Source organism: Corynebacterium nasorum, from assembly GCF_030229765.1.
Lineage (GTDB): Bacteria > Actinomycetota > Actinomycetes > Mycobacteriales > Mycobacteriaceae > Corynebacterium > Corynebacterium kefirresidentii.
On the sequence record NZ_JASPGY010000008.1, the window covers coordinates 114,096 to 170,165 of the forward strand.

55 protein-coding genes, 1 tRNA gene and 1 other RNA gene are annotated in these 56,070 nt (G+C 58.5%); 41 read left to right on the plus strand and 16 right to left on the minus strand.

From position 1 onward, the window contains the following. Positions 1–89: 89 nt before the first annotated feature. From QP904_RS09490 to QP904_RS09505, 4 genes are all read left to right on the plus strand, one after another. Positions 90–578, plus strand: coding sequence for a ComF family protein (locus QP904_RS09490; RefSeq protein WP_232212580.1), 489 nt, complete (start codon positions 90–92; stop codon positions 576–578). Positions 579–723: 145 nt separating this feature from the next. Then, complete coding sequence (gene hpf / locus QP904_RS09495) at positions 724–1,368, plus strand: ribosome hibernation-promoting factor, HPF/YfiA family (protein WP_023020779.1); 645 nt, start codon at positions 724–726, stop codon at positions 1,366–1,368. Positions 1,369–1,615: 247 nt separating this feature from the next. Beyond that, positions 1,616–4,201: a preprotein translocase subunit SecA gene (gene secA, locus QP904_RS09500; RefSeq protein ID WP_200288067.1), complete on the plus strand. Its 2,586-nt coding sequence runs from the start codon at positions 1,616–1,618 to the stop codon at positions 4,199–4,201. A 140-nt stretch (positions 4,202–4,341) separates the two neighbouring features. Continuing rightward, positions 4,342–5,160, plus strand: coding sequence for a hypothetical protein (locus QP904_RS09505; RefSeq protein ID WP_023020781.1), 819 nt, complete (start codon positions 4,342–4,344; stop codon positions 5,158–5,160). A 23-nt stretch (positions 5,161–5,183) separates the two neighbouring features. Here QP904_RS09505 and QP904_RS09510 read toward each other — a convergent pair whose 3' ends face one another. Next, complete coding sequence (locus QP904_RS09510) at positions 5,184–5,567, minus strand: hypothetical protein (protein ID WP_023020782.1); 384 nt, start codon at positions 5,565–5,567, stop codon at positions 5,184–5,186. A gap of 178 nt (positions 5,568–5,745) precedes the next feature. Here QP904_RS09510 and QP904_RS09515 point away from each other — a divergent pair, with 178 nt between their 5' ends. The 3 genes from QP904_RS09515 to QP904_RS09525 are packed head-to-tail and all read left to right on the plus strand — an operon-like array spanning position 5,746 to position 6,939. After that, the gene (locus tag QP904_RS09515; protein ID WP_023020783.1) at positions 5,746–6,156 is read left to right on the plus strand and encodes an HAD-IA family hydrolase; all 411 of its coding nucleotides are present in this window, start codon (positions 5,746–5,748) and stop codon (positions 6,154–6,156) included. Continuing rightward, the gene (locus tag QP904_RS09520; protein ID WP_023020784.1) at positions 6,156–6,671 is read left to right on the plus strand and encodes a DUF6912 family protein; all 516 of its coding nucleotides are present in this window, start codon (positions 6,156–6,158) and stop codon (positions 6,669–6,671) included. Before QP904_RS09515 ends, QP904_RS09520 begins: the two co-directional genes overlap by 1 nt. 16 nt (positions 6,672–6,687) lie before the next feature. Beyond that, the gene (locus tag QP904_RS09525) at positions 6,688–6,939 is read left to right on the plus strand and encodes a hypothetical protein (protein WP_023020785.1); all 252 of its coding nucleotides are present in this window, start codon (positions 6,688–6,690) and stop codon (positions 6,937–6,939) included. Here the strand turns inward: QP904_RS09525 and rsgA are convergent. Both rsgA and aroA read right to left on the minus strand, forming a co-directional pair. Beyond that, on the minus strand, positions 6,936–7,961 hold the full coding sequence (gene rsgA / locus QP904_RS09530) for a ribosome small subunit-dependent GTPase A (RefSeq protein ID WP_023020786.1): 1,026 nt from the start codon (positions 7,959–7,961) through the stop codon (positions 6,936–6,938). The genes QP904_RS09525 and rsgA overlap by 4 nt on opposite strands. Continuing rightward, on the minus strand, positions 7,954–9,255 hold the full coding sequence (gene aroA, locus QP904_RS09535; RefSeq protein WP_284835971.1) for a 3-phosphoshikimate 1-carboxyvinyltransferase: 1,302 nt from the start codon (positions 9,253–9,255) through the stop codon (positions 7,954–7,956). Before aroA ends, rsgA begins: the two co-directional genes overlap by 8 nt. On the opposite strand from aroA, the gene QP904_RS09540 reads away from it, so the two are divergent. Next, positions 9,254–9,901, plus strand: a complete 648-nt coding sequence (locus QP904_RS09540; protein WP_284835972.1) for an SOS response-associated peptidase — start codon at positions 9,254–9,256, stop codon at positions 9,899–9,901. The two genes, aroA and QP904_RS09540, sit on opposite strands and share 2 nt — an antisense overlap. Here the strand turns inward: QP904_RS09540 and QP904_RS09545 are convergent. After that, the gene (locus tag QP904_RS09545; RefSeq protein ID WP_284835973.1) at positions 9,887–10,387 is read right to left on the minus strand and encodes an aminoacyl-tRNA deacylase; all 501 of its coding nucleotides are present in this window, start codon (positions 10,385–10,387) and stop codon (positions 9,887–9,889) included. The two genes, QP904_RS09540 and QP904_RS09545, sit on opposite strands and share 15 nt — an antisense overlap. A 28-nt stretch (positions 10,388–10,415) precedes the next feature. On the opposite strand from QP904_RS09545, the gene QP904_RS09550 reads away from it, so the two are divergent. Together QP904_RS09550 and QP904_RS09555 are read left to right on the plus strand one after the other, a co-directional pair. Continuing rightward, entirely contained in the window at positions 10,416–11,027 is a 612-nt protein-coding gene (locus tag QP904_RS09550; protein WP_023020790.1) for a sigma-70 family RNA polymerase sigma factor, read from the plus strand. After that, positions 11,027–11,299: a mycothiol system anti-sigma-R factor gene (locus tag QP904_RS09555; protein ID WP_023020791.1), complete on the plus strand. Its 273-nt coding sequence runs from the start codon at positions 11,027–11,029 to the stop codon at positions 11,297–11,299. The genes QP904_RS09550 and QP904_RS09555 overlap by 1 nt, the downstream gene beginning before the upstream one ends. Before the next feature lie 107 nt (positions 11,300–11,406). On the opposite strand, the gene QP904_RS11845 is transcribed toward QP904_RS09555, so the two are convergent. Both QP904_RS11845 and QP904_RS09560 read right to left on the minus strand, forming a co-directional pair. Further along, positions 11,407–11,481, minus strand: coding sequence for a 50S ribosomal protein bL37 (locus QP904_RS11845; protein ID WP_100067784.1), 75 nt, complete (start codon positions 11,479–11,481; stop codon positions 11,407–11,409). An 83-nt stretch (positions 11,482–11,564) separates the two neighbouring features. Beyond that, complete coding sequence (locus QP904_RS09560) at positions 11,565–11,825, minus strand: WhiB family transcriptional regulator (RefSeq protein WP_005322377.1); 261 nt, start codon at positions 11,823–11,825, stop codon at positions 11,565–11,567. Between the two features lie 494 nt (positions 11,826–12,319). On the opposite strand from QP904_RS09560, the gene QP904_RS09565 reads away from it, so the two are divergent. Next, on the plus strand, positions 12,320–12,808 hold the full coding sequence (locus tag QP904_RS09565) for a hypothetical protein (protein WP_023020792.1): 489 nt from the start codon (positions 12,320–12,322) through the stop codon (positions 12,806–12,808). A gap of 75 nt (positions 12,809–12,883) precedes the next feature. On the opposite strand, the gene QP904_RS09570 is transcribed toward QP904_RS09565, so the two are convergent. Together QP904_RS09570 and QP904_RS09575 are read right to left on the minus strand one after the other, a co-directional pair. Beyond that, the gene (locus tag QP904_RS09570; protein ID WP_200288054.1) at positions 12,884–14,122 is read right to left on the minus strand and encodes an Rv3212 family protein; all 1,239 of its coding nucleotides are present in this window, start codon (positions 14,120–14,122) and stop codon (positions 12,884–12,886) included. Then, on the minus strand, positions 14,119–15,444 hold the full coding sequence (locus QP904_RS09575; protein ID WP_023020794.1) for a DEAD/DEAH box helicase: 1,326 nt from the start codon (positions 15,442–15,444) through the stop codon (positions 14,119–14,121). The genes QP904_RS09570 and QP904_RS09575 overlap by 4 nt, the downstream gene beginning before the upstream one ends. Positions 15,445–15,515: 71 nt before the next feature. Between QP904_RS09575 and QP904_RS09580 the strand changes: the two genes are divergently transcribed. From QP904_RS09580 to QP904_RS09615, 8 genes are all read left to right on the plus strand, one after another. Beyond that, positions 15,516–15,740 (plus strand): DUF3107 domain-containing protein, encoded by a 225-nt coding sequence (locus QP904_RS09580; RefSeq protein WP_005322370.1) that lies wholly within the window; start codon positions 15,516–15,518, stop codon positions 15,738–15,740. Positions 15,741–15,801: 61 nt separating this feature from the next. Further along, positions 15,802–16,740: a DUF3152 domain-containing protein gene (locus QP904_RS09585; protein WP_284835974.1), complete on the plus strand. Its 939-nt coding sequence runs from the start codon at positions 15,802–15,804 to the stop codon at positions 16,738–16,740. Positions 16,741–16,749: 9 nt separating this feature from the next. Continuing rightward, complete coding sequence (locus tag QP904_RS09590; protein ID WP_259824870.1) at positions 16,750–17,535, plus strand: hypothetical protein; 786 nt, start codon at positions 16,750–16,752, stop codon at positions 17,533–17,535. Between the two features lie 32 nt (positions 17,536–17,567). Beyond that, positions 17,568–20,675 carry an ATP-dependent helicase gene (locus QP904_RS09595; RefSeq protein ID WP_284835984.1) on the plus strand — a complete coding sequence of 1,036 codons (3,108 nt, stop codon included), beginning with the start codon at positions 17,568–17,570 and terminating at the stop codon, positions 20,673–20,675. Then, positions 20,668–23,847 (plus strand): ATP-dependent helicase, encoded by a 3,180-nt coding sequence (locus QP904_RS09600; RefSeq protein WP_284835975.1) that lies wholly within the window; start codon positions 20,668–20,670, stop codon positions 23,845–23,847. The genes QP904_RS09595 and QP904_RS09600 overlap by 8 nt, the downstream gene beginning before the upstream one ends. Before the next feature lie 93 nt (positions 23,848–23,940). Continuing rightward, positions 23,941–25,035, plus strand: a complete 1,095-nt coding sequence (locus tag QP904_RS09605) for a potassium channel family protein (protein ID WP_034655803.1) — start codon at positions 23,941–23,943, stop codon at positions 25,033–25,035. Further along, a complete protein-coding gene (locus tag QP904_RS09610) occupies positions 25,036–25,767 on the plus strand; it encodes an NAD(+) diphosphatase (RefSeq protein WP_023020801.1) in 732 nt (243 codons plus the stop codon). Then, on the plus strand, positions 25,760–27,817 hold the full coding sequence (locus QP904_RS09615; RefSeq protein ID WP_284835985.1) for an ATP-dependent DNA helicase UvrD2: 2,058 nt from the start codon (positions 25,760–25,762) through the stop codon (positions 27,815–27,817). The genes QP904_RS09610 and QP904_RS09615 overlap by 8 nt, the downstream gene beginning before the upstream one ends. Here QP904_RS09615 and QP904_RS09620 read toward each other — a convergent pair. Next, entirely contained in the window at positions 27,788–28,681 is an 894-nt protein-coding gene (locus QP904_RS09620; RefSeq protein ID WP_023029506.1) for a bacteriocin biosynthesis cyclodehydratase domain-containing protein, read from the minus strand. The genes QP904_RS09615 and QP904_RS09620 overlap by 30 nt on opposite strands. A 61-nt stretch (positions 28,682–28,742) precedes the next feature. Here QP904_RS09620 and QP904_RS09625 point away from each other — a divergent pair, with 61 nt between their 5' ends. Then, entirely contained in the window at positions 28,743–29,264 is a 522-nt protein-coding gene (locus QP904_RS09625; protein WP_023020804.1) for a M48 metallopeptidase family protein, read from the plus strand. On the opposite strand, the gene QP904_RS09630 is transcribed toward QP904_RS09625, so the two are convergent. Then, complete coding sequence (locus QP904_RS09630) at positions 29,261–30,673, minus strand: zinc-dependent metalloprotease (RefSeq protein WP_023020805.1); 1,413 nt, start codon at positions 30,671–30,673, stop codon at positions 29,261–29,263. The genes QP904_RS09625 and QP904_RS09630 overlap by 4 nt on opposite strands. Before the next feature lie 93 nt (positions 30,674–30,766). On the opposite strand from QP904_RS09630, the gene QP904_RS09635 reads away from it, so the two are divergent. Next, positions 30,767–31,831 carry a YlbL family protein gene (locus QP904_RS09635; protein WP_284835976.1) on the plus strand — a complete coding sequence of 355 codons (1,065 nt, stop codon included), beginning with the start codon at positions 30,767–30,769 and terminating at the stop codon, positions 31,829–31,831. Between the two features lie 5 nt (positions 31,832–31,836). Here the strand turns inward: QP904_RS09635 and QP904_RS09640 are convergent, their stop codons facing one another. Continuing rightward, complete coding sequence (locus QP904_RS09640; protein ID WP_200288038.1) at positions 31,837–32,499, minus strand: beta-N-acetylglucosaminidase; 663 nt, start codon at positions 32,497–32,499, stop codon at positions 31,837–31,839. A 46-nt stretch (positions 32,500–32,545) separates the two neighbouring features. Then, entirely contained in the window at positions 32,546–33,082 is a 537-nt protein-coding gene (locus tag QP904_RS09645) for a PPA1309 family protein (protein ID WP_023020808.1), read from the minus strand. A gap of 90 nt (positions 33,083–33,172) precedes the next feature. Here QP904_RS09645 and QP904_RS09650 point away from each other — a divergent pair, with 90 nt between their 5' ends. The 10 genes from QP904_RS09650 to QP904_RS09695 all read left to right on the plus strand — a co-directional run bounded on the left by QP904_RS09650 (position 33,173) and on the right by QP904_RS09695 (position 43,477). After that, the gene (locus QP904_RS09650) at positions 33,173–36,163 is read left to right on the plus strand and encodes a UPF0182 family protein (protein WP_200288036.1); all 2,991 of its coding nucleotides are present in this window, start codon (positions 33,173–33,175) and stop codon (positions 36,161–36,163) included. A 154-nt stretch (positions 36,164–36,317) separates the two neighbouring features. Further along, a tRNA-Met gene (locus tag QP904_RS09655) sits at positions 36,318–36,394 on the plus strand. Positions 36,395–36,756: 362 nt separating this feature from the next. After that, positions 36,757–37,137, plus strand: coding sequence for a hypothetical protein (locus QP904_RS09660; RefSeq protein WP_023020811.1), 381 nt, complete (start codon positions 36,757–36,759; stop codon positions 37,135–37,137). After that, positions 37,130–37,891 carry a hypothetical protein gene (locus QP904_RS09665; protein ID WP_284835977.1) on the plus strand — a complete coding sequence of 254 codons (762 nt, stop codon included), beginning with the start codon at positions 37,130–37,132 and terminating at the stop codon, positions 37,889–37,891. The genes QP904_RS09660 and QP904_RS09665 overlap by 8 nt, the downstream gene beginning before the upstream one ends. A 528-nt stretch (positions 37,892–38,419) precedes the next feature. Continuing rightward, positions 38,420–38,866 (plus strand): ATP-binding cassette domain-containing protein, encoded by a 447-nt coding sequence (locus tag QP904_RS09670; RefSeq protein ID WP_023020814.1) that lies wholly within the window; start codon positions 38,420–38,422, stop codon positions 38,864–38,866. A 142-nt stretch (positions 38,867–39,008) separates the two neighbouring features. Continuing rightward, a complete protein-coding gene (locus tag QP904_RS09675; protein WP_023020815.1) occupies positions 39,009–39,881 on the plus strand; it encodes an ABC transporter substrate-binding protein in 873 nt (290 codons plus the stop codon). Between the two features lie 29 nt (positions 39,882–39,910). After that, positions 39,911–40,843 (plus strand): FecCD family ABC transporter permease, encoded by a 933-nt coding sequence (locus QP904_RS09680; protein WP_198010448.1) that lies wholly within the window; start codon positions 39,911–39,913, stop codon positions 40,841–40,843. Then, positions 40,833–41,816, plus strand: coding sequence for a FecCD family ABC transporter permease (locus tag QP904_RS09685; protein WP_284835978.1), 984 nt, complete (start codon positions 40,833–40,835; stop codon positions 41,814–41,816). The genes QP904_RS09680 and QP904_RS09685 overlap by 11 nt, the downstream gene beginning before the upstream one ends. A gap of 2 nt (positions 41,817–41,818) precedes the next feature. Then, entirely contained in the window at positions 41,819–42,631 is an 813-nt protein-coding gene (locus tag QP904_RS09690; RefSeq protein WP_284835979.1) for an ABC transporter ATP-binding protein, read from the plus strand. Positions 42,632–42,655: 24 nt separating this feature from the next. After that, a complete protein-coding gene (locus QP904_RS09695) occupies positions 42,656–43,477 on the plus strand; it encodes a kinesin (RefSeq protein ID WP_284835980.1) in 822 nt (273 codons plus the stop codon). A gap of 304 nt (positions 43,478–43,781) precedes the next feature. Here the strand turns inward: QP904_RS09695 and QP904_RS09700 are convergent, their stop codons facing one another. Further along, positions 43,782–44,222, minus strand: a complete 441-nt coding sequence (locus QP904_RS09700) for a DUF1990 family protein (protein ID WP_284835981.1) — start codon at positions 44,220–44,222, stop codon at positions 43,782–43,784. Between the two features lie 149 nt (positions 44,223–44,371). Between QP904_RS09700 and QP904_RS09705 the strand changes: the two genes are divergently transcribed. The 4 genes from QP904_RS09705 (at position 44,372) to QP904_RS09720 (ending at position 48,144) form a co-directional block, all read left to right on the plus strand. Next, entirely contained in the window at positions 44,372–45,460 is a 1,089-nt protein-coding gene (locus QP904_RS09705) for a S1 family peptidase (protein WP_284835982.1), read from the plus strand. A 259-nt stretch (positions 45,461–45,719) separates the two neighbouring features. Beyond that, the gene (locus QP904_RS09710) at positions 45,720–45,965 is read left to right on the plus strand and encodes a FeoA domain-containing protein (RefSeq protein WP_084279013.1); all 246 of its coding nucleotides are present in this window, start codon (positions 45,720–45,722) and stop codon (positions 45,963–45,965) included. After that, entirely contained in the window at positions 45,965–47,887 is a 1,923-nt protein-coding gene (gene feoB / locus QP904_RS09715) for a ferrous iron transport protein B (RefSeq protein ID WP_023020824.1), read from the plus strand. Before QP904_RS09710 ends, feoB begins: the two co-directional genes overlap by 1 nt. Then, positions 47,884–48,144, plus strand: a complete 261-nt coding sequence (locus tag QP904_RS09720) for a hypothetical protein (RefSeq protein ID WP_023020825.1) — start codon at positions 47,884–47,886, stop codon at positions 48,142–48,144. The genes feoB and QP904_RS09720 overlap by 4 nt, the downstream gene beginning before the upstream one ends. Here QP904_RS09720 and hisN read toward each other — a convergent pair. Beyond that, entirely contained in the window at positions 48,141–48,923 is a 783-nt protein-coding gene (gene hisN, locus QP904_RS09725; protein ID WP_023020826.1) for a histidinol-phosphatase, read from the minus strand. The two genes, QP904_RS09720 and hisN, sit on opposite strands and share 4 nt — an antisense overlap. After that, positions 48,916–49,752, minus strand: a complete 837-nt coding sequence (locus QP904_RS09730) for an inositol monophosphatase family protein (RefSeq protein ID WP_023020827.1) — start codon at positions 49,750–49,752, stop codon at positions 48,916–48,918. The genes hisN and QP904_RS09730 overlap by 8 nt, the downstream gene beginning before the upstream one ends. A 60-nt stretch (positions 49,753–49,812) precedes the next feature. Here QP904_RS09730 and prfB point away from each other — a divergent pair, with 60 nt between their 5' ends. Beyond that, a complete protein-coding gene (gene prfB / locus QP904_RS09735; protein WP_259824855.1) occupies positions 49,813–50,916 on the plus strand; it encodes a peptide chain release factor 2 in 1,104 nt (367 codons plus the stop codon). 83 nt (positions 50,917–50,999) lie between these two features. Here the strand turns inward: prfB and QP904_RS09740 are convergent, their stop codons facing one another. Continuing rightward, entirely contained in the window at positions 51,000–52,619 is a 1,620-nt protein-coding gene (locus QP904_RS09740) for an AbgT family transporter (RefSeq protein WP_259824852.1), read from the minus strand. Between the two features lie 109 nt (positions 52,620–52,728). Between QP904_RS09740 and ftsE the strand changes: the two genes are divergently transcribed. From ftsE to ssrA, 5 genes are all read left to right on the plus strand, one after another. Then, complete coding sequence (gene ftsE / locus QP904_RS09745; protein ID WP_259824850.1) at positions 52,729–53,418, plus strand: cell division ATP-binding protein FtsE; 690 nt, start codon at positions 52,729–52,731, stop codon at positions 53,416–53,418. Next, positions 53,415–54,317: a permease-like cell division protein FtsX gene (gene ftsX, locus QP904_RS09750; protein WP_200287999.1), complete on the plus strand. Its 903-nt coding sequence runs from the start codon at positions 53,415–53,417 to the stop codon at positions 54,315–54,317. The genes ftsE and ftsX overlap by 4 nt, the downstream gene beginning before the upstream one ends. Before the next feature lie 44 nt (positions 54,318–54,361). After that, a complete protein-coding gene (smpB, locus tag QP904_RS09755) occupies positions 54,362–54,865 on the plus strand; it encodes an SsrA-binding protein SmpB (RefSeq protein ID WP_005322310.1) in 504 nt (167 codons plus the stop codon). Further along, entirely contained in the window at positions 54,858–55,214 is a 357-nt protein-coding gene (locus QP904_RS09760; protein WP_023020832.1) for a DUF488 domain-containing protein, read from the plus strand. The genes smpB and QP904_RS09760 overlap by 8 nt, the downstream gene beginning before the upstream one ends. A gap of 62 nt (positions 55,215–55,276) precedes the next feature. Beyond that, positions 55,277–55,657, plus strand: a transfer-messenger RNA (tmRNA) gene (ssrA, locus tag QP904_RS09765). Positions 55,658–56,070: the final 413 nt, after the last annotated feature.

Below are 56,070 nucleotides of genomic sequence, written 5' to 3' on the forward strand. Positions count from 1 at the left end.
CGCCGGGCGAGGTGTTGTGTGAACACTGCCGCGAGCACTTGCGGCACCCGCCCTACTTGGTAGCACGGCCCCGGCTGCTGGGGGCGCCCGTGTATGCCCTTGGCTCTTATTCCGATATTCGCCGCCGCATCATCATTGGCATGAAGGAGCGCGGCAACCAGCCGGTTCGCGAGTATGTCGGGGCCGTCTTTGCAGCTGGGCTGGCCTATCTGAGTGCCCGTGGTGATATCCCGCGCGAGTTCACCCTTGTTCCTGCGCCTACCCGTCCGCGCTCGGCGCGGGCGCGCGGGGGAGACCCTGTGGCCGCTGTGTGCCATACAGCGGCGCAGCTGCAGCGCGTGGGCGTGTGCGCGGCTCTTTCCATGGGGCAGTCCACCGCGGATCAGTCCGAGCTTAACGCGCAGGATAGGTGGGCTAACCTGCAGGGGCGAGTCCGCGTTCATGCTCCCATTGCTCGCGCCCCTGCGCTGCTTGCCGACGACGTCGTTACCACCGGCGCCACCCTAGCCGCGAGCATTGCTGCCCTGCAGGCCGCGGGCGTAGAAGTATGTGGAGCATTGGTCTTTGCGGATGCCTAGATAAAGGCGGGATCTACCCTCGAGGTAGGGGAGCGGGAAAAAATTTCGCCCTGTCAGGTCATAACCAGTGATACCATGAGGAGTGTCACAGAGAGATAGCTACTGTGATTGAATCCAGTCCCCACTACTCAAGGGAGGCATTTCAATGTCCCAGCCAAACAAAGCTCAGGTAACGATTACGGGCCGTAATGTCGAGGTCCCTGATCACTTTCAAGAGCGAGTCAATGACAAGCTGGCCAAGATTGAACGCCTTGACCCCACCCTGACCTTCTTCCACGTGGAGCTGCAGCACGAGCCGAACCCGCGCCGCGATTCTGAAGCGGATCGCATCCAGATCACCGCTACGGGTAAGGGACACATCGCCCGTGCCGAAGCAAAGGAAGATTCTTTCTACGCTGCGCTCGAGACCGCCTTGGGCAAGATGGAGCGCTCCCTGCGCAAGGTGAAGGTGCGCCGCGAAAACGTCAAGAGCGGTCACCGCGCGCAAAAGGGCACCGGAGAGATTGCCGCTGAGATGGTGGCACAGGCTGAGGCACAGCGCGCCAAGGAAGAGCGCTACGTTGACCCTTATGCTGAGACCGTCGAGGATGTTCGTCCCGGCCAGATTGTGCGCACCAAGGAGCACCCGGCTACCCCGATGAGCGTGGATGATGCCTTGAGCGAGATGGAGCTGGTTGGCCACGACTTCTTCCTCTTCGTTAACGAGGAGAATAATAAGCCCTCCGTGGTTTATCGCCGCCACGCCTTCGACTATGGCCTTATCTCCCTGGCTGAAGACGCGGAGGCCTAAAGCGCTCGCACTTTCCTGAGGTAATGACCCCGCTGCATAACTGCAGCGGGGTCGAATTCGTATCAAGGGAAATGGTGTCTTGGTGGGGGGGAGGTTCGACGTCGGCAAGCGGCTTTAAAGGCTTAGATATGCCAGATGAAGGTTGCGCGCATGCCCTATGCGCTAGGCGGAAGGTGCTTTGTGAATGCGAGTGAGTACAATAGCGACGAGTTAACTTTATTGTCGCGACTAGAAGGACTAACTAACCGTGTTTGGACTTTCCAAGCTGCTGCGCGCGGGCGAGGGCCGTACGGTCAAGCGCCTGGGCAAAATGGCAGACGACGTAATTGCCCTTGAGGATAAGTACGCGGAGCTTTCGGACGAAGAACTTAAGGCAAAGACCGATGAGTTCAAAACTCGTCTTAAAGACGGCGAAGAGATGAATGACATCTTGCTCGAGGCATTTGCCACCGTCCGCGAGGCTGCCTGGCGCGTCCTCGATCAAAAGCACTACCGCGTGCAGATCATGGGTGGCGCGGCCCTGCACTTCGGCAACGTTGCCGAGATGCGCACCGGTGAGGGCAAGACCCTGACCTCACTCCTGCCTGCCTACCTTAATGCGCTTGAGGGCAAGGGCGTCCACATCGTGACCGTCAATGATTACTTGGCAAAGCGCGACGCGGAGATGATGGGCCGTGTCCACCGCTGGCTCGGCCTGTCCGTAGGCGTCATCCTGTCTGAGATGCGCCCACCAGAGCGCAAGGCTGCCTACGATTGCGACATTACTTACGGCACCAATAACGAGCTAGGTTTTGACTACCTGCGCGATAACATGGTGCGCTCCCTCAATGAAGTGGTGCAGCGCGGTCACAACTTCTGCATCGTGGATGAGGTTGACTCGATTCTTATCGATGAAGCCCGAACCCCGCTTATCATCTCCGGCCCAGTAGACGGTTCCTCCCAGTTCTACAGTGTCTTCGCCCAGCTGACACCGCGCATGCGCGAAGGCATCCACTACGAGGTAGACCACAAAAAGCGCACCATCGGTGTGCTGGAAGAGGGCGTGGAATACGTAGAGGATCAGCTCGGCATCGATAACCTCTACGCCCCGGAGCACTCCCAGCTGGTGTCCTACCTGAACAACGCCTTGAAGGCCAAGGAGCTTTTCACCCGCGATAAGGACTATATCGTCCGCAATGGTGAAGTCATGATCGTCGACAGCTTCACCGGCCGCGTGCTGGCCGGCCGCCGCTACAACGAAGGCATGCACCAGGCCATCGAGGCCAAGGAGCAGGTAGAGATCAAGAACGAGAACCAGACGCTGGCTACCGTTACCCTGCAAAACTACTTCCGCCTCTATGAGAAGATCTCCGGCATGACCGGTACGGCAGAGACCGAAGCCGCCGAGCTGCATTCCATCTATGGCCTGGACGTAGTGCCGATTCCTACCAATAAGCCAAATCAGCGTGCGGACCACTCTGACCGCATTTACAAGACGCAGGAAGCCAAGTTCGCCGCCGTGGTGGACGATATTGCTGAGCACGTCGAGGCCGGTCAGCCAGTACTGGTAGGTACCACCTCTGTGGAGCGCTCCGAGTACCTGTCCCAGCTGCTATCCAAGCGGGGAATCAAGCACAACGTGCTCAACGCTAAGCACCACGAGGAAGAGGGCCAGATCATCGCCCGTGCCGGCCGTCCTGGCACCGTAACCGTGGCTACCAACATGGCCGGCCGTGGTACGGATATCGTGCTTGGTGGTAACCCCGAGGTCATCCTCGATGAGAAGCTGCGTGAGCGCGGCCTAGATCCATTCGAGGATGAGGAAAAGTACCAGGAGGCCTGGGAGGCAGAGATCGATGCCGAAAAGGAACACTCCAAGAAGTTGGGTGACCAGGTCCGCGAGGCCGGTGGACTCTACGTGCTGGGTACTGAGCGCCACGAGTCGCGCCGCATTGATAACCAGCTGCGTGGTCGTACTGGCCGCCAGGGTGACCCGGGTGAGACTCGCTTCTACCTGTCCATGCGCGATGAGTTGATGGTGCGCTTCGTGGGACAGTCCATGGAGAACATGATGAATCGCCTCAATGTGCCGGACGATGTTCCAATCGAAGCCAAGATGGTCTCCAACTCCATTAAGGGCGCCCAGGCGCAGGTGGAGAACCAGAACTTTGAGATGCGTAAGAACGTTCTCAAGTACGACGAGGTGCTTAACGAGCAGCGCAAGGTGGTCTACGCTACCCGCCACGATATCCTCGATGCCGGCGATATTCAGGACAATATCCGCGGCATGATTGATGACACCGTTTCCGCTTATGTCGCCGGCGCTACCGCCACCGGCTACGTGGAGGATTGGGACCTAGATGCGCTGTGGAACGCATTGGATTCCCTGTACGGTCCCACCATTCCCCACGAGGAACTGGTCGAAGGCTCCGAGTATGGTTCCCCAGGCGAGCTTTCCGCTGAGCAGCTTCGCGACGCTTTGGTAGAAGACGCCAATAACGAATATGACAAGCTCGAGGAATCTGTAACCGCAATTGGCGGCGAGCAGCAGATGCGCAATACCGAGCGCATGGTCATCCTGCCGATTATTGACCAAAAGTGGCGTGAGCACCTCTATGAGATGGACTACCTCAAGGAGGGCATTGGCCTGCGCGCGATGGCGCAGCGCGATCCGCTGGTGGAGTACCAGAAGGAGGGCGGCGAGATGTTCAATGCGATGAACGAAGGCGTCAAGGAAGAGACCGTCCGCCAGCTCTTTATGCTGCGCAAGCAGTTCAAGCAGCAGGAAGAGGAACAGGCCGGTGAGTCTTCGACCGCTGCGAACAACAACGGTGGGGATACCGTAGAGGCCTAAAACCCGGTGTTCTTTCTCAAACTCCGCCCCGCACCCACTCTTAAAAGTGGGAGCGGGGCGGGTTTCTTTTTAGGGAAAAATGAGTAGAATATAAGAATCTTGTCCAATCTGCTTTTTTCCTGTGAGGAACTCCACTGACGATGCGTCGCCGTTCTTTGCGTCTAGGAATTACGACGCTTCTGTCTGCTACCTTGCTTGGTGGCGCCACCCCAGCCGTGGCGTATGAGATGCAGCGCGACTCTGCGTCTTCTCTGCGCATCATCTTGGACTCGGGCGAAAAACTAGAACAGGACAACGCGGCAGCGGCCATTTTGGCTATCGCTACCCAGCGTAAGGAAGCGTTGGTGGCAGATGGAATTTTGTCGCAGGAGAAAGCGGATGCTGCCTTTGACCATTATTTTGGCGCATCCCGGCTCAATACTGCGCGCGCCGATGGCAATATCTATGCCACACCGCTCGATTTCCCGTGGGAGCCCGAAGCGCGTCCACAATCGCGGGAAGGCAAGCAGTTCACCGAAGCTGCCGTGCTGGATTACCTTGACGTGCTGGGTGCCAACTATGCCCAGGCGGTGATTCGCGCCGAGCTGGGTGAATTCACTAAGGATCTGCCGCAGTCCACTGCAGGCAATGCAGAGTCTTCTCCGCGGCCACAGAGGCCCGCCACCGGGGATACAGGCTCCGCCTTCCCGGATGAGTTCTCGGATTACGCGTCAGCGCTGCGCGATATCGTCACTATCACCAAGCAGGTCAATGCTCCCTTGGAAAAGGCCGCAGCAACCCACCGTGGTGTGAATACCGTACTCGCGGATGGCACTGCTGATGACAATTCCGGGCTATCCGTCCTGGAAGGTGGTCTGCTGACTACCGGTATTGCGGCGCTAGCAAGCGCTGCCGGAATTGGATGGTCCGCACTGAACTGGTCCGATATTCTTTCTCAACTCGGCCAGTTCATTTCCTAGGCGGTGAGGTCCGTTCGCATAGCTTAGAGCAAGCGGAACGAGGTTAATCCCGTGTGACTGGCTGATCCTGTAAAAGCATGCTGCTGTTGACCTATATAAACAGAGCCGAAATACTCTCCGTTTGAGCGCGCGTGCAGGCTTGTCAATTGCAATCTGTCCGTGGTGTAGGGGCTGGAGCGTTGGCGCACCCACGAGCCAATATGCAGCCGGATTGCGTCCGAATAGCGCGCGGAATTGAGGTGAGCTAGCGGCCGATAGCCGGCAGCAACCTCGAGTGCGAAGATTACCCAGCCTTGGATGCGGTGTTGGGCGGCGACCTCCGCGGACGTCGGCAAGCGGCCGTAGCGCACGCGATGAGGCGCGAGGAAGAGTTTGAGGTGTGAGTAGCCAGGGATGGGCTCGTACATGATGGGGAAGTAGTGCTCCTGAATAAGGGCAGGAGGCGGACGCGTGATAATTGTCTCATGCCCGGCTCGCGGCCGCCATTTCTGAGGGTTTCCTGAAAGGGGTGGCCGCGAATGCGCGCGCGGTTCGCTATACTCTCGGGGAGTTAAAGAGAAAATCGTAACCAAAGGATTTAAGTACATGCGTGGTCTGATCGTTGACTATGTCGGCGTCCTCGACGGCACCGAAGAAGATAACCGTCGCTGGAAGGCGCTGCTGGCCGCCGCCAAGGCAAATGGCGCGGCAACCGCCATCCTCTCCAATGACCCGGGCGGTCCAGGCGCGGAGCACATTCGCGAGTGGGAGTACCGCGGAAACGTAGATGCAGTTATTCTCTCTGGTGAGGTTGGGGCGGAAAAGCCAGAGGTCGCTGCATTTCAGGCGGCCGCAGATGCCCTAGAGCTTCCGCTCAATGATTGCGTCATGGTTGATGATTCTATTCTCAACGTCCGCGCCGCCGTGGAAACCGGCATGGTGGGCTTTTTGTACACCAGCTTTGATCGCGTTTCCGTAGAAATCCAGGCTGTCTTCGATATTGAAGGTGAGTTTTAGTGGCTAAAGCCCGCGTCTACATTCCCGCAACCTACGCCATGCTGGCGGAATTGGAAGAAACCGGTTCCCTTTCTGCGCGCTCCGGCTGGGGTTTCATGGTGACACCAGCGCTGCAGGATTTCTATACCGAGGGCGATGAAGAAGAGATTGCCTACTCGGCATTCCTCGAGGCATCTATGGCCTCTATGCGCCTTCTGGCCATCGGCGATGAAGAAAAGTTCCCGCATCGCCGCGTGGTCATCTCCGTGGACTTGGATGATTCTGTCATCACCCCGCGACCGGATATGGGCGAGCCGGTGGTAGAACTCCAGCCGGCGCAATTCAGCAAAGACGATCTAGCGGCCATCCACGTGGATATTGCGGAATCCGAAGAAACCACCGCGAAGGCCATCGAGGCTATTGACACCGCAGACCTTGGCGATGAGGACGCGGAGCTGGCCGTGGGAGATGCGCTGGATAAGTTTATGGCCTTTTATCACCCCAGCGAACTGCCTTTCCTCGTAGAATTGCTCTAAAACTGAAGGAGAAAACATGACTCAGCGTTTCAAGAACCTGGCTGCAGCTACCGTTACCGCAGGCGTAGCCCTCATTTCCGCGCCAGCCGCTCTGGCGGCCGATACCACCCCGGCCGCAGATGCCGCTGCCGATGCCGTGCCCACCACCCCGTGGCTAGCGCTGCTAGAGACCTCGTCCCAGGGCACTTGGGGCCAGATCCTGGATGTGGTCTTTGGCATCGTAGATGTCCTGCTAGGCGTGATGGCCGATACTGGCTTCCACCTTTAATTTTCCCAGTCCACGTTGGTGCGCAGGGCCTCGAGCAGGCCGCGCACCGCGTCGCGCCGCCGCGCACTGGCGGTATCCGGGGGGATAAGCGCAGGGTCATCCAGCCCGCATTCTGGGTCCGCAGGCGGGCCCATATGCGTACAACCACGGGGGCAATCCTCGACGGCGGCCGCAAGATCTTCAAAGACACCGAGCACGTCATCAGCATCCACGTGTGCGAGGCCGAAGGAACGAATGCCGGGGGTATCGATAATCCAGCCGGCAGAGTATGCATCATCGGCGGGGAGGGGAAGCGCTACCGATTGGGTAGAGGTATGCCTGCCTTTGCCTACGCCCGATACTTCCCCCGTCTCCCTATCCGCATCCGGAACCAGGCGGTTGACCAGGGTGGATTTGCCCACGCCGGAGTGGCCGATGAGCGCGGTGACGTGGCCATCGATGTGCTGGCGCACGGACTCGAGGCCGTCTTCGACGCCGGCTTTCACCACCGTGACATCAAGATCAGCAAACTCGGCCGCGAACGGCTCAGGATCCGTGAGATCTGTTTTAGTCAGGCACAAGATCGGGTGGATATTGCCCACGAAGGCGGCGATGAGGGCCCGCTCGACAAACCCGGAACGCGGTGGTGGATCGGCCACGGCGGTGACGATGAGCATCTGGTCCGCATTCGCCACCACGATGCGCTCATAGGGGTCGGTGTCATCGGCGGTGCGCCGAAGGACGGAGGTGCGCTCTTCCAGCTTCACTATGCGCGCTAAGGTGTCCTTCTTGCCGGAAGTATCGCCCACGACACCTACGCGGTCGCCCACCTCGATGGCGGTGCGGCCGAGTTCGCGGGCGCGCATGGCGGTGACCCGTGGGCCGTCATCTAGCGCGACGCCCCAGCGCCCACGGTCTTTGGTGATGACCATGCCGAACTTGGCATTTTTATGTTTGGGACGATCCTTGGTGCGCGGCCGCGAACCCTTGCCAGGGCGCACGCGCACGTCGGATTCATCAAAGGAACCGAAACGCCTAGCCATTGCTCTCCTGTTGTTCGGGGTCCAGCATCGTCTCCCACATGCGGTCGAAGCCGGGAAGGGTCTTCGCCGTGGTAGAAATATCTTCGATCTCTATGCCCGGCACCTTCAGACCGAGGATGGCACCAGCGGTGGCCATGCGGTGGTCCGCATAGCACGGCCACTCGCCGCCGTGGAGAGGGGCGGGGTCGATGCGCAGGCCGTCGGCAAGCTCGGTGACCTTGCCACCCAGGGCGTTGATATTGGTTGCCAGCGCCTTGAGGCGGTCGGTCTCGTGGCCGCGCAGGTGGGCAATGCCGGTGAGCGTGGAGGGGGTTTCTGCCAGGGCACACAGCGCCGCGACGGTAGGGGTGAGCTCACCAATGTCACCCATGTTGCGCTCGATGCCCTGCAGCGCGCCGCCCTTGGCGCCCTTTGCGGTGACGAAGCCCGGCTCTTGGGTGACCATAACACCCATATCCACCAAGATATGGCGAATAGCGTCACCCGGCTGGGTGGTATTGGCGGGCCAGCGCTTAATGGTCACGCGGCCGCCGGTGACAGCAGCGGCGGCAAGGAAAGGCGTGGCATTGGACAAATCCGGCTCGATGGCCCACTCCCGGCCGGCGATCGGGCCAGGGTGCACGGTCCACGTATTCTCGCCGGAATCTACGCGCACGCCGGCTTGCCGTAGCATGCCCACGGTCATTTCCACGTGCGGCAAAGAGGGCAACGGAGCGCCCTCATGGGTTAGGGTGATGCCCTCATTAAAACGTGCGCCGGCTAGCAGCAGTCCGGAGACGAACTGCGATGACCCAGAGGCATCGATGGTGACCTCGCCGCCTTCTGGCACCCCGTGCGAGCGCACGGTAAAGGGCAGGCTATCGCCGTCCACCTCTACGCCAAGCTGGCGCAGCGCATCGAGGGTGGTGGACATGGGCCGGGCGTAGGCCTGCTCGTCGCCGTCGACAAGCACGGCACCATCAGCCAAGGCCGCAACCGGCGGGATAAAGCGCATCACCGTGCCTGCTAGGCCGCAATCTACCGTTGCGCCCTTGAGCGGGCCTGGGGTGACGTGGATGTCCTCGTCGTCGTGCTCGAAGCGCACGCCCATAGACTCCAACGCCTTTTCCATCAGCTGCGAATCCCGCGAGACCAGCGGAGCGCGCAGGGTAGAGGGGCCATCGGCCAACGCGGCCAAGATGAAGGCGCGGTTGGTAATAGACTTCGAGCCCGGCACGTGCTGGGCCCACGTAATGGGGCCTGCCGCTTGCGGGGCGGACCATGGTTGAGACATATCGTCCATAATAGAGGGCATGTGCGGAAGATTCGTTCTTTTTACCGAGTCCCTCCTTGATGAGGTGGGAGAGCTGCCCGGAGTCACCGAGGTACATGCCCCGCAAGGAACCCCAGGGCCCCGCTACAATATTGCGCCTACCCAGCCGGTGGCCATCGTGCGCGTGCGCGAAAGCCTGGCTCAAGTCGATCCTGCGTGGTGGGCGCTATTGCCGCACTGGAAGAAAGATCTTGAGGGCCCGCCGCTGTTTAATGCGCGGGCGGAGACCGTGGCCTCCAAGCCTTCTTTCCGGCACGCTTTTAAGGGACAGCGCTGCCTCATCCCGATGAATGGTTACTACGAGTGGCGCCAGGAAGAGGGCGGCAAACAGCCCTACTTCGTGCGCGCGGAGGAAGGCCTGTTGTGGGCCGCAGGCCTCTGGGACACCGGCTTAGACCGCCTGTCCGCCACGATCATTACCACTGCAGCCACGGAAGAAATGGAGTGGCTGCACCACCGCCTGCCGCGCTTTTTGGCGGCCGAGGAAATGCGCACCTGGCTAGAGGGCAGCCCCGAGGAGGCCGCCGAGCTGCTCTTGCCGACGCCCCTGCGGGGCTTCCACACCCACCCCGCCGACAAGGCCGTGGGCACTGTATCCAACGACTATCCAGAGCTACTCGGCGAGTAGATCGGCAAAGCTGGCGTCACACAGCTGCGCGAGGTCCTCCGCATTGAGTTCGATATCTAGCCCGCGGCGCCCGCCAGAGATGAAGACGGTATCGAAAAGGATGGCGGTTTCCTCGATAATGGTGGGCAGTGGATTCTTCTGTCCTAGGGGAGAGATGCCGCCGGGAATATAACCGGAAGACTTGGTCGCATCGTGCGGGTCCGCCATAGCGGCCTTGGAAACATTGTGTGCGACTGCGGCTTTTTCAAGCTCAGGTGGTGGGTAGTAGGGATAACGCACACCGCTAATTCGCCTGGGTCCCTTGCCCGCCGTTAAATCGATGACCAGGGTTTTGAGTACGCGCTCCGGCTCTACGTCTAGAGCTGCGGCGGCGTGATCACCGAAGTGATCGGTGCCCGACTCAAAGGTGTATACGTGGTGCTCGATACCGGCGTCTTCTACAACTTTGAGCGCTGGGGTGGCTGCATGCGGGGACTTTTTAGACATGACTGGGATTCTAACGCTAGGCGTTAGTATGGAAATTGTGGCTAAAGAAACAATCAGCGAAAAGGAGCTGCAGCGCCGCTTTGAAGCGGAAGCGCTGCCCCTGCTAGATCAGCTCTACGGTGGTGCCTTGCGCATGACGCGCAATCCCCAAGACGCTGAAGACCTAGTGCAGGAGACCTACCTCAAGGCCTATAAGTCCTTCCATTCCTTTACTCCGGGCACGAATCTCAAGGCATGGCTTTATCGCATCATGACCAATAACTACATCAACTCCTACCGCAAGGCGAAGCGCCGGCCAACGGAGTCCTCGGCTGATGACTTGAGTGATTTTCAGCTCTATACCACCGCCGGACATGATTCCACCGGTCTGGAATCCGCCGAGGTAGCCGCGCTCAAGGACATGCCGGATTCCACCATTTCAGAGGCCATGAATGACCTGCCCGATGATTACCGCATGGTGGTTTACTACGCGGATGTGGAGGGCTTGGCATATAAAGAAATTGCGGAAATCATGGACACTCCTTTGGGCACAGTGATGTCTCGGTTGCACCGGGGAAGAAAACTACTCCGAAAAGCGTTGAAAGACGTGGCACGAGAACAAGGTATTGGATTAGAACACCCAGACATGGAGGAGAAGTAATGGAACGCGCAACGGAACACAACTGTGGTGCGTGTAGCTCCCCAGAGGTACAGGCCCTCCTGTGCGAGCTTCTCGATGAATCCACCACCTATGCCCGCGCGCTCGCCATCCGCGAGCACATCGCCCAGTGTGATTTTTGTCAAAAGCGCCTCGAGAGCGAGGAGATTATTCGTTCGCTGGTGCGCAACTGTTGTAACGGACAGGCCAAGGCGCCGCAGGCGTTACGCCGCCGCATCTCGGTTGAAATCACCCGCATCGAGACCACCTGGTAGTGCGGACATACGGCACGGGCTGCTAAGCGGCCTGCGCCGATTCGGCAAAGCAAAAGCCCGGCTCCTACGGTCTGTGATGACCGAGGGCCGGGCTTATGTGCTGTGCGTTATGCGCCAGGACGCTTGCCGTGATTAGCGGACTTCTTGCGGCGATCCTTGCGCTTGCGACCACGCTTGCTCATTGCGCACTCCTTCGTTGAGGGTAACTGAACTTTATTCAACTTTAGCGGCTAAGGGCGCCGAAACGAAAATTGGGGGCCGATGATTAAGCGGAAACGCGGGCGCGTCCACGGCCGCGGTTACGGCGGCGCTTGAGGGCGCGGCGCTCCTCTTCAGATAGACCGCCCCAGACGCCGGCGTCCAAGCCGGACTCCAGTGCCCACTTCAGGCAGGAAGAGGCAACGGGACAACGGTTGCAGACCAACTTGGCCTTAGCGATTTGGGTAAGTGCAGGACCAGAATTGCCTACTGGGAAGAACAGCTCGGGGTCTTCGTCGCGGCAAACAGCTTCGTGGCGCCAATCCATGATTGATATCTCCTAACAAAAATTCGACAGCAGAAAGCACAAGCACTTTTCATAAATGAAAAGCAACCAATGCCATGGGTGGGTGGTTGTGTGAACTGGTCTGCGCGCAGTGGGGCCCGGTCTCGAGGTCGGGCCAGCGTCGCCGCCGCCAATGGTCCACATTGTGGTTACTTGAAGTTTCCTTCAAGTTAAGAAGAGGTTTACGTCCTCTTTCTTTTTGCTACCCAAGAATCATGACATGTTTACTCAGGCTCCGCTAGGGGTAGAGGCGAAAATGTGGTAAACATCACTGAATGGAAAGTGATGTGGGGGTCATTTAGATAGACGCTGGAGTTGAAAGAAGCCTGTGAGAAACGCGCTGAACTGGCGCATTGACTGAAACTACTTGAGTGTGGTGACTGGAGAAGCGTCAAATCTGTCCGGTTAGCCCTTGCCCCGCGAAACCTGAGTGGCGCACAAGAAAATGGCGTTGCCCGTGAGTAGACTGTGGGCTTGTGTCCAAACAAAACAAGAAGGTAAACACAAAGCAAAATGCTGCCTCCACGCGGTCGATTAGTGGGGAAAAAAAGACCCAGCACGGGGCGCCGCAACCAGTCCTCGTGGCCGCAGCACTCGCCGTGATTCAGTCCATCGCCGTAATCTGTTTTGGCATCTTCCTGATCGTGCGCGAATTGACCGGTGCGGAAAACGGCTCCATGGTGTCGGATTCGGGCTCTGGAAGCTTTGTGGGGCTAGGCACCGCACTCTTTATCTTTATCGTGTTTGGTTTTGTCATCATTGGCGCTTGGGCCATGGTCAAGGGAAAGCGCTGGGGTAGGGGAGCCATTATTTTGGTGGAGCTAATCTTGGCGGCTAGCTCCTTCCAAATGTTTAGCGGTGGATCGCCGCTACTGGGCGCGGTGACATTGCTGAGCGCCGCAGTGGTCATCTTCTTGCTGATGTTCGTACGCGCCTCCACTGAGTGGGCGGCAGCAAACTTCTAAAGTCATCTTCACGTGTAAAAAGGCCGCGCCCGGGAAAACCCGGAATGCGCGGCCTTTTTATGCGATGGTGGGGTACTAATCGGCGCTAAGGCCCACTACCTTATCGCCGCGGGCTTCCACAATGGTCTCGCCCGCTAAAGTGAGATAAACGGCACCGTGGTAGGCGCCGCGGTCAACCGGGATGGTTCGCAGGGTCTTGCCAGTGGACCAGTCCATGACTGCAATTCCTTCTTTGGTAGGCACCAGCATCTGCTCGTTGACAGCGATGGGGGTGCCGATGGCCTCTTCCACGATGCGATCAACCGAGAGGTCGCTCGGCTTAAAGAGGTAAAGCCGGGAGCCATCAAACCAGGTCATATGGTGCGGCAAGTCCGCAGTTGCCGGCGCGAAGGGGGAGTCGCCGGTGTCTATAGCCGGAGAAGGCTCTGCTGGGGAAGAGTCGAGCTTTTTACCTTCATTGTTATATGACTCGATGGAGGGGTGTGGTCCTGGCCGGTATACGGCGGCGGCCTTTTGGCCTACGGCGACAAGGCGGGCGCCATCGGTAGCAATGTCCACATCGGCGGCGATGTCCGGTTGACGGGAATCATCGGGGGTGGTGTCTTGGAAGCGCAACCAGGTGGTATTCGGCTTATCGGGGCAGGACTCGGTCAGGGCTAAGTTCTCGGTACGGGTAAGGGCCGAGCTGAGCGTGCAATCCTCATGCGGTTGCTTGTCCGGTTCTTGTTTTGCCTCCACGTCACCGTATTCCACGGTACGCACCATATCCGAGCGCCACAGATCGATGCGGTCGGTGGAGGCCGTTCCTACCCGGTCATTGGAGGATATGGGTACTACCTCGTCCGAATTTATGGCACTACGGGTGCTGTCATACTCACCAGTCGCGGCATCAATCGCCACGGTATCTCCGCAGCCCACACCGGTCTTATAAGTAGCTACTATCTTGCCCCATGCAGCAGACAGTGAGCACAGTTCGGCGTCAGTGCGCTCATAGGTCCATGCTTCGGAACCGTCCGGATTGGTAGCCGTGAGCGTGTGATCCGCATGCGTGATGGTCAGGCCGTGCGCCGAAACCGCCCGGTATTGGCCAGGCACCGGTTCATTGGGGAGGCTGAAGGACTCGTGGAGGTTAGTCGGGACTGTGGAAAGTGCGGGTGCATCCTTTTCCCCAGGAACGGCCGCCTGGCTCAAATGTGCCTGATTGATATTGGCAGTGACGGCTGCACCGCCTACCGCGATGGCGCAGACCACGGCAATGATGCCGGTGGCCTTCCAATCAGAGAGCGTGGAACGCAAAATGGGAGCCTTAGTCATCGGCGGCCTCCTCGTCGGCGCCGGGAGCTGCCGCGGCGCGCAGTGGTACGGGTGGGGGATTTCTCGCGGACTGAAACCTGGCCTACAACCTTGGTCTCGGGGCCTACGGTCTCCTCAGCATCCGCGGGGATGTCTAGCGCTTGGGCCAGCTCTGGGGAAGTAGAAAACCATTGTGGCGGCTCCGGCTCTCCCAAATCCAGCTCATCGTTAATGACTTGCCATTTGCCCAGCTCATCGTAGCCCACCAAGGTGATGGCGGTACCGGTATGCCCGGCGCGACCCGTGCGACCAATACGGTGGACAAAGGTCATTGGATCATCTGGTACCTGGTAGTTGATGACGTGAGTGACATCATCGACGTCGATACCGCGGGCAGCAATATCGGTGGCGACCAGGATGTCTACCTGGCCGGAGCGGAAGGCCTGCAGGGATTTCTCGCGGGACTTTTGCCCAAGGTCGCCGTGGACGGCTCCCACGCGGAAGCCGCGCCGGGCGAGATCATCGGCCAAATGGGCGGCCGCTCGCTTGGTGCGGGCGAAGATGATGGTGCGCCCGCGGTCGGCAGCCTGCAGGGCGTGCGCGACGATGGCAACCTTATCCATGCGGTGAGCTTGGAAGGTGACCTTGCGGGTGGAGGAATGAGTGAAATCCTGCTCGCCCGATTCGGCGCGGATATGGATGGGCTTATCCATAAAACGGCGGGCCAGCGTTAAAATCGCGCCCGGCATCGTAGCGGAAAAGAGCATGGTCTGGTGCGCATTGCCATCCAGAGCCTGCAGGATGGCCTCCACCGAGGGTAAAAAGCCCAAATCTAGCATCTCGTCGGCTTCATCGAGTACCAAGATGGCCACGCGGTCTAGTTGCAGATTGCCGCGCTCGTGGAGATCGATCAGGCGGCCAGGTGTACCGATGATGACATCGGCGCCCTTATTGAGCTTTGTGATCTGTTCCTCGTAGGGCCGGCCTCCGTAGATGGAAACCAAACGCACCGGTATGTCAGCGGCGGCTACCTGCAGGTCTTTGGTGACCTGCTGGGCAAGCTCACGGGTGGGGACCACCACGAGGGCGCGCGGGGTGCCATCGAGCTCTTCGATATCGGCATCATCAAAGACACGATCCAAAAGCGGCACGCCAAAGCCGTAGGTTTTGCCCATGCCGGTGCGCGCTTGGCCAATCAAATCCTGACCGGACAAAGCGATGGGCAGGGTTAATTCCTGGATTGCAAAAGTACGCGTGATGCCACGGGTGGCGAGTCCATCGCAGATTTCGGCCGCAACGCCGAGTTCCGCGAAGCTCGGTGGCTGGGATTTTATGTCAGACACACCTTGATAGTAGCCGGGATGGTTATAGTGGGGCCATTGACAATAAAACTCTAGTTAGAGGAGGAACCCTCATGGATATCAAGTTTGGCTTCGCAGACACCGCTCGCGAGCTGGTCATTAGCGCTGCAGGTGACCAGGCTGAGCTGACGCAGAAGATCAATAGCGCCCTGGCGGATAACTCCACCTTGGAACTGGAAGATGACAAGGGCCGCAAGTACCTCGTGCGCACTGACCGCGTGGTCTACGTTGAGGTGGGCATTGCGAAGAAGCACGCCGTGGGATTCGCCGGCGCCTAAAGACGAGCGCACCGGTCTGCTGATTCAGATTTTTAAAAATAAACGGGTAACCTAAGGCCCCATGGAAGACAGGGAGACTCGCCACGCTCACCGGAGCCAGGGCCATTCGCCGGACCACCCTAATGCGGTGGTCCGGTTTGCGCGTCAATATGGCTGGTGGCGCGTGGTGGCTATCCCTTTGATGATCGCCTTGACCATCTGGTTCATTGTCGATATCGCCACCGCTTCCTCCTCTGAAGAAGGGGCGGAAGAAACTACCACAGCTGCCCCGACGAGTGCCGAGAAAATCGGGCCTGATCCGGCTGATGCGGAAGCGGTCAAACGGGAAATTAGTGAGATGCCGCCCGGTGGGGCGTTTACCAAGCAGGGAAAGGGCACTTTCCATGAGGTGGGCGAGCCCGGCGCCGTAGCCGGTAAGGGTGGCGCGCAGAAGGTGCGCTATTCCATCGAGGTGGAAGATGGCCTCAATACCGCACCGTATGGCGGCGATGATTCTTTTGCAGCCATGGTGGAGGCCACCCTTTCTGATCCGCGCGGCTGGACCGCGCATAAGGACTTCGAGTTCGAGCACGTGGCCTCTGATGCGGATCCAGATACCCGCATCCAACTGACTTCTCTGGGTACAGCTGCGGAGCGCTGTGGTGAGAAGATTGAAACGGAAACTTCCTGCCACACCACCATTACTGGAGAGTCCACCACCATCCTCAACGAGGCCCGCTGGGTACGCGGCGCTACGCCTTTTGAGGGCGATATGGGCAATTACCGCCAGTACGTCATCAACCACGAGATGGGCCATGCCATTGGCTATGCGGCCCACCAGCCGTGTGGCGGCCAGGGTAAGCTAGCGCCGATCATGATGCAGCAGACCTTGGACCTTAACAACAAGGAATTGCACGATCGCAATCCCAGCGAGGTCTATCCTGATGAGGACGTGACCTGTGCAGCTAACCCGTGGCCTTTCCCCAACCCGGATAATAAGGATCCCCACCAACCCGAATAGGAATTAAGGATGCCGCTTCCCCCAGAGCATGTTTTAAGCGCCTTTCACGCGGAAACTGGTGCTACCGGTACTCGCCGCGCTCAGGGCGATCAATTAGGCCCGGTGTGGGATAACGGCATCAAGGTGGGGGACGTGGTCTATTCGCAGGCCGGTCCTTTTGCTGCATGGTCCGCCAAGACGCGCGAGCGCCTAAGTGTGCAAGGCGCCCGGGTTTCCCGGCCAATTTTATCTAGCGATGGCCGTCATACGGCCGCTGGCTGGAAGGCCACGCAGTTTATTCCGGGGCAGGTCCGGGGGCGCATTGATGAAACCGCACAGATGGCGCTGCGCCTTGATACGGCTATGGCCGAGGTGGCACTTCCCACCGGGCAGCGTGACGATGTCTTTGCTCGCGCGGAGCGCGCCGCGTGGGGAGAAACGGGGGAGGCCTATCGCCCAGCTCTGCTTGCCGACGTCCCCCTTATCCCCGCCCACACCGCTCTTCTCACCACCACGGTCTATCACGGCGCCAACCCGCCGGGAATCGTGGACATTGTGCCGAGCGAATTTCCGCGCCCAGCCGGTTGGAGCGCCGCCCTAGTCATCGTCGACGGGCTTATTGCTCAGGCGGTTGATGATGAGATCTGCCAACGCTTTAGTCACGTGCCGGGCATGCAGGAGCTGCTCTTGCGTGCAGTGTCGTATCGTCGTCATATCAACGATCTGCATCCTGCTTCACGTTCAAACACGCGTTCGCACATTGAACGGGTGGAGCAATATCTGGTGTCGCGGGCATCTGCCATACTGGAGCGGTGAGTTACGACCCCCATTCCACCGCGCGCGCGGGAGTGGTCCTCCCACCGTCCCCGCAAGTGCGCCTCGTTCCCCGTACCCCGTCCGCCACGGCCCGCAGCTGGCCGGTTGACCTGCCCGAATCCGGTTCCTGGAAAGTAACCGGTGCGGCAGGCAGTGGCGTGTCGAGCTTCCTTATCGATACCGTCATTCATGCCCTGGACAGAGCCCAGGAAACTGGCGCGGATCCCTCCGGCATTCTCGTTATTGCGCCCTCGAAGGAATCCGGTGCCCGATTGCGCCGCGAACTTTCTGAACGCCTCGAGAATTACGCCGCGCAGACCTCAATGGTGCGGTCTGTGCACTCCTTGGCTTTTGCATTACTGCGCACGGCGGCCGAGGAGGAGTTGCGGCTCATTACCGGTGCGGAACAAGATGCCGTCATTCGGGAGCTACTTATCGGTCAAGCAGAGGACGGCCACGGATCCTGGCCAGAAGAGATGCGCCCCGCGCTGGAATATGTGGGCTTTGCGCGGCAGTTGCGCGATTTCCTTTTGCGCTCCATTGAACGAGGTCTGGGTCCAGGAGACCTGGAGCGCCTAGGCCACGAATATGGCCGCCCTATGTGGTCCGCCGCGGGCGAATTTCTGCGCGAGTATGAGCGCGTGCAGCTCCTCTCCCGTGCCCATTCATACTCTGCTGCAGAGTTGGTTACCGCGGTTCTCCAGCGCCCTGAGTTACTGCGCGATCATCCCTTCCACACCATTGTCGTCGATGATGCTCAACTGCTCGACCCCACCGCAGGAAAACTCATTCGTGAGCTGGCTGCGCAGGCCAACCTCGTAGTTGTGGGTGGCGATACAGCCCAATCCGTCTTTGCCTTCCGTGGTGCTAGCTCGCGCTTTTTGCAGGACTTTCCAGCCGAGCATGACATTGAGCTCACCGAGTCCTACCGCAGGCCCACACCGGCGTGCATCTCTATCGTGGATTCGGACGGTCGGCTGCGCGACGTCGTAGCTAATACCGTGCGCCGCCGCCACTTGGAAGATGCCGTGCCCTGGCGCGACATCGCTGTCATTGTGCGCTCTACTAGTGGCATTGGCCAAATGCGCCGCACCCTCCTAGCCGCCGGTGTGCCCGTACATATCAATCCCACCGACGTTGTCTTGGCCGAACAGCGTTTGGTCTCCGCTGTGTTGCTTGCGCTGCGCGCCTTGGAGGAGGAACTATCTAACTCTGAGTTGGAAGAACTACTCACCGGACCTGTGGGTGGCGCCGATCCTGTCACCCTGCGCCGACTGATCCGTGGCTTGCGCCGCTGGGATTCCACCACTCGGGGCATCGATAGCCTCCGGGGCCTTCTCTACGGCGAGCTCCCAGACTTCAACGGACAGCTCACTGAACGGGAATATTCGATCCTCGAACGCGTTCGTGCAGTGCTCAGTGCCGGCCGGGAAGCGCTCACTTCCGGCGCTTCGGTGGAGGAGATTCTGTGGGCTGTGTGGAGTGCTACCGACCTGGACAACCGTCTACAGGCCTCGGCCTTGCGCGGTGGTGCAACGGGCTCGCAGGCCGACCGCGACCTAGATGCAATGATGGCGCTTTTTGACGCTGCTGGAGACTACGTAGAACGCCGCCCGGATTCTTCACTGAGCGCGTTTTTGACCCATATCACTGAACAAGAACTTCCCACCGGCGTGCGTGACCGCCGTACCGCCATTCCGCAGGCCGTAGAAATCCTGACCGCGCACGGTGCAGTGGGCCGCGAATGGGATACCGTCATCGTGGCCGGCGCCCAGGAAGGCAGCTGGCCTTCGCTAGGAGAGACTGGCTCCATCTTCGGGCAAGAAGATCTTATCGATCTCCTCGACCACGATATTGATCCCGATACTCCCGTCAGCCACATCGCCTCCCGCTTGGCAGAGGAGCGTCGTCTCTTCCACGTCGCTACCACCCGCCACCGAAAGCGCTTGCTCATTACTGCCGTGGAGAATCCAGAGGGCGATACGGTCTCCGAGCCTTCTCGGTTCATCGACGAATTCGCCGGACGTGGTGTCGATGTTCCCGGTCAAGCTGCGCGTCGCCAAGCAAAGCGGGCGCTGCGCCGCGCCCAACTCCCGCGCGAATTGGGCCTCGATGTGCCCGAACCCGCACCCGTTTCTTTGCGCGATGGTTTGGAGATTGATCCACTCGATGTTGCGGTGTTGTCCGTACCGGCCTTTGTCGCACAGCTGCGCCGCGTAGTTAGCAATCCGGAATCTGGTGAGGTTGAACGCAAGCAAGCTGCCCGCCAGCTCGCGCGGTTAGCGGCGGCCGAGATCCCCGGCGCCCACCCGGAGCAGTGGTGGTCGGCGCGTTCCGTTGCGGCTGAACTGCCGTTGCATACCAGCGGCAGTTTGTCGCCCTCCCGGGTAGAAGCGTTGCTCAACTGCCCGCTCAAGGCTGTGCTGGGCAATGTGGCTGAGGATCCAAGTACCGAGGAACACCTGCTCCGCGGTACGTTGGCCCACGCCTTCTTTGAAGCCATTGGCCGCGGTATGGATGCGGAAAAGGCCAAGCTTTTGGTGATGGAGGCTTTCGAGCGCATCCAGGACGTCCCGCAGTGGCAATTGCGATTCAAACTCGATGAGTTTTCCGCGCTATTGGACCGCGCCCGCGAATGGGCGCGCCAATCTGAGGTCAATCAAGAACTAGTGGGCGTGGAAATTCCTGTGGGCGTACATGTCGGTGAAGGCGTGCGCATCGGCGGCTATATGGACCGTCTCCTTCGCGATGAAGAAGGAAACTACTTGGTCGTGGACCTCAAGACCGGGAAAAACCAACCGGCCAAGAAAGAAGCCGAAGACCATGTGCAGTTAATGACCTATCAGCTCGCGCTTGCCCACGGTGCATTCGACGGCCATCAGGTCCACGACGGTGAAGGAATGCCGCGCCAGGGAGGGGTGCTGGTTTACCCAGGCGCAACCACTAAGAAGATTGGCGAGATTTGGCAAAGCGATAAATCTCCGGAAGCACTCGAAGAATTCGCCGCGCTTCTGCCCCCGCTGGTGGAGGAAATGCGTGGTCCGCGCATTACTGCGCGTACCAATAAAGACTGCGACAAATGCCCAATTCGCTCCATCTGCCCCGTGCAGGAAGAAGGAAGGATGACCACCGATGCCTAAGAGCAACTTTTCCCCACAGCAAATCGCTGCGGCCTTGGGCAAGGATTTCCCGCCTACCGACGAACAAGCCCATGTCATTGAAGGCCCATTTAGCCCTAAACTCGTGGTTGCCGGCGCTGGTGCTGGCAAGACAGAAACCATGGCCTCGCGCGTGGTGTATTTGGTGGCCAATGGTTATGTGCGACCTGAACAGGTTCTTGGCCTGACCTTTACCCGCAAAGCCGCGCAACAGCTGGAGCAACGCATTCGCAAGCAGCTGATTCAACTGCGCGATTCCGGTCTCATCCCACCAGGCAGCGATGTGGCAGAAGCATTAGAAAACATTGCGCCGAAGGTATCCACCTATGACTCCTACGCCGGAGAACTCGTTCGTGAATACGGCCTATTAGTTCCGGTTGAGCCCACCGCGCGCATCATTACTGAGGCCGAGCGCTATTCCTTAGCCTACGATGTGGTGCGCAATTACACCGGCCAACTAGAAGACGATCGCACCCTAGCCACAATCACCGAGACCCTGCTGAGCCTCAGCCAAGATATTGATAACGGTCTCAAAGACACGAGCCATATCGCTGAGCATGCGCGCGATTTTCGCGCAGATATCGATAACCTTGACAAATCGAAGAAGAATGGCCCCGAATACTCTCAAAAACTGCTGGGCTATATACAGACACAGGAACGCCGTGTGCAGTACGTACCGCTGCTGGAGGCCCTGAAAAAGGAACAATCCGAGCGACAAGTCATCACCTTTGGCGAGCAAATGTCTGTCGCCGCCCGAGTAGCGCGTGATTATCCTGTTGTGGGCAGGCAACAATCCCAGCGCTACAAGGTTGTCATGTTGGATGAGTACCAAGACACCTCCTATGCCCAGCGCGTTCTACTTCGAAGCCTTTTCGGCGGCGAGAAAGATGAACTGTCTGTTACGGCTGTAGGCGATCCAATGCAGGCCATCTACGGCTGGCGCGGCGCGACCTCTGAAAACCTCACCGCCTTCGTGGAGGATTTTCCAGTCGCGCCGGGCACACCTGCTCCGAAGGACCAATTGACCACCTCGTGGCGCAACCCTTCGGGTGCGCTGGATTTGGCTAACTCAGTGGCGGAGAGGGTATTTGAAGGCGTTGAGCGTCCCGTGGATGAACTTTCTGCCGCCCCACATAAAGGCGAGGGTGAAATCCAGCTGGCCTACTTTGAAAGCGAAAATCGCGAGCGCGAATTTATCGCCGAGCATTTGAAAAAGCAGTGGGACAAACGCGAGGGAGACACCTTCAGCGCAGCGGTTTTGGTGCGTAAAAATAGGCAGTCCGCGCCAATCGCTGCGGCCTTAGACAAGGCGGGCGTACCTAATGAAATCATCGGTCTCGGTGGTTTGTTGTGGCAGCCAGAAATCCAGGATCTCGTGGCCATTGCCACGATGCTCGTACGCCCAGAAGATCTGTCTGCAGCAGTGCGGGTACTGGCTGGCCCTATGTGCGGTTTGGGGATTAGCGATATTCAAGCCCTCGCTTCGCGTCAACGAAACCTCGCCGGAGCAAGGGAGGAGCGCTTGCGTTGGGAACCAGGAATGGACCCGGAAGATTACCTGCGAGCGCAGTTGGAAGATGTCACCGCAGAAGAACCGGATCAGCGCGTTGGCCTTGCCGACGCCCTGGCTGACTTGGGGGAGAGGGACCGCTATACCCCACAGGGCCTTGCCCGCATGGAAGAGGTATCTGCCAAACTGCGGCACTTGCGCACCTATTCGCTATCCAAGCCGCTGGTGGACATCTTCGCTGATATTGAGGCATTGTTTAATATCCGTACCGAAGTCTTGGCGCGCGGAAGCGCGGGGGGAACGGCCCACTTGGATAAATTTGCCGATATCGTCGCTAGCTTCCACGGTGATTCTTTGTACGCACTCTTGGACTATTTTGCGCTTGCACTCGAAAAGGAAGACGGTTTGGACATGGGCGAGGTGCCTGCCGCAACGGACCGTGTGCAAATTATGACTGCGCATAAGGCCAAGGGCCTGGAATGGGAGCATGTCTGCGTGGTGCATGCTGATTCTTCTAGCTATAACGCGCAAGCGGAGACCTTCCTTAGCAGGATCGAAAAGGTCCCGGGGGAGGACGACTATATTGAGGTCCCAGAGGATGCCGAAAAGCGCTCGCAGTTCCAAAACGCCTGCGAAGAATTTAAGAAAGCAGATAGTGCCCTAAAGGCGGAAGAATCTGCGCGCCTTTTTTATGTTGCATTGACCCGTACCGAATCCACGCTGACCGTTACTGGCTCGGGAACCAATAACGCTTCTGGGAAGAGCAAGAAGGCGCCCTATGAATACCTAGAGCGCCTGAAAGAGCAATTCCCGCAGTACGTGGTGGAATGGTCCGTGCCAGATGAACCGTCCGAGGAGGACTTTGGTGAGAGCGCACAGTTCCCAGCGCTGAAGGCTAACCCTGAGGCAGTTGCCGGTGCCGATGCGGTGCTTGAGGCAATGGAAGAACTTCCAGACCTCAGCCACGGTGAAACCTTTGAGTTGTGGGAGCAGGAAGCTGGCGCTCTTATTGAAGAATACAGGGCTCTGCAACAGCCGGTGGTAGACGTTGAGCTACCCAGCGAGCTGACTGCTTCTGACATGGTTGCGCTGCGGGCAGATCCACTCCAGTTCGCACGCAGGCAACGCCGTCCAGTGCCGTTTAAGCCGAATGCTTATGCCAAGCGCGGTACCGCCTTCCACGCGTGGTTGGAGGACCGCTTTGGCAGCCCTGCACTATTGAGCGAGGAAGAGCTGCCGGGTACTGATGAGGCGGCGGACTATGACTTGGAAAAGCTGAAAAAAGCTTTCTTGAGCTCGGAGTGGGCACAACGTCAACCGGAATACGTAGAAGCGCCCTTTGAAATCACCATCGGTGAGGCCGTGGTGCGCGGGCGCATGGACGCGGTATTCCGCTTGGACGACGGCACGTGGATGGTGGTGGACTGGAAGACAGGCCGCCCACCCCAAGGGGAGGCTATGGACGCCGCCAAGATACAGCTTGCGGTTTATGCAGAGGCATGGCGGCGTATCCATGGCGGAGAGAAGATTCGCGCTGCTTTCTACTATGTGCACGATGGTTATACCTTTGAGCCAGCCCGCCTTCCACGTGGGGAAGAGCTAAAGAAACTCCTTGAATCGTCAGTTGAGCACCAAAAGGGCTAAGGTATGTGAGCGGTTGCGTAAGCACGCAATCTCTTGAGCAATCATTCGAGACCAGAAAAGGCGGGGCTAGTGGGCAAAAATCGTGCGCGAGCTATGAAGTCGCACTTTAAGAGTCGCTTCTTGCCGCAGGTTGAGCTGTCCTCGCAGCCGGACCACGCGCTCATTGACGTCATTACGGTGCCGAGGGATGAAAATTCCAGCCCGTGGCGTCAGTTGGGCAAGCGTGTGCTGTGGGCTTTAGGCATTGTTGTCTTCGTGACAGTCGTGGTCTATTTGGACGGCGGTGGATATAGCGAGGACATGTCGCTTTTGGATTCCGCCTACTATGCTGCGGTGTCGCTAACTACAGTGGGCTACGGCGATATCGTTCCTGTGTCCCCGCAGGCCAGGTTCATTAACTTAACGCTTATTACACCTGCCCGCCTGATCTTCCTTGTTTTATTGGTTGGCGCGACCTTGTCCGTGCTAACGGATAAGGCCCGACGTACTTTCCAAATCCAGAACTGGAGAAAGCAATTGCGTAACCACACCGTCGTTATCGGGTATGGCACCAAGGGCGCCGGAGCGGTGGCCGCGCTGCTGGCCGATGATGTTCCGTCCTCCCAGATCGTGGTCATTGATACCAACCGTGCCTCCCTAGCTCACGCAGAGCACCACGGCCTAGTCACCATTTTTGGCTCCGGCACAAAGCAAGACGTATTGAAGATCGCTGGGGTAGAGCACGCAAGCTCTATTGTTGTAACCCCATCTACGGACGATACAGCGGTGCTGTGCTGCCTTTCCGTGCGAGAGCTTGCACCCAAGGCCAAGATTGTGGCGTCGGTTCGCGAGTCTGAGAACCGTCACCTGCTGCTGCAATCTGGTGCCGATTCCGTGGTCACCTCCGCTGAGACTGCCGGCCGACTACTGGGCCTAGCTACCGTGACCCCGACGGTGGTGGAGATGATGGAAGACCTGCTTTCACCTAATGAGGGCTTCTCCGTGGCAGAGCGCGCCGTGCGCGAGTTTGAGGTTGGTTCTAACCCACGCCACCTGGCAGATATCGTGCTTGCTGTCCTGCGCAATAATGAGCTGCACCGAGTGGATACCGCGGACGCCTCCGCGTTGAAGCCGGGAGACCGATTGCTGTATATCAAGCACGAGATGGAACAGCCCATTGAGGTCATGGACGATGATGACGAGGACTAAATGTTCCTCCCAGTAACTCCTAGTGGCCTCGTACCGGTTACGGCGGTGGGGGAGCCTGTGCTGGTGAAAGAGGTTCCCGGGGGCGTCGGCAAGCAGGTCGTGGTGGACCTAGGCACCTTGCAGGCATGCTTGGTCTCGGAGGATAGCGCCGGGAAGTTAGGCCGTTTAGAAAGTGCAACCTTCTTTGCAGACCAGCCGGTTATCCTGCAAGCCATCGCGCTTATCCGCAACCGACGCGAACAGCGCTTTGATCCGCGGACCGGACGCCAGCTGGACTACCCGGCGCCGGGAATCGTTGGGCGCGATCCGCACGACGAGAAACGGCTGGTCTTCCCGCGCTTGGATCCCGCCGTCATTGGGCTCATTCGCCTCAGCGGTACAGACCGGATTTTGCTGGCGCGTAATCGCCGCCGCAATAGCTTATTCTCTTTGATCGCTGGTTACGTTGAACCCGGCGAGACTGCGGAGGCAGCCTTTGCACGCGAAGCGCTCGAAGAAACCGGGCGTAGGGTGGACCATATTCGTTATTGGGGCTCGCAGGCGTGGCCACCGAGCGGCTCGCTTATGCTGGGCTTTTGTGCACAAACGGCTGATGTCCACCCCACCTGCCATACTGATGGGGAACTGGAAGAGATCCGGTGGGTGGAGCGCTCCGAGCTGTCTGGGCTTTCGCTTCCTCGTCCGGGTTCAATTGCACACACGATGATTATGGAGTGGTATCATGGTGACTAAGCCGGATTTGTCCCTGCTGGATGAAGATCAGCTGCGCGCGGCCACGGCACCGCGCGGGCCCGTGTGCATCTTGGCTGGCGCGGGTACGGGCAAGACCCGCACTATTACCTATCGCATCGCCAACCTGGTAGACCAAGGGTTTGTGAGCCCGCAACGCGTGCTCGCGGTGACCTTCACGGCGCGGGCAGCCGGAGAGATGCGCGATCGTCTGCGCACAATGGGTGTGGCCGGCGTACAAGCGCAGACCTTCCACGCCGCGGCGCGTCGCCAGCTGAAGTATTTCTGGCCCCAGGTAGCGGGGGACCTTCCGTGGCAGTTGCTGGATAATAAATTCCCGCTGGTCGCTCGCGCGGTGCGTTCGGTGGGGTTGGATAATTCCAAGGATATGATCCGTGACGTCCTAGCGGAGATCGAGTGGGCTAAGTCCGCGCTGGTGAGCGCCGAGGATTATGAGTCTGTGATCGCCACTACGGACCGCAGCGCTCCGGCTGATCCCGCCAAGGTGGCAGAGGCCTTTCGCCGCTACGAACAGTCCAAGGCCACACCGGACATGATGCACCTGGATTTCGATGACCTGCTCATGCACATCGCGGGTGCCATTGAAAATGTGCCGGCAATTGCAGAAACCTTCCGGGAGCAGTATCGCACCTTTGTGGTAGACGAGTATCAGGACGTAACCCCGCTGCAGCAGCGGGTGCTCAATGCCTGGTTGGGCGAGCGTGACGATCTCACCGTGGTGGGTGATGCAAATCAGACCATCTATTCCTTCAACGGCGCCTCCCCGGACTACCTGCTCAATTTCTCCCGCACGTACCCGGATGGCACCGTGGTCAAGTTGCAGCGTGACTACCGCTCGACGCCGCAGGTAACGGACTTGGCCAATCGGGTCATTGGCAAGGCCACAGGGCGTGCAGCTGGCACACGCTTGGAGCTGCAGGGCATGCGCGAGCCTGGTCCGGAGCCCACCTTTAAGGCCTATGAGTCTGAAGAGACTGAGGCCCAGGAGGTTGCCGGCCAGGTTCTCACACTGCTGGATCAGGGCGTGCCGGCCTCTGAGATTGCCATCCTCTACCGCATTAACGCTCAATCGGAGCAGTTTGAGCAGGCGCTTGCTGACGCCGGAGTGGTCTACCAAGTCCGTGGCGGCGAGGGCTTCTTCCGCCGCCCGGAGATCCTAGAGGCCATTCGCGTTCTCATCGCCGCGACCCGTCGTGAGGACTTGCCGGATGATCCGGTGGCAATTGCTCGCGCAGCCTTTGTCGAGTTGGGGCTAAGCGCCACCGAGCCGCAGGGCGCGCAGGCCCGCGAGCGCTGGCAATCCCTCAACGCATTGGTAGGGCTCATCGAGAAGATTGTGGAATCGGCTCCTGGCATAGATCTCAACGGGGTGTTGGGGGAACTGCGCCGGCGCTCCACCGATAAACAGGCCCCAGCTATGGAAGGCGTCACGCTAGCTACTGTGCACGCTGCCAAGGGCTTGGAATGGGATGCGGTGTTTCTCGTGGGGCTGACAGAAAAGCTCATGCCTATCAACCACGCTATCAAGGCGGGCGATGAGCAGATTGAGGAAGAACGTCGTTTGTTCTATGTCGGCATTACCCGCGCCCGCGCGCACCTCGCACTGTCGTGGGCGTTGGCGAAGACCACTGGTTCGCGAGCCTCGCGCGAGCGTACCCGCTTCCTCGATGGAATCGTACCGGCGGCCGAAGACGCCTCTGGCAAGGGGACTCGCTCGCGCCGCCCGAAACGCTGCCGCGTATGTTCAGGTCTGCTGGGAACACCGGCCGAAAAGGTTATCGGCCGCCACGAAGACTGCGAGGGAGGCGGAGATGAAGAGGTCTTTTCTGCCTTGCGCTCGTGGCGTTCCCAGGTTGCGCGCGAGGAAAAGGTGCCGGCCTATGTTATTTTTTCCGATGCCACCCTGCAGTCCATGTCGGAGGAGCTTCCTGCCGATGAGGCAGAAATGCTGTCCATCTCTGGTGTAGGCCCCAGCAAGCTGGAGCGCTATGGCGCCCAAGTACTAGAGGTCATTCGTTCGGTGCGCAGCTAGCCAAGTTGGTTTTCCGCCAAAACATACTGGGCATCGCGGATGCGCAATGATGGTGCGCTGCTGGTGGTGACCGTAGACATCGACTTCCCACTGCTGTCCAGGGCGCGGCTTCGCGGTCGGCGCTCCCGGCGGCAGCGGCCGCCCCATAAGCCGCCGAATGATCACCTGCGTATGTGCCGAGACCGCATCGAGCACCACGGCTTCTGGGGTGCGGCGCACGCGGGGTAATTGGGTGCTGATGATATTCCAGCGCGGGTCCGTATCCACGCGGGACAGGTGCGCACACAGTGGGCATGGGCCTCGGCCCTGCACGCGTACCGGCCCAATGATGCCACGATTGTCCAATAAAGACACCGGAAGCCACGTGGTGTCCGTCCCCGCCAGTGCATTGGCGCAATCCAGCGGGCAGTGCAGCTGGTCTACGGCCAGGACCGGATACATGCCGTCGAGGTCGTGGATATAGGAAAAGATATTGTCGTCCTCTAACGGGATGCGAACTTGGAATCCATCTGCCTCCAGGCGTGCGCGTAAGCCTTGCGCCAGTGCGGATTCTCCCATTAAGACAAGAGTGTCCGATTTCTCTACGGCCTCTTTATAAGGCCAAAGGATGCCATAGTCTAGTGCGTCCTCGATAAGGCTAAGCGCTGCCGCTTCCTCCAGCCCTGCGGCACGTAACCGATGAGACAAATCTTCTGGCCTCACTGGCTCGCGAGCGGTATTGAAGGCCGCCGCGACGGAAAGCGCATTGCCCGTTTCTGCCACACCAACGCGGGTGGCATCCATGCCAAATTGAACCACCGTTTCCTCGCGGCAAAACACTGCGCTGCCCGGCGCCAAAACTACCTGGGTGACACAAGCCCCCACGCCTATACCCCTTTCCCCGATGCATGTGGATTCCATTGCACCACAGGTACAATCACCTGTCATGTCGAGCACGCAGCCCCCCGCACCACAAACCCCAGAGGTCAAAGTCATTCGTTCCGCCAAGCGGAAGAAAACCGTGCAGGCTCGCATGGTCTCCGGGGTACTCGAGGTACGCATCCCCGCCTGGATGTCCGCTCGCGATGAACGCGAGGCAGTGGCGGATATGTTGGCGCGGGTAGAAAAGAAACAGGGCAGTAGCCGCCGCTCGGACGCGCAATTAGAAGAGCGTGCTCGGCGGCTTAACGCGGCTTTCTTAGACAGCCGCGCTACCATCGGCTCTATTCGTTGGGTAAGCAATCAAAATACGCGGTGGGGTAGCTGTACTACCTCCACCGCGAATATTCGGCTGAGCGACCGGCTACAACACGTGCCGGACTATGTGCTGGATTCGGTAATCATTCACGAGCTCACCCACACCTTCATCCCGCGCCACGGGCGGGATTTTTGGCAGTGGGCGGACAGGGCGCCCCACGCTGAGCGGGCGAAGGGCTATCTTGAGGCCTACCAGCGCTGGGGCTGCTAGTTTTCGTCGTCCTCGTTGCCCTTTTCTTTCTGCTCGTCTTGACCATCGGCTTCCCCGGTCTCATCGCCCTGAGTAGCAGAGGAATCCTCACCGTTTTTGAGCATTTCCTCCAGCTTGGCAAACTCTTCCTCAAAGCCCTCATCAGGGCCGTCATCCAATAGGGAGTCGATAAAGGCGGCAGGGTTATCTAGGTGCTCTGCAGTTGGCAGGAAGTCCGGGTGGTCCCACGCCTTATCGCGCTTTTCCGCACCCACGGCAACGGTAGCGCGGCGCCACAACTCAGCGGCCTCAGAAACCTTGGGGGCGTTGAGCTCGATACCAACGACCTTGCTGAAGGCGTTTTCGGCAGAACCACCAGTGCTACGGCGGTGCGCCCATGCCTGGGTTAGCTTCGAGGTGGATGGGATGCGCTCGCCCAGTGCCTCTGTGACGACGTGCTCGGCCCAGCCTTCCACCAATGCTAGTAGGGTTTCTAGGCGAGAGGCTGCCGCAGTGTTCTTGGACGTGATGCGTGGGGAAAGGTCCATGCCTTGCAGCTTGCTCATCGCATCCTGGATTGCCTGGGGATCGCCGGACTCTAGGTTGAGCTCGCGGGTGACTTCCTCCAAGTGGGAGGTGTCAATGACCAGACCGATGGCATATTCCTCCACAGAGGAGACGATGCGCTCTACCAACCACGGCACGTGCTTGAACAGGCGCTGCCGCGCGGCCTCGCGCGCTGCAATATAGACCAGCACCTCTTGGCCAGGAATATTGAGCTCCCGGGCGACCTTCTGAATGGTCTGTGGCAATAGTGCCACGGTATTGGCCGGGGCGATGGGAAGACCGAAATCAGAGCCGGTCAACGCCTGCGCAGCCAAATCACCCAAGGCGTGACCGAGCTGCATGCCAAAGTTCATGCCAGACATCTGACTCATCATCTTGGTCATCGGGCCCATCATCTCGCGGGCTTCTTCCGGCATCGATTCCATCTGGGCATCATTCATATGCTCCGCCACCGGAGTGACCATGCGCTGCCAGGCCGGCATGGTTTCTTCCAACCACTGCTTGGAATCCCACGCCTTGGCCGTGCCGGAGGCGGTGGGCAGGTAGGTGGCGTCATCGAGCCACAGCTCCGCTAGGCGGACGGATTCCTCCACTGCCTTGGTATCGTCCGCGCTCACACCCTTTGACTGGGAGATTTGCTGCAGGGCGATGCGCTTGGCCATGTCGTAGTTAACAGGGCCGGAATTTTCCGGCGAGTTCATAGAAGAGCCCATGCCGGACAGCATCTGACCGAACTGGTTCAGCATGTCACCGAGGCCGCCACCATTAGCGCCGCCGAATGCGCCGAACGGGTTCTGGTCACGACGTCCGTCATTATCGTCGTCATCATTATTGGGGAAAGAAAAACCGAATCCGTTGCTCATGCGTCCTAATCTACCGACACCATCCGGCTAGTTTCCATGATCCCTGCTACGCTGACAGCGAACACGACGGCAAAGGTTGTAGGGTAGTGATTCGTGAATTCTCCTGCTAGCCGTCGCGTCCGCACCATCGCCTGGGGTGCTATCCCCGTCGTCTTAACCGGTGCGTTGGTATCGCTTGACCATATTCCCGGCACCGATGTGTCTTTGACCGTCCCCTATGCTGCCGAAGGCCCAGGCCCCACGGTAGACACATTGGGGGAGGTAGACGGCACCCAGGTCGTTGACGTTCAAGCCCCGAAAACCTATGACACGGATGGTCACCTCAACATGACTACGGTCTCCGTGCGTACCAATATGACCTTGGCCCAGGCGCTGGGACGCTGGATGATGACCGATGACACCATCGTGCCCATCGATACCGTCATCCCGCAGAACATGAGCGATAAAGAAGTAGAAGAGTCCAATAAGCAGGCCTTTACTCAGTCCGAGTCCGCAGCGACTCTGGCAGCCATGGACTACCTGCATTTGCCGGTAAAGATCTCCATCGCAGAGGTGCTGGATAAGGGTGCTGCGCAGGGCAAACTGAAAAAAGATGATGTCATTACCGCCGTGGCGGGCAAGGAAGTCTCGCAGCCGGGTGAGGTTCAAGACATCATCAAGGAAAAGAGCCCCGGCGATAAGGTCACGATGACCGTGGAGCGTGGCGGCAAAAAGCACGAAGAAGAAATAGAGCTAGGGGAGAACCCCCACCAGAAGGGGCAGGCGATGCTGGGCATCGCCATGCTCTCGGTCCCTAAAGACGATATAGAGGTCACATACAACCTGCAGGATATCGGTGGTCCATCCGCTGGCATGATGTTTACCCTGGCGGTCATCGATAAGCTCAGCGAAGAAGACCTCACGGGCGGCAAATTTGTGGCCGGTACCGGCACCATTCAAGAAGATGGCAAGGTGGGCCCCATCGGCGGCATCCAACATAAAATCGCCGCCGCCCACGCAGCCGGCGCGGAACTCTTCCTGGCGCCACAAGATAATTGCTCCGAAGCCGCGGCGAGCGACCACGGGGACATGCCCATCGCGGAAGTGTCCAACCTGGATGAAGCGGTATCCACGATGAAAGACTTCGCGGACGGCAAGGAAATTAAAACCTGCCAATAAGCGGCCTACTTAGCTAGGCCCAGTTCCTTGATCTTCTCTTCCGGATCTTCCTGGTCTGAGGAGATCATCTGCTGCATGACCATGCCTTCTTTATTGTCCACCACGGTAATAACCGCCGTGGTGCCCAGCGTGGACCAGCCCACAACGCGGTCGCCGCTATCCTCAATGACCTGCGAGCTGCGCAGCTCAGTAAGCACCTGCGTGGTCTGCTTTGCCTTGGAGTGTGAGCGGAAGAACTGGAACTGGCCTACCTTCGGCCCAGAGCAGTTATACGAGTCATCCCCGCCCGTGGAATCGCAGCGATCGAAGTGCGCGAAAAGCTCTTGCGGTGCCACGGGCGCGAAGATGTCATAGGCCTTGGACACAGACTTTTCCATTTTTTCGCTCCCAGGCTCTGTGCTTTCCGACGCCGCCTCCGAGCTCGCCGCCGCACTCGACTCGATGCTGGATTCAGCGGCGGACTTGGAGCTGGATGCGGTGCTGGTTTCCTCAGTGGCATCCGCCGCAGTGGGAGCGGACTCGGCGCTGGCAGTGGTGGTATCTACGGGGACGTCGGCAGGCGCGGCATCATCCGAGGAACAGCCGGCAGCGCTCACGCCTACCCCCAGCAGGAGTGCTGCTGCGGTAGCGCGGGTAGCGGTCAGGCGAGTGAGAGTAAAGCGTCGCACGGTAGGAAACTGCTCCTTAGTCGCAAGCGAGAATTGTCTTTCCAGTCTAATCTAGTTCATCCGGGTCCTGGCTCAGCCCATAGCGCAGGGCCGCGATAATCCCGGGTGCTACCTGGGGGCCGCCGCGCAGCTGGATGTCATCCTCCGCGAATGGCCCGGCTGCTTCCAACTCCTCTTCGGTGGGGCGCAGCTGCAGCAATGTGGTTTCAATCCCTTCCTCACGCAGCGCACCGGAAAACAGGCGCGCCGGGCGAGGGGAGGGGTCCTCGCTGGAGGTATCGCGGAACCTAATCTCTTGGGCCAGGATGACGCCGGCCACCTCCCGCGGCCAAGCCAAGCGGGAGACATAGTCGGCCAACTGCTCAGAACCGGGCTCAATGTTTTCAGGCACATTATCCTGCACGATAAGGGTAAGCGGCGCCGCATCTTCCTCATCGAGGGCGGCAAGCTGGTCTGCTACCAAGTGGGTAGGAACGAGCGCGAAGATAGTGGGGCGGGCGTCCCAGCCCTCTGCATGGACGAATTCCACGGCTTCGGTCATCGCGCGGTTTAAAGCTGGCTGTGATAATTCGGGGGAACTCATAAACATCCTTATTCGTTATCTGTGTATTGCTTCCTTAAGCTGGAAGAAGTCTACAGGTTTTAAATTCGCACTATTTGATTGGAGCTGGCGTTGTCCTTAGGGTCATCCACACCAGCCGCCCCGTTGAAGCGGCCCCCGCGGGTCGCGACAATCATTGCGGCCATCATTGCCCTCCTTTTGTTCATCGGCCCCATGTTTGTGGGCCTGTACACGGATTGGAGGTGGTTTGGTGCGATTGAATACCGGAACGTCTTCACCACCGCGATTATTGCGCGGATAGTGCTCTTTATCATCTTCGGCTTCATCGCCGCTGCCGTGGTGTGGGCCGCGGGCTTCTTTGCCTGGCGCGGGCGTCCGGATTCGCTCGACCTTGGGGACTTGAACTCGCCGGTGTATCAGTACCGCAAGTCCATTGAAAAGTCTATGGGCGTCTTCTTCAAGGTCATCCCCGCCATCGTGGGCATCATTGCCGGTTTCATCGGCCAGGCTAATTGGCGCACGGTCCTGCTATTTTTAAACGGCCAGGAATTCGGCCAACAGGACGCCCAGTTCCACCACGACCTAGGCTTCTATGCCTTCACGTTGCCGGTTTTGAAGATGGTGGTCAGCACCCTATCTATCCTGTTGATTTTGGCGTTCCTCATCGCGCTTTTCGGTCACTATGTGCTGGGTGGCATCCGCATTGGCAATAAGGCCGCAGGAGTTCGCGGCTCCATTTCCCACTCGGCTCGCCTGCAGCTGGCGATTACTGCCGGCCTGTGGATGGTTGTTCAGGTCATCGGCTACTGGTTGGAGCGCTACGAGCTCCTATATGCCCAGCACGATCTCTTTACCGGTGGTTCCTATACCGATATTCATGCCTACCTGCCGGCGAAAATCATCTTGATGATCATTGGCGTCTTTGTGGCGGTGGCGTTGTTTATGGCCATCGTCATTAAGGACCTGCGCATCCCGGGTCTGGCCGTGGTGTTGATGTTGCTGTCCTCGCTGGTTATCGGCCAGGCATGGCCGCTGCTGATGGAACGTTTTTCCGTGCAGCCAAACCGTCAGGCAAAGGAAGAAGAATCCATCGCCCGCAATATTGAGGCCACGCGCTATGCCTATGGGCTTACCGATGACCACGTCACCTATGAAGACAACTGGGGTGGGGACGAGGTCTCTGATGACAAGGTGGCTTCTGATAACGCCACCATCAATAACCTCCGCCTGCTGGATCCGGAGATTCTTTCTCCTACCTTCACCCAGATGCAGCAGCTGAAGAATTTCTACGGCTTCCCAGAGACGCTATCGATGGACCGCTATGAGATCGATGGTAAGAAGCGTGACTTCGTCGTTGCTGCGCGCGAGCTGGATCCAAATGAGTTGCGGGAGAATCAGTCCGACTGGATTAACCGTCATACCGTCTACACCCACGGCAATGGCTTTGTGGCAGCGCAGGCCAATAAGGTCGATGAGGTAGCCCGCGATGCGGGCTCTGCCCGCGGAGGCTTCCCCATCTTTACCGTTTCTGATCTGCAGACCCAGGCCGGTGAGTCGGAGGGCGAAGGCGAAACCCAAGACGCCGAGAAGTCTCTGGGCATCAAGGTAGACCAGCCGCGCATCTACTATGGCCCGGTTATTGCTGGCGCTGCCGATGGCATGGATTACGCCATTACCGGCAAGACTGGCGATAACCCGGTGGAATATGACACCGATAGCTCCACCTATACCTATGACGGCAAGGGTGGCGTCGGCATTGGCAATATCTTCGACCGCACTATGTACGCCGCCAAGTACCGCGAGCTGAACTTCTTGCTTTCTGACCGCGTCGGCAGCGAGTCAAAGCTCCTCTACGACCGCGACCCGCGCGAGCGCGTGGAAAAGGTTGCTCCGTGGCTGACCACCGATTCTGCTACCTACCCGGCCGTAGTGGATGGCCGCCTGAAGTGGATCGTCGATGGCTATACCACTTTGGAGTCCTTGCCTTATTCCCAGCGCGCTTCGCTTTCCGACGCCACCCAGGACACCCTCAATCCTGATGGCACGACCCAACGCCTTGTCAATGACAAAGTGGGCTATATCCGTAACTCGGTAAAGGCCACCGTCGATGCCTATGACGGCAGCGTGGATCTCTACGAGTTCGATAAGAATGACCCAGTGCTCAAGGCTTGGGAGGGAGTCTTCCCGGACGTCGTCAAGCCAGAGGCAGAAATCTCTGACGAGCTACGCCAGCACTTCCGCTATCCGGAAGATATGTTCAAGGTGCAGCGTGACCTGCTGGCGCGCTACCACGTGGATGACCCGAATGTATTCTTCAACAACGATGCCTTCTGGTCCGTGCCGAATGACCCCACTGCGGAGGAATCTCGCCAGCTCAACCAGCCGCCTTACTACGTGATGGCCGCAGATCCAGAGACCGGCAAGCCCAGCTTCCAGCTGACGACCTCTTATCGCGGCTTGAACCGCGAGTTCCTGTCCGCACACATGGCTGTCTCCTCCGATCCGGAAACTTATGGCGATATCACCGTGCGGGTGCTGCCGACCAATACGCAGACTCAGGGCCCGAAGCAGGCGCAGGATGCGATGATGTCTTCTGACCAGGTCGCCCGAGACCGCACCCTGTGGGAAGGCACTAACGACTTGCACAACGGTAACCTGCTGGCCCTGCCAGTAGGTGATGGCGAAATCCTGTACCTTGAGCCGATTTACTCGCAGCGCAAGGACCAGGCCTCTGCCTTCCCGAAGCTGCTGCGCGTACTCGTGTCCTATAAGGGCCGCGTAGGCTACGCCCCCACTATCGGTGATGCCCTTGAACAAGTTGGAATCGATGCCAAGGCTGCTCAGAATATTGAGGAAGTCGACGGCGATTCTGGCGAAAAGACCGACACCAAGGACGACAAGAATAAGAAGGATGCCAAGGAAGATAAGCAGTCGGCCCCAGCCTCCGCTCCTTCCTCTTCCGACCAGGCAGGCGCCATCGATGACATCAACAAGGCTTTGAAGGGCCTAGAGGATGCTCGCGATGGTTCCTTCGAGGAATACGGCCGCGCCCTGGATGAACTCGATAAGGCAGTTGAGTCTTATCAGAAGACGGAAAAGTAGTTCTTTCACTCTTTAAAAGCAGCGATTAAGGCACCTGCCCAGCGGATTTGGGTAGGTGCCTTTCCCTATGTATAGTTACATGAGTCGCCAGGACAGAGCGAATACACTTAGTGTTAACGTACTGTTCAAGCGCAGATGATGGAAGTCATCTCGACGCGGGGTGGAGCAGCTCGGTAGCTCGCTGGGCTCATAACCCAGAGGTCGTAGGTTCGAATCCTGCCCCCGCTACCAACTTCCGGGCCCCTACCAGTGGAAACGCTGGTAGGGGTCTCTTTCGTTTTATGCTGAAATCGCCATTTGGTGCACTAGTCTCAAAATCCTGCACCGCGCAATCCCGCAACCGGATCTGCGCTTCACAAAGAGATCACTGCAGCACAACGACGCGGATATGATGATTTTGCCAAGAATTTCGGTCCTGACGTCGATACCTATACTCGGAACGAAGTGAGAGCCATCGAGGTAGAGGCGCACACCTCGGTCGGATTCAGCCAATCTGAAGCGGAAGCACTAACCGATTATGGTATCGAGAAGCTCAAGCAACAAGGCTTGTCTCAACCTACAAATATCCCGTGGAACCCTGGAGTGTTATAAGAGTGTTAACGCAGCCCACCAACGAACAGCTGACGCAATTTCAATCGGACCTCGAAGACATCGTCACGCCAACCATGGAACAGCTTCACACGCGAATCCAGGAAACAGGGCCCCTGTCATCTGATGACGCAATCAGATTCGTTGCAGATATCACTGCGCTGACAATATTCGAGCTGGCCGAGCGACTTGACGGAAACGCTGACAAACCCGGCGCCCTCAGCTACAGGTTCGCTGCAGCAGAAGGGGAAGAAGTGCGCCTGCCTGCCGAAGTGCTCAGCGCCATCACCGGATGGCTTTCCGCTCCACAGGATCGAAACCCCCTCGCCGGGAAGATCAGCCACCCGTACCCCTTCGACTTTTACGGAGCGAAAGACTATGCATAGCGATTCCGCACTGCTGCTCATCGGACGACTGTATGCGAAAGTTTACGACCAATCCATGGACTCGGATGCCGCTGAGCACCTCCACCACCTGCTGAGCAATATTCATGACACCACCGCCATCGATGAGGCCATCTACGCCTACCAAGGCGAAATACTCGGCATCCTGCTGGATTCAGTGAATCAGTCCGACTCGCTCGAGTTGTACACGGCGAGTACGTCGCAGCGCGAGTCTCTTAACTTGGCCATCACCGCCCTCGAAGATACACCTCAGTCTATGGTGGCACTCGACGCAATTGCGCAGTTGGCGCAGGTTGAACCACCAGCTCCCGGCCAAGCCAAAATCGACATCTCCACGGAAAATCTCTCGAGCGACGCCCGAAAACTTTCAGCGCTCGGCCTCCACCAGGGCATCGCCATTTCGGTCCCGCATTTGGGCATTCCGATCTTGGAAGGCGACGAAACCACTGACATCTCCACCTCGTCTACCGTATTGGGCGAGCAACGTTACGCCTCTGCCAAAGCCGTACCCAAGTGGCTGACTCACTTGTCGGAGGCTCCGTCCGCTAGCTTCGTTACGTACCAGAATTCGCACGGCGAGACCCTCCAGGTCAAGTTTAATGCCAAGGGAAACTACTTCCCGCTTCTTCTCACGAACCATAACGGAGACCGCCGCCTCGACAAACTACCGTCCGCGAGACAAGCCGAAAACCACATCGTGGCCTGGCTAGACAATTCACAATCACCGATCATCTAGCTGCCACTCAAAAGCGGTTTGGGTCTGTTTACTTTGGAGATAGAAAACTGGGGCCTGACCCCCCGACGTGTCTAATTTCCGGGGTCAGGCCCATGAATGTCATGCGCAGGCTAAAAACGGTGGCCTGATTAAGATAAACTGATTGGTAAGGAATTTGTTGTGAAAGAAAGAACGATCATTCCGGGAATACTTTTTGGAATTGTCTTGGGCGTCGCAACCCTTTATGGCGGAGTGCTCCTGTCCACATGGCTTCCAATACCTTTCGTCTTCTATGGGCTACCTCTACCTTCATTGGTGGTGTTGGGTGTATTAGCCATATCTGTCTACATGTTGAAAAAGGATCGGCTTAGCGACCGATCATGGCGTGCTTTTGCCTTCACATTCGCCGCGGCTTTCGTCGTATCAGCGTTCTTATGGGTGAGCACCATTTCTGGCTATGGAAACTTCGCATAGCCTATAGATATGGAACCGTTGTAAGGCCAATGACAGTTAGCCCCTCTAGATTGATGAACTGCTCCCCATTCGCCGATGAGGGCCATTTTCGTTTTCTTCGGCGGCCAGCGGCAATGGGCACGGCTTGCACTGGCTCTGGCTCAGGGCGCGCCGGTGCCGCTGCTCGACGAGCCTACGACCTTCCTTGATCCCGCCCACGCGATTAGTGTTTTGGAGCTCGTTCGCAAGCAAGCCCGCGCTGGTAAGACAGTCGTTGTTGTGCTGCACGACCACATGTTGGCTGGTCAGTACTCCGACACCAGGGCGGTTATGAACAACGGCGAGGTCATAGCCCGGGGGACTCCCAAGGAAGCACTGCGGAAGGATATTTTAGCCGCAGCCTACGGTATCGATGTAGAAATCTGGGACGATCCTTTCAGCGACGCCCCCCGTCATCGTTTCCCGCGCTGTGCTCAAGGGCTAGAGCATTCGAAAGATGAACACCAAAGACCGCAGTTTGGAGTTCGTTCGCAGAGGCTGTAGATGATCGTGGCTAGAGCGGATTTCGGTTTCCGCTCCTCACCGCTATCCCTCATGGAACTCATCCTGTGGCTGCATGGTCCGTCATGGAGAGGGAAGCAATCAGGCTCTAGACAGTAAACCCTTATAAAGCTAAGGTAAGCCTATGCAAAAGAGAGACTTCATGAATGTGCGTGCAGTTATCGCACTTGTAGCCACCCTAGCCCTAGGCGCAGGCCTTGTTGCGTGTTCTTCTGATTCTTCTCAGGGACCGGGTGAAGATAGGAAAATCGAGCGAGTTGTGGCGCTCGATTGGCGCTATGAGGAAATTCTCAAGGCCCTCGATGTGGACCCAGTGGGAATCGTGGAAATCGGCAAGTCGGAGGCACCAACTACGTTGAAGGGACAGTTAGGTCAGGCGACCTCCGTGGGCCAAGCCAAGCAGCCGAACCTAGAAGTTATCCAGTCTTTGGAACCAGATCTGATTTTGGCTAGCCCTACCCGTCAAGCTGATATCATGCCGCAACTGGAAGAGATTGCGCAGACGGAATCCTACCCAGATGAAACTTACTCGGACGTGCTGGACTCGATGGATGAGATCGCGGCCAAACTCGGCAAAGAGGAAAAGGCTAAAGATGTCCGTCAGCGCATCGAGGACAAGATTGCTCAGACCAAGGACACGGTAAAGCCGGGTAGTCGTGCTGTCGTGGCTGGCTGGTCCAGCGAGATGCTCTATACCTGGGTCAACCCCTCTTTCTCTCAGTCGCTACTGAGTAAAGTGGGCTATGACTATGCCTTCGAAGGCGAGAAGTCTTCTATCGAATCTAAGACTGATGTAGCGGAACTGACCGGCGATAAGCTCCCTGGAATGAAGGCTGACCGAGTCTTTATGTACAAGGACGTCGAAGCGTTTAAAAAGACGCCCTATGCCAAGGGCAGCGGTGACATCGTAGAGGTAGACCAAGATATCTGGTCGCGCGCCCGCGGGCCATTATCTGCCGAGCATATGCTCGATGACATTATCGCCGCTGAAAAGTAGTGGCACCTCGAACTAAAGCCAGCGTCTGCTTGGTCCTTGCAACCGCTGCCGCTGCCTTTGTGTGGTGGTGGCGGCTCCGCCATGTTCAGGTGCCAGTTGATACCCCGTGGTTAGAAGAAGAGCTGCATAGCGTGGCTTTTGACCGTCTCCTTGCTACCACGGTGGTCGGTATTGCACTAGGTGTAGGTGGGTTATTGCTGCGCACGGCAACCGCGAATCCGCTCGCCGATCCGTCCATCACTGGTGTGAACTCCGGTGCGGCACTCGGTGCAGTCGCAACCGCAATGTTTTTAGGAAGCGAAACCTCGAGCGTTGACCAGCTGCCCGGTGCGCTGCTGGGTGCGGGGATTGCTGTGGGGGTGACGGTGGGCGTCGGCAAGAGCGGTGCGATCCAGCGCATGGTTCTGGTTGGCGTTGCCGTTTCCTCGCTGTGTAGCGCCTTGACCTCCATTTTCCTGGTGGTGGATGAAGCTCAACTGGCGACGGTGATGTCGTGGCTTTCTGGCCGGCTTGCCGGTGTACGCCTAAGCGATATTATGCCCGCGCTGATCGCTGTGCTGGTCGTGGTTCCCTTGACTTTAGTCGGTGCGAAAACGCTGGACTTGCTCGTAGCTGGCGATGCCGTGGCCGGTGCTGTGGGGGCGAAGCCGGAGCGCATTCGGTTGGCCGCCATTGTGGCGGCGGTAGTGCTCGTTGCTCCTTCGGTAGCCGCAACCGGGCCGATTGGATTTTTGGGGCTGATGGCCGCGACCGTAGCGTGGCGGGTGTGCGGCCCGCACCATCGCATGGGGCTATGTGTGGCTGGAATTGTAGGAGCAGCGGTGCTTCTGGTGGCCGACTCGGTTGGGCAGGCAATCTGGGCGCCAGCCGAGACCCCAGTGGGCATCGTGACTTCTTTGGCTGGTATGCCCTTAGTGCTGTGGTCCGTCCATGCGCTAGGGAGGAGGAGACATGCGGCATAAGAGAATTGTAGGGGTTCTAGTAGGACTCATCCTGGCGTTGATATTGAGCGCAGTTATCGGCATGGGCGTCGGTGCGGTGATGAAATCGCCGGGCGAGGTGACCACTGGCTTCTTCACCGGAGATCCGCTCATATGGAAGTACCGCGCACCGCGGATCTTGGTGGGTATTTGCGCGGGCAGTGCCATGGCTGTTTCTGGCTGTATATTGCAATCCGCGCTACGCAATCCCTTGGCCGCACCAGATACGGTGGGTATTACCTCCGGCGGTGGGCTCGCGGCCGTTGCGGTACTTATGGGAGCAGGCGCCCTGCCGGCCCACCTGCTGACCTTTATCGCCTTTATCGGCGCGTTGGCTGGAACTGGGTTGGTTCTCCTTCTCGCCGGACGCGGGGCAAGCGATCCGGTGCGCCTGCCCCTTACCGGGGTGGCGGTATCTTTTGGGCTGGGTGCCATCACCGAATTGCTCCTGGTGCGCGCCGCGCCAGAGGCAGGAGCGGCCATGACATGGCTGAAAGGTTCGCTTTACGCCCGCTCGCTTGGCGACGCCACTATTGTCGCCCCCTTTATCCTTCTCGCCCTAACCGCCGCGATGGTGGTGGCAAAACACCTGGATATGCTCGCACTGGATGATTCCACCATGGCCGGCATTGGAGTGAACGCCAAGATGTGGCGCCTAATAGCAATAGCTTTGGCCGTTATCCTCGGCGCAGCGGGAGTCGCCGCGGCTGGGGTCTTGGGCTTCGCCGGGCTCATCGTCCCACATGCTGCCCGCTTGATGGTTGGTTCGAACCTGCGCCGGCAAATGCCCGTGGCGGCCCTAGGCGGCGCGACCCTCGTGACTGTATGCGATACGTTCGGTCGCTGGGCCTTCGCCCCCACGGAAATCCCCGTTGGCGCGCTCATCGCGCTGATTGGCGCACCCTATTTCATTTTCCTATTGACTAGGCTAACCCGAGTGCGAAATGGAGGCTAGACATGACATTGACATGTAGCGGATTGACCGTGGGTTACGGTGGTCCCGATGTGGTCAAAGATGTAAATCTCCGCTTATCTAGCGGTCAAGTAACGGCTCTGATCGGGCCGAATGGCTGCGGCAAATCGACGCTTCTCAAAACATTGGGGCGCCAACTTACGCCCAGCGCAGGCGCGGTGTACCTCGCGGACCAAAAAATTAGTGAGTATTCCTCGCGTGCCTTTGCCCGTGAAGTTTCTTTTCTGCCACAACACCCTGCGGCTCCGGAAGGGGTACTAGTGCGCGACGTTATCGGCTACGGCCGCTATCCCTATACAGGGGCGCTAGCGACGATGCGGGCCGGAGATCATGCAGCGGTTGAGCGTGCTGCCTCGCGTGCTGGGGTGAGCGACCTTCTCGACGTCCCTGCTGCAGACCTTTCCGGCGGTCAACGCCAGCGTGTTTTCCTCGCCATGACCTTGGCCCAAGAAACACCAATTACCTTGCTTGACGAGCCGACTACTTACCTCGACCCTGCGCACCAACTGTCCATCTTGGAGCTCATCCGAGACCTCAATGGTGCCGGGACCACAGTGGTCATGGTGGTCCACGATATGGTCCATGCTGCGCGTTACGCCGATCGACTCGTAGCCATGCGTGAGGGGCGCATTGTGGCCGAAGGGCCTACCGAGGAGGTGATGACCGCTGAACTCGTACGCGAAACCTTCCAAGTTGAGTGTTTAGAGATGACTGATCCAACCACCGGTAGACGCTTTCCTATCCCCATTTCCGTGCACGCTCCTGAACTTTCTGGAACCCTAGAAGGAAGAAGATAAATCTATTAAAAGGAGTAAGTAGCAATGGCAAACGATCTAGGCCACGAGGTCGACTTGGACCGTAACGAATACAAGTACTTAGCTTCTGAGGATTCTGTGTCTTCAGCTGCTAAGTCTGACAAGTCCTCCGGGGCGGCTGCGGGTGTCGCTGCTGGTGCAGCTGCTGCGGGCGCCGCAGGTGCTGCCGGCCTGTCCAAGCCGGTCGGTAAGCCATCTGCGGACGGAGATGAGCCCACCGCAAGCAAGTATGAGCCGCAGAACCACGTTGTCGCTGGTGCGGAGGAAGAACATGTTGGCAAGGCCGCAGAGCAGCCGGACCTGCAGGAAGCATTGGATGAGAACAACGCGGACTATGCACCGAGCCAGCACATCGTAGGTGAGGCAAAGGAAGAGCACATTGGTTCTGCCCCACAGCAGCCGGACCTGCAGGAAGCGCTGGATGAGAACAACGCGGACTATGCACCGAGCCAGCACATCGTAGGTGAGGCGAAGGAAGAACACATTGGTTCTGCCCCACAGCAGCCAAACATTGATCTGGAAGCCTCGGGCGAGACCCCAACCTCTGTCAATGATCTGGATGTAGATCCAGAGATGTCTGGCGATGACCGAGACGAAGCAGATGACGTCACCGGCGAGGCTGGCAATGAGCGTTTGGACCAGCTGAAGGGGAAGGCATCGGAGGCAGGTAGCGCCGTAGGTGATGCCTTCCAGCGTGCTAAGGGCTTTGTGGAAGATAAGGCTCACGAGTACCAAGAAGAGACCACGAAGAAGGGCGGATTCTTCGATCGCGTCAAGGGCGCTGTTCGTGACGCACGCGAATCCATCGAGGATAAACGCAAGAATTAGATCCACGTTTTCTTCGGATTAAAGGGCCGTCTCCTTACAGGGAGGCGGCTTTATTTGATCGAAATATACTCGGCATTCATCCGATCTTTTGTGGATACCGTAGAGGAAAAAGTTCTCTTAACGTGATGGGGGAGAAGAGGTTGCACCCTTAGTAGAGGATCCACAGGTGCTGCTTGTCGACGAACTCACGGCTGTCCTAAGCCGCTGCCGCTCCCAGCATGACCTGATGTTCAATTCCTGGTGAGCACCACAAAAGGTAGAACGGACAGCTTAAAGGCGAGATGAATGCGGCTATCGTTGCCGCTTAGTCCAGCGCGTGGAGATATAGCCTGCTGATAAGCAGGCGCCTCGGCACGTCCACAAGGGGGCACAGGAAGGGTAGGAAGGGCTCTGAGGCGGCGTCGATAAGCAACACCGTGCGACCATCGCGCAGACGCTCAAGGGTGAAGGTCTCCTCGCCGCGCTCGAGGTGTCCAGGGAGGGTGCCATAGGTGAATCCGCAGCGGCCGTCTTCGTGGAAGACATCGACAACCCGGCAGCGAAAATTCAATGGCCCCAAGCCGAGGGTAACCTCCGCGCCCAGCTCCACTACCTCATGGGTCGGGCGGACACGGAAAAGACCGCTGCGTTGTACTGACCAACGGAAAAGTCGGTGTGCGGCGGCGTCAAAGTCAGCATCGATAACCCGCGACATATGCAGCTGTGGAAAGTCGGAGACATCAGAATAGGACAGCGGTGTGGGCATGTTCTCCATGATAGGGGAGGGGTGATCACCCCCGAAGTCTGGAAGAAATATAACGGCTTGGACACAGTCACACGAGTTTGCTGTTTCCACAATTCTTTCGTGCCACTATCGAGCTTGCACGATGTTGACAACTGAAAGTAGGTACCTTGATGCTTCGCATTCCGCACCTTAAGAAAGTCCTGGTGGGCTCGGCTTTCGCTGGTGCGTTTTTCCTGGGTTCCCCGGCCGCAGGCGCCCAGGAATTGCCCCAACCGGATTTCGACTCCGCAGGGATTATTAACCAGGTCCGCGATAACCTAGCGGGGGTCGGCATCCAGACCCCGCAGGTGGATAAGAATGTTACCGATGCCGTGGATTCCTCTGTGCGCAACGCGCAGCAAGCCGTGCAGCAGAACCTGCAGCAAGGACAGTACGCGGAGCCGATGACTAATCCGAATCCCATCGGTCTAGCGGAGCAGGCTACCCAGCCGGAGTTTAAACCGAAGGGAACCAATCCGAACTATAAGTGGAAAAACGATGGATTTTCCAAGGTAGCCGCCGGAAAGCCACAGGCTGATTACGTCCTGCACCGTGTGCCGGGTTCCATGTTTGATGCCCCACGCATTCCAGAAGAGTCTGTTGCAGCCATGAATCAGGGTGAGTCCCTCTATGGTCCAGGCACCCCGCTCTACGTCAATGACAAGACGATGTGCACTCTGACCGCGGCAGGCAACGATAATGGTGGCCGCAAGGTGGGTCTTACCGCCGGGCACTGCGGCAATGTGGGCGATTCAGTTACCTCCGCTGATTCGGAGCAAATCGGCCCGACGGGCACCGTGGTGTCCAAGAACGAGGACTTGGACTACGCCGTTATTGAGTTCGGCTCCAAGGCTAAGGTGTCCCGTTCCTACAATGGCGTAACTGTCAATGAACTAGGCGGTGGCGTCAAACCGGGCCAGCAGGTGTGCAAGCAGGGCGTTGCCACCGGCAAGACCTGCGGTATTACCTATCAGCAGGCAAAGAAGATTCAGGTAAACCAAGTCTGCGCCATGATGGGTGATTCTGGTGCGCCGTTGCTCGTCAATGGCCGCCTCATTGGTTCCATTTCCGGTGGATTCCTGCCGGTGAATTTCCCGTGCCGTACCCCATTGCAGGGGCCGGTTCATAACCCGACCGCTGCCACCAATATGGATGCGGTCTTGGCGGATATGAACCGCCGCGGTGGCGTAGGTGCCGGTTTCACGCTGCCTGAAGACTAGCTGTACTGAGGCATTCGCCCGCTCCCCAGCTCGGGGAGCGGGCTTTTTGCGTCCCTGCCCGGTGCCGATAATCACAACTAATCGGCGCTTGTGTGAAAAGCTTAGGCGGACTAAGGTTAGCCTTATCTAGTAGCTACTTAGGTGTGGCTAATATCACCGGCATGGTCCGGTCAGAGAGAACTGAGGTAACCGCGCGATGTTGCAGCTGTCTTTATTGTCCCGCACCCGGCGCAAACCGGGGTGCGAAAAATCCGAGTGTATGCGCGCCGATCAGGCACCGGTAGACGCTTTGGTGGAACTTCCTGAGTGCTGCTTGCAGCACGCCATCGACGAGCGGCCGGCGTTGGCGCTGCGCTTGCGGGAATTAGGTTTCCGCCCAGGTGTGCGCGTACAGATCGGCCGCAAGGTAGCCGGCGGCGCGCGCCTAGTTACCGTAGGCACCGCCCACTATGCGGTGGATGCGGCTACTCTTCGCCAGCTCGAAGTCATCCCGGTGGCAGCATAATGGCACGGAAAACCGCTGCGCCGAGCTGCCATTCCACCTCCTCGATGCGCATTGCGAAGGAGGGAACGCCGGTCCTCGCATTGGTCGGGGCTCCAAATTCCGGCAAATCTACCTTGTTCAATGCGCTAACCGGAGCGAAGGTGCAGACCGGAAACTGGCCAGGTACCTCCGTTGAGATAAGCCGTGGCTTGTGGAATGCGCAGCCAGAGGCCTTTGACATCATTGATCTTCCTGGTGCTTATTCATTGGATCCAATGAGCCCAGACGAGGAATTTACCCGCGATATGCTCGTGGAGGCTCCGCCGTGTGAGCGCCCCGATGTGGTTGTGGTGCTCGTGGACGCCACTGCGCCGGCGCGCGGACTGAACCTCGCTTTCCAGATTGCGGAGCACCCATACCGGGTAGTGATTGGGGTGACCAAGGAGGACATCGCCAAGCAGCAGGGCATAAGCATCGATACGTCCGCGCTTTCACACGAGGTGGGCATCCCGGTGGTCAGCGTTAACGGTCGGCGGCGTGAAAACTTGGATGCGCTCGAGCGCGAGGTTGCCCGTGCAATGCACACTGATCCGCGGACCATCCGGCCCAATGCTGACCTAGACCAGCGCTTTGTGGATTTGGACGCGGCGGAAAAAGCTGCCGTTTCACGGACGGATACTGGCGAACCGCTCAGCCACCGCGCGGACCGCCTAGTCTTGCACCCAGTGCTCGGGCCGATTCTGTTTCTGGCGGTGATGTGGGCGGTCTTCTTCATCACCACTACTGTCGCGGGTCCGCTACAGGACGGATTAGAAGCATTCATCACCGGCCCCGTCTCCGCCGCTGCGCGCAGCATCCTCCCGGATAACTGGCTGCTCACAGGCTTGTTGGTGGATGGTCTCATCGGTGGTGTAGGCATGGTGCTCACCTTCGCGCCGCTTCTTGCGCTGATGTTTTTGTGCTTGGCGGTGCTGGAGGATTCCGGCTATATGGCGCGCGCGGCCGTGGTCACTGACCGCGTGATGCGCGCCATCGGCCTGCCGGGTAAGGCTTTTATCCCCATCGTGGTGGGCTATGGCTGCAATGTACCGGCTATCTCAGCCACGCGCGTGCTTGGCGACGTCCGCCACCGCATCCTCACCTGCCTGCTTATTCCCTTTACTTCATGCTCTGCGCGTCTCATCGTATTTATGATGCTGGCACAGGTATTTTTCCCTGCTCATGCCGGTTCCGCGGTATTTGCCATGTACGTGCTGTCCATCGCTTTGGTGGTGTTGGTAGGCCTGGCGCTGCGCCGCACGGTGTGGCGGGCCATGCCGGCCGAAGCCCTCGTTATCGACCTTCCGGCCTATCAGCTGCCCACCTTTAGACTCACCATCTCAGTAATGTGGGTGCGCCTCAAGGGCTTCTTACATACCGCCGGCGGCATCATCGTGGCCACGGTGGTAGTCATCTGGCTGCTCATGTCCATCCCGGTCACCGGCGGGCACTCCTTTAACGAAGAGGCAGTGCCGCCACAGGATTCCGCCTATGGTGCCGTTGCTCAGGCAATGTCTCCCGTCTTTGCCCCGGCAGGCTTTGGTTCTTGGTCGCTGACCGGACCCTTGGTCACCGGATTCGTGGCGAAGGAAACCCTCATTTCCACGTGGGCACAGACGTACGCAGTCGAAGACGTCACTGACGATGCACCGGAAGAGCAAGCAGAATCCCCACTGGCCAGCCATATCCGCGCTGATTTTGATGCGGCCTCTGGCGGGCACGGGCTCGCGGCAGTATGGGCGTACATGGTATTCCTGCTGGCCTACACCCCGTGCGTAGCCACGGTAGCCGCGCAGCGGCGAGAAATAGGCTGGAAGTGGACACTCATCGGCTTCGCCCTACAACTCGGCTCCGCCTGGATCCTGGCGGTGGGAGTTTTCCAAGTCCTCAAGGTCTTCCTATGAGCCCCACGGAGCAGGTCAAGGAGGCCATTAAACAGGGAAAATCCAACCCGGCTGACATTGCAAAAGCTACTGGGTTAGGGCAGGGGACCGTGGAAATCATCCTCGCCCACCTCGAACGCACGGCGGAGCTGGTGCGTGAATCGCTCACTTCGTGCCCCACCGGCGGCTGCGGCAGTTGCGCGCAGGCGGGTGGTTGTTCCGCTGCAGCTACCGAGCACCGCGGTCCGGTGCTGCTCCAGCTGCGGAGAAGACCCTAGCCCTGTAGCGCGGCGAGGGCGTGCTTATGAAGCAGTCCGTTGGAGGCTACGCCGGATCCGCCATGCGGGCCGGGGTTTCCTTCAAGGTCAGTGAAGGTACCGCCGGCCTCGGTCACGATGAGCGAGGGCGCAGCGAGGTCCCACAGGGAAACCTCCGGTTCGGCGGCGATATCTACTGCGCCTTCGGCGACGAGGCAATAGGACCAGAAGTCTCCGTAGCCGCGCAGGCGCCACGTTTTATCCGTTAGCGCGAGGAATTTATCGCGCAATCCGCGCTCAGCCCATCCGGTAAGCGAGCTCATCGCCAGCGAAGAATCGGAGAGCTTTTCTACGTGGGAAACGCTCAAACGCTTCGGCTCGCCGCCGAACACGCGGAAGGCACCCGCGCCCTTGGCCGCGTACCAGCGGCGGCGCAGGGCGGGAGCGGAGACGACGGATACCACCGGTTCGCCGTCTTCCAAGAGGGAAATGAGCGTGGCCCATACGGGCACGCCACGCACGAAGTTCTTGGTGCCGTCGATGGGATCGATGACCCACTGGCGGCCTTTATAACAGGCCTCGCCGCCGTATTCCTCGCCCAGCACCTCATCGCGCGGGCGGGAGCGCTTGAGGGATTCGCGGATTTGCTTCTCACAGGTGAGGTCCGCATCCGATACGGGAGACATATCCGGCTTTTCCTTAACGGAAAGATCCGAGGCCTCGAAACGATGCATGGTTACCACATCGGCATGGCCCGCCAGCTCGAGCGCGAGGCCCAAGTCTTCTTTGAACTTACCCACGGAGCCAATCCTCCATCTGATCCACTACCAATTTATTGCCGGCGAGGCACCATTCGACACCGCCGGCTTCTACCTTGCGGGCGGCACCACCGGCTGCTTCAACGAGAGCTTTGCCGGGGAACCAATCCCAATCCGCTACCGAATGCTGCATCCATGCGCCCCACGTGCCATCGGCTACGGAGGACAGGTCAACAGAACCGGCACCGAGCATACGGACTGTAGCAAAGTTTTCCGCCACGCGCTGCCATGCCCCGCGGATATCCGCATCCATCAGCGAGGTCGGGTGCAAATAGGTAGATAGCGAAATCTGCTTGGCTGGCTGAGCCGCAAGGCGGGAAACTTCTTTGCCGTCCAGAGAAGTGGGGTAGTCGCGGCCACCGAACCACGTATAACCCATGGCGGGGCGGTGGACGGCGCCGAGGGTGATCCCGGTGGCGTCGGCAAGCGCGAGGGCAGAGCACCAATAATCGGAGCCGGAAGAGAAATTGTAGGTGCCATCGACTGGGTCAATGACCCAGGTGCGGCCGGACTGGGATTCGCGGGCGGCGCCCTCCTCACCCAGGATGCCGTCCTCCGGGCGCACGGCCTCGAGCACGCCCGCGACGAAGCGCTCGGCCGCGCGGTCTGCATCCGTGACAACGTCCGAGATGGAAGTCTTTTGCTCCACGTCAACGCCCATCTCGCGCAGGCGCCACGCCAAGCGTCCGGCGTTATAGACGAGGGCCTGCGCAAGGTGCGCATCCCCGTCATCCGCATGCGCGACAATAAAGGTCTTGATGACCGCGTCGATCATCTCCTGCAAGCTCGGCTTTTGATCCATGCCCACCATTGTCACCCTAAACGCGGCCGATGGCTAATTGTGATGGCCCGGTGGGTAGGATTGGGGCCTATGCGTCCCGAAGTAACAGCACGGCTCAAGCAACTAGAATCCACCCTGACCACCATTGAGAAGGTCATGGACCCAGAGGCTTTGGCTGCCCGCATTCGGGAACTAGAGGCCCAGGCCGGGGATCCATCCCTGTGGGACGACCCCGTACATGCCCAAAAGGTCACCTCTGAGCTTTCCGCAGCGCAGGCGAAGGTTCGCAAGCTAGAAGCGCTGCGCGGGCGTCTCGAGGACATGCCCGTCATGTACGAACTGGCCGAAGAAGAGGGAGATACTTCCCTAGCGGAAGATGAGCTTGATTCCCTGGAATCTGCCATCGAATCCCTAGAGGTGACCACCATGCTTTCCGGTGAGTATGACCCGCGTGAGGCGGTTATCAATATTCGTTCTGGTGCCGGCGGTGTGGATGCGGCGGACTGGGCTGAAATGCTTATGCGCATGTATACCCGCTGGGCAGAAAAGCACGGCCACAAGGTGGATGTATATGACATCTCCTACGCGGAAGAAGCAGGCATCAAGTCCGCGACCTTTGTGGTCCACGGAGAATACATGTATGGCCAGCTTTCCGTGGAGCAGGGAGCACACCGCCTAGTGCGCATCTCGCCCTTTGATAATCAAGGCCGGCGCCAGACCTCCTTTGCCGAGGTAGAAGTCCTGCCGGTGGTGGAACAAACGGACCACATCGATATTCCAGATAATGATGTGCGCGTCGATGTTTATCGTTCTTCGGGCCCTGGTGGACAGTCCGTCAACACCACCGACTCCGCGGTGCGTCTAACCCATATTCCCACCGGAATCGTGGTCACCTGCCAGAACGAAAAGTCGCAGATTCAAAATAAGGCCTCGGCTATGCGCGTGCTGCAGGCAAAGCTCTTGGAGCGCAAGCGCCAAGAGGAGCAGGCCGAGCTTGACGCGCTGGGCGCTGGTGGTAACGCCTCCTGGGGCAATCAGATGCGCTCCTACGTGTTGCACCCGTACCAGATGGTCAAAGACCTGCGCACCAACTTTGAGGTGGGTGATCCATCCAAGGTGCTCGATGGAGATATCGATGGCTTCCTGGAATCCGGTATCCGCTGGCGCATGCAGCAACAAGAAGACCAAGCTTAGGTCCATACTGATCGGGCTGAATTGAACGCAAAAAGGCCGAACTGAGGGGAGAAAATCCTCAGTTCGGCCTGATCTTTATGGACCTAACCCACGTAGTCCATCGGTGCACCCGGTCCCAGCGGAATGCCGATGAGGTACCAGATGACAAAGAAGGTGAACCAGCCCACCAGCATGCATAGCGAGTAAGGAAGGGCGAGCGACATCAAAGTACCCACACCCGCGTGCTTGTAGTAGCGCTGCAAGAAGGTCAACGCCAGAGCGAAGTAGGGCGACATTGGGGTGATGATATTCGTTGGGGAGTCACCGATACGGAAGAGCATCTGGGAAACCTCAGGTGAGACGCCCACATACATCATCATTGGTACGATGACCGGCGCCATAAGGGCCCACTGGGCAGAGCCTGAGGTAATGAATAGGTTGAGCAGTGCCACCATGGCGACCAGCGCGGCGAACATGAGCAACGGCGGCAGGGACCAGTGCTGGAGTAGCTCGGAGCCCTTAATAGCGGTCCATACGCCGAGGTTGGACCACTCGAACCAAGCGAGGAACTGGGCGACGGCGAAAAAGAGGACCAGCATGGGAACGAGAGTCTCGATGCCCTTGGCCATAAACGTCGGCACATCAGCAAAGGACTTCACGGTGCCAGCCGCCAAGCCATAGGCAATGCCGCATACCAAGAAGGCCAAGGCAATGGGCACCGCGATGGCGCTGATGAGCGGCGACTCCATAAAGCTGTCTTCTTGGCTCGCCAGCGGGGAACCAGGGATAAACAGCAGGGCGAAGAAGGCAGCGAGGAAGATCGCCAGGGTGACGCCGGAAGCTATCAAACCACGCTGCTCGTTGGGTTTGATGCGCATGGCCTCTTCATCATCTGCGAAGTCGTATTCTTCCTCTTCCCCTTCCGCGTTGGAAGGGCCGCCAGCGGCTTTGGAAAAGGAGACTTCCTCGTAATTGATGTGGTCATGGTCTACCAATTCGCGGGCCTTTTTCACCATGAGGAATTCCGTGACTGCGGTAATGATGAGCGAAAGCACCACGGCGGAAGGGATGACGAAGAAGATATTCGCCAGCGGGCTGACCTCATACTCGGCGTCGACGAACTGCGCGGCTGGAGTAGAAATACCAGCTAGCAGGAGGTCGGTGATATTGAGAATCAGCGAGGCATTAAATCCGGCAGACGAGGCCGCAAAGGCCACCATGGCACCCACGATGGGGGAGCGGCCCACCGCGTGGAAGGCCATGGCACCCAGCGGAATGAGGATGACGTAGATGGCATCGGAGGCCACGGAGCCGGTCACACCGGCCAACGCCACGACGAAGGTAAGCATTTTGGCGCTGACCTTGGTGACCATGCCGCGCACCAAAGCGGAAAGCAGACCAGACTGCTCCGCTACGGCTACGCCGAGCATCACGGCAAGGATGACACCGAGCGGCGGGAAGCTGGTGAAATTCTCCACGGCGTCCGTAACCATGCGCGAGATATTCTGGGTGGTCAGCAGCGATTCAACCTCAATGGTCTCGCCTGTCTTAGGATCCTCGGCGCTCATACCGATGAGGTGTCCCAGCCAGGAGGTCACAGCAACGATTGCCGCGAGGATGACGAAGAGCCAGAACGGATCCGGCAGCTTATTGCCAATCTTTTCTACAGTGCCCAGGAAGCCGCTTGCAGAACGTGGTTTTTCTTTAGTTTCGGTTTCGGCCATAGTATCGGCACTTTCTGTCGATTGGGTCGGAACAAATTAGTGTCTTAGACCACATTACTTAAATATAGTTCACAGCGCGGTGTCAACTTTGGTTGCTACAGTGATTCACGTGATTAGATTCGACAATGTGACTAAGGCCTACTCCGCCGAGTCCCGCCCAGCGCTCGATGGGGTGTCTTTCGAGATTACGGATGGTGAATTCGCTTTCCTGATCGGTCCATCCGGTTCCGGTAAGTCCACCTTCTTGGAGCTTATGGTGCGCTATAGCAATGTCAGCGAGGGCGATATTTACTTTGATGATTTCCACGTCAATGAGCTTTCTGGCAAGCAGATCAACGCGCTGCGTCAGTCCATTGGGTACGTCTTTCAGGATTTCCGCCTGCTGCCCAAGCTGACGGTGTATCAAAACGTGGCCTTTGCACTGGAGGTCATTGGCAAGAGTAAGTACCGCATTTCCACTGCGGTCCCGCAGGTATTGGAGCTGGTGGGACTCCACGATCGCCACAACGCCTATCCGCATGAGCTCTCCGGTGGTGAGCAGCAACGTGTGGCCATCGCTCGTGCGGTGGTTAATCGGCCGAAGCTTCTGCTTGCCGACGAACCCACGGGCAACCTCGATCCCGCCACCGCTGACGAGATCATGGACTTACTGCTGGGCATCAACCGCCGCGGCACCACCGTGGTCATGTCCACCCATAACGCCCGCGCCGTCAATAAGGCGCGCAAGCGCGTGCTGGAGCTGCGCAATGGAGTGCTCGTGCGCGATGAGCATGACGCACAATACGAGGGGGAAGCATGAAGCTAGGATTTATTTTCCGCGAAGCCACAAAGGGGCTTGGCCGCAACCTGACTATGACCATTGCCATGATTATCACCACCGCGATTGCGGTCGGGCTCGTTGTCGCCGGCATTATGGTGACCAACCTGACCAAGGACACCAAGGATATCTACCTCGACCGCGTCGAGGTCATGGTTCAGCTCAATGAGGATATTTCTGCCGGGGATCCAGACTGCACGAGTCCGGCCTGCGCGGATATCAAGGATAAGTTGGAGGCGGATGATTCCGTCGAGTCCGTGGAATACCGCAACCGCGCAGAATCCTATGAGCGGTTCAAAGAACTTTTTCAAGACACCGACCCTGTGATGGTGGAGCAAACCTCCCCTGATGCGCTGCCGGCTGCATTCCACGTGCGGCTTGTAGACCCAGAAGATGCCTCCGCAATCGATGCGATTCGGGATAACCCAGCGGTAGAGGACGTCGTCGACCAGCAGCAAGAGGTGCGCAATGCCGCTAGCAACCTCGACTCCATCCGCAATGCCACCTTCATCCTAGCCATCGTGATGTCTGTGGCGGCCATCTTCTTGGTGGCTAATATGGTGCAAATTGCTGCATTCCACCGCACTCGCGAAACGGAGATCATGCGCATGGTGGGCGCAAGCCGGTGGATGACGCAGGCGCCATTCGTCATGGAAGCAGTCTTGGCTTCCCTCATCGGTGTACTCCTCGGCGGGGCCGGCATCTTCTTGGGCAAGTCCCAAGTGGTAGACCCGTCCCTGCAGGGACTTTATGAATCACAGCTGCTTGCTCCTATGAAATCCGGCGATCTCTGGATTGCCCTCCCGCTCGTTGGCCTGCTAGCGCTGGTGGTTACCGCCGTTACGGCCCATATCACCCTGCGGTCATATGTGCGCAAATAGTCTGTTTGCCGGGCCAGTCAAAAGGGCACTACACTGGCATAACTATGGCTAAGAAGGGCAAGAAAAACAAGAAGGCGGCATCCGGCGAGGCTACGCTTGCGACCAACCGCCGGGCCCGGCACGACTACAAAATTCTCGAGGAGTACGAGTGTGGCATCGTCCTGCTCGGCACCGAGATTAAATCCCTGCGGGAGGGCAAAATCTCGCTCAATGATGCCTTCGCCACCATTGACGATGGCGAAGTGTACTTGCGGAACCTCCACATTCCGGAGTACTCCATGGGCTCGTGGACGAACCACAGCCCGCGGCGCACCCGCAAGCTTTTATTGCACCGCCGCGAGATCGACAAACTTTATGGCCAGGTGCGCAATGGCAATAAGACCCTGGTTCCGCTCAAGGTTTATCTCAAAAATGGTTACGCCAAGCTTTCGCTTGCGCTGGCCCAAGGCAAGCAGGACTATGACAAGCGAGAGGATATTAAGCGCCGCGACCAGGACCGCGAAATCTCCCGCGAGCTCGGTCGCCGCGTGAAGGGCATCAATGTTTAAGACAGCGAAAGTCCACGACGTCATCAAGGGTGAGGACACCATCGAAGGCGTCGGGGTGCTGGTGGATCGGATGTGGCCCCGGGGCGTCGCCAAGAGCGATGTGGACTACGAGAAATGGTTCAAGGAAGTCGCGCCGAGTCCGGAGCTGCGCAAATGGTGGAACCACGACGAGGATCGTTTCGACGAGTTTGCCCGCCGCTACAAGGCTGAGCTGGATGACAATGACTCCGAAGAGCTCACCCAGCTGCTTGCGCTTGCCGACGCCACCCTTCTCTTTGCCGCCGCCAACCGCAAGGTCAACCACGCAGTGGTCCTCAAAGAGTGGCTGAAGGAGCACTTGAGGAAATAAAAGTGGGTGGGGTAGTGTTATACGAACCGTAGGGAAGATGCACTATCCCGTCCCTACCGCATGGGGTTGATTTGGTTTCGACTTCGTGCACTGAGCCAGGGGAAGCGTGCCGGTGCAGGCTAACGACCACCGTATAAGCGTCGTAGCAACCAATAAACGCAGAGAAGAACTCTCAGCGTGACTACGCCCTCGCTGCCTAATTACAGCGACGCGTGTCTGTCAGCCTAGGTTTCGTTCCTGACCTAGAACCTGGCATCGACTAAGGAACTAGCCGGCTGGCCGGGTCATCAGGACCAGTCGGGACTCTTACTGGTGACTGGGCCCATCATCCGGACGTGTTCGCCCGATCCGGAGGGCCGAGCAGAGATCCTGTGCGGACTGCGCACGGAGAAGCCCTGGCAAGGTGACGAAGGACCCGGGTTCAATTCCCGGCAGCTCCACCGATAGGCCCCCGAGAAATCGGGGGCCTTTTTCCATGCAAGGAGCCCGGTGGTCATCTTGCTGTTAATTGTCCGCCCTCCCCAATCCATTTTTGGGATCGCCCACCTAAAGGGGAGCGGTCCACCAGAGAGGCCTTTCAAATATGGGAGAAAGCATCTCGATTGCAGGCTTCCTTGAGGCATTAGTAGCTATGGGGCCACTTAGCCAGGTAAGACTCTGCCATAATGCCCGTTATCCTGGGGATTTGTGTTGTTTGGGGCGGGTGGGCTAGATTAATCCAAGTCGCCGAGAGGTAGCCGGGAGGTTACTTGTGAGCGAATTTTGTACGGACTTGGTTCGATGATTTGATTTTGTTCTTTGAGTTGAGTAAGTTTGTACGGGCTGCCGATGAGAGGTTAACGGGAAGTTAATTTTT

Excerpts from the sequence above, each read along its gene's own strand:
- hpf (WP_023020779.1), top strand. The coding sequence starts at position 724 with ATGTCCCAGCCAAACAAAGCTCAGGTAACGATTACGGGCCGTAATGTC.
- QP904_RS09505 (WP_023020781.1), top strand. The coding sequence starts at position 4,342 with ATGCGTCGCCGTTCTTTGCGTCTAGGAATTACGACGCTTCTGTCTGCT.
- QP904_RS09510 (WP_023020782.1), bottom strand. The coding sequence starts at position 5,567 with ATGTACGAGCCCATCCCTGGCTACTCACACCTCAAACTCTTCCTCGCG.
- QP904_RS09515 (WP_023020783.1), top strand. The coding sequence starts at position 5,746 with ATGCGTGGTCTGATCGTTGACTATGTCGGCGTCCTCGACGGCACCGAA.
- QP904_RS09525 (WP_023020785.1), top strand. The coding sequence starts at position 6,688 with ATGACTCAGCGTTTCAAGAACCTGGCTGCAGCTACCGTTACCGCAGGC.
- rsgA (WP_023020786.1), bottom strand. The coding sequence starts at position 7,961 with ATGGCTAGGCGTTTCGGTTCCTTTGATGAATCCGACGTGCGCGTGCGC.
- QP904_RS09540 (WP_284835972.1), top strand. The coding sequence starts at position 9,254 with ATGTGCGGAAGATTCGTTCTTTTTACCGAGTCCCTCCTTGATGAGGTG.
- aroA (WP_284835971.1), bottom strand. The coding sequence starts at position 9,255 with ATGCCCTCTATTATGGACGATATGTCTCAACCATGGTCCGCCCCGCAA.
- QP904_RS09545 (WP_284835973.1), bottom strand. The coding sequence starts at position 10,387 with ATGTCTAAAAAGTCCCCGCATGCAGCCACCCCAGCGCTCAAAGTTGTA.
- QP904_RS09550 (WP_023020790.1), top strand. The coding sequence starts at position 10,416 with ATGGAAATTGTGGCTAAAGAAACAATCAGCGAAAAGGAGCTGCAGCGC.
- QP904_RS09555 (WP_023020791.1), top strand. The coding sequence starts at position 11,027 with ATGGAACGCGCAACGGAACACAACTGTGGTGCGTGTAGCTCCCCAGAG.
- QP904_RS09560 (WP_005322377.1), bottom strand. The coding sequence starts at position 11,825 with ATGGATTGGCGCCACGAAGCTGTTTGCCGCGACGAAGACCCCGAGCTG.
- QP904_RS09570 (WP_200288054.1), bottom strand. The coding sequence starts at position 14,122 with ATGACTAAGGCTCCCATTTTGCGTTCCACGCTCTCTGATTGGAAGGCC.
- QP904_RS09580 (WP_005322370.1), top strand. The coding sequence starts at position 15,516 with ATGGATATCAAGTTTGGCTTCGCAGACACCGCTCGCGAGCTGGTCATT.
- QP904_RS09585 (WP_284835974.1), top strand. The coding sequence starts at position 15,802 with ATGGAAGACAGGGAGACTCGCCACGCTCACCGGAGCCAGGGCCATTCG.
- QP904_RS09590 (WP_259824870.1), top strand. The coding sequence starts at position 16,750 with ATGCCGCTTCCCCCAGAGCATGTTTTAAGCGCCTTTCACGCGGAAACT.
- QP904_RS09600 (WP_284835975.1), top strand. The coding sequence starts at position 20,668 with ATGCCTAAGAGCAACTTTTCCCCACAGCAAATCGCTGCGGCCTTGGGC.
- QP904_RS09605 (WP_034655803.1), top strand. The coding sequence starts at position 23,941 with ATGAAGTCGCACTTTAAGAGTCGCTTCTTGCCGCAGGTTGAGCTGTCC.
- QP904_RS09610 (WP_023020801.1), top strand. The coding sequence starts at position 25,036 with ATGTTCCTCCCAGTAACTCCTAGTGGCCTCGTACCGGTTACGGCGGTG.
- QP904_RS09625 (WP_023020804.1), top strand. The coding sequence starts at position 28,743 with ATGTCGAGCACGCAGCCCCCCGCACCACAAACCCCAGAGGTCAAAGTC.
- QP904_RS09630 (WP_023020805.1), bottom strand. The coding sequence starts at position 30,673 with ATGAGCAACGGATTCGGTTTTTCTTTCCCCAATAATGATGACGACGAT.
- QP904_RS09645 (WP_023020808.1), bottom strand. The coding sequence starts at position 33,082 with ATGAGTTCCCCCGAATTATCACAGCCAGCTTTAAACCGCGCGATGACC.
- QP904_RS09665 (WP_284835977.1), top strand. The coding sequence starts at position 37,130 with ATGCATAGCGATTCCGCACTGCTGCTCATCGGACGACTGTATGCGAAA.
- QP904_RS09670 (WP_023020814.1), top strand. The coding sequence starts at position 38,420 with ATGAGGGCCATTTTCGTTTTCTTCGGCGGCCAGCGGCAATGGGCACGG.
- QP904_RS09675 (WP_023020815.1), top strand. The coding sequence starts at position 39,009 with ATGCAAAAGAGAGACTTCATGAATGTGCGTGCAGTTATCGCACTTGTA.
- QP904_RS09685 (WP_284835978.1), top strand. The coding sequence starts at position 40,833 with ATGCGGCATAAGAGAATTGTAGGGGTTCTAGTAGGACTCATCCTGGCG.
- QP904_RS09690 (WP_284835979.1), top strand. The coding sequence starts at position 41,819 with ATGACATTGACATGTAGCGGATTGACCGTGGGTTACGGTGGTCCCGAT.
- QP904_RS09695 (WP_284835980.1), top strand. The coding sequence starts at position 42,656 with ATGGCAAACGATCTAGGCCACGAGGTCGACTTGGACCGTAACGAATAC.
- QP904_RS09700 (WP_284835981.1), bottom strand. The coding sequence starts at position 44,222 with ATGCCCACACCGCTGTCCTATTCTGATGTCTCCGACTTTCCACAGCTG.
- QP904_RS09705 (WP_284835982.1), top strand. The coding sequence starts at position 44,372 with ATGCTTCGCATTCCGCACCTTAAGAAAGTCCTGGTGGGCTCGGCTTTC.
- QP904_RS09710 (WP_084279013.1), top strand. The coding sequence starts at position 45,720 with ATGCGCGCCGATCAGGCACCGGTAGACGCTTTGGTGGAACTTCCTGAG.
- feoB (WP_023020824.1), top strand. The coding sequence starts at position 45,965 with ATGGCACGGAAAACCGCTGCGCCGAGCTGCCATTCCACCTCCTCGATG.
- QP904_RS09720 (WP_023020825.1), top strand. The coding sequence starts at position 47,884 with ATGAGCCCCACGGAGCAGGTCAAGGAGGCCATTAAACAGGGAAAATCC.
- QP904_RS09730 (WP_023020827.1), bottom strand. The coding sequence starts at position 49,752 with ATGGTGGGCATGGATCAAAAGCCGAGCTTGCAGGAGATGATCGACGCG.
- prfB (WP_259824855.1), top strand. The coding sequence starts at position 49,813 with ATGCGTCCCGAAGTAACAGCACGGCTCAAGCAACTAGAATCCACCCTG.
- QP904_RS09740 (WP_259824852.1), bottom strand. The coding sequence starts at position 52,619 with ATGGCCGAAACCGAAACTAAAGAAAAACCACGTTCTGCAAGCGGCTTC.
- ftsX (WP_200287999.1), top strand. The coding sequence starts at position 53,415 with ATGAAGCTAGGATTTATTTTCCGCGAAGCCACAAAGGGGCTTGGCCGC.
- smpB (WP_005322310.1), top strand. The coding sequence starts at position 54,362 with ATGGCTAAGAAGGGCAAGAAAAACAAGAAGGCGGCATCCGGCGAGGCT.
- QP904_RS09760 (WP_023020832.1), top strand. The coding sequence starts at position 54,858 with ATGTTTAAGACAGCGAAAGTCCACGACGTCATCAAGGGTGAGGACACC.